Raw genomic sequence first — 57,346 nt, 5'->3', positions numbered from 1 at the left:
GCAATAGAGCATGTTGGGCCCGGGCGTCAGCGCCATGGCCAGCGTGGCGAGGGCGAACCAGCCCAGGTCGTGCAGGGGGACCATTCAATGCGCCTTGGAAAGCACTTCGGAGAAAACGGGCGCATCCACGTTGCCACCGCTCATGACGGTGCCCACGGCCAGTCCGCGCAGGGCGGCGCGCTCCTGCAGCGCGGCCGCGTAGCCGGCCGCGCCGGCGCCCTCGGCCACGTTGTGCGTGTCGACGAACAGCGCGTGCATCGCGGCCGCCACTTCGGCGTCCGTCACCTGCACCACGTGGTCCAGGCCTTCCGAGAGGATGGCGAGTGCGGCTGCGTCCGCCACGCGGCACGCCATGCCGTCGGCCAGCTGCGTCGTGACGGGCGCCTCGACCACGCGGCCGGCGGCCAGCGAGTCGGCGTAGGTGGTGGCGTGCGCGCTGACCACGCCCACGATGCGCACTGCATGGCCCAGCGCGCGCTTGGCCGCGATGGCCGCGCAGGCGCCCGAGCCCTGGCCGATGGGCACGTAGGCCACGTCCAGCTGCGGCACCGCGCGCAGGAACTCCCACCAGTAGGTGGACACGCCCAGCAGCAGCGCGGGATGGAAGCTCGGCACCATGTGGGCGCCGCGCTCGGCGGCCAGGCCGATGGCGAACTCGCGGCTTTCCTGGAAGTCGTGGCCGTGTTCGAGCAGCGTGACGCCCAGCGCGCGCATGGCGGCGTTCTTCTCGACCGAATTGCCGTGCGGCACGACGATGGTGCAGCGCACGCCGTGCGCGCGCGCCGCCCAGCCGATGCTCTGCCCATGGTTGCCGCGCGTGGCGCTGACGACCTCGGCGGGCAGCGGGCCGGCCGCGGCCAGCGCGGCGAAGTAGGTCAGGCCACCGCGGATCTTGAACGCGCCGACCGGCGTGTGGTTCTCGTGCTTGATCCAGCAGTCCGTGCCCAGGCGCTGGCTGGCCATCGCCCAGCGGTGCTGCGGCGTGGCCGGGAATGCGCGGTGGACCAGTGCGGCGGCGCGCTCGATCTCGGCCAGCGCGGGCAGGGCGCCGCTCATAGCAGCACGCTGCCCTCGATGCAGACCACCGAATGCCCGCCCACCCAGACCTGGCCTGCCCCGTCGCGCGCGATGTGCACCATGCCGTCGCGGCCCAGGCAGGCGCCCTGCGTGGCCACGTAGGGTGCGGCGATGTGCTCGTCGGCGATCAGCCATTGCGCCAGGCTGGCGTTCAGGCTGCCCGTCACCGGGTCTTCCAGGATGCCGCTGGCCGCCGCGAACGCGCGCACCACCAGCGACGGCGTCTCGGGCGTCGCGCGGGCCGACGCGCCGAACGCACGCGCCTCGCGGTTGCCGCGCGCGATCAGCGGCGTGGCGGCCGCGCCGTCCAGCGCGGCCACGCCGATCTTGTGGCCCAGCGCCTTCAGCACCACGTGGTCGGGCTGCAGGCGCAGCACCGTGGTGGGGTCGTCCAGCAGCAGCGTGAACCACACCGGGCCGTTGTCCAGCACCTGGCTGCTGACGATCTGCGCGGCCTTCAGGCCCAGGGCCGAGGCCACCTGCGCCAGCTCGGTCGGGCGCGGCGCGCTGCGCTTGAGCGCCGGTGCCGCGAACGCCAGGCGCTCGCCCTCGCGCCGGATGCGCACCAGGCCCGCGCCGCATTGCTGCACGACGGTGTCGCCGCCCTGCGGCCGGCCGCCCGCAGCCAGCCAGGCGTGGCAGCTGCCCAGCGTGGGGTGGCCTGCGAACGGCAGCTCGCCGCCGGGCGTGAAGATGCGCAGCCGGTAGTCGGCGCCGGCCTCGGTGGCGGGCAGCACGAAGGTGGTCTCCGACAGGTTGGTCCACTGCGCGAAGCGCTGCATCTGCGCGTCGGTGAGGCCGACGCCGTCGAGCACCACGGCCAGCGGGTTGCCGTAGTAGGGCTGGTCGGTGAAGACGTCGAGCTGGCGGAAGGGGCGGTTCTTCATGTCAGGGTCCCAAGGCGCTGCGCGCCGTCGTCAGAGCGCGGCGGTCTCATGACAGGCTGAGGTCGAGCACGCCGACGGCGCCGGGCCGGTCGCACACGGACTGGTACCAGCGGTCCAGGTGCGTGCGCGGCGTGCGCACGAAGGGCAGGCCGTACCAGCGGTGGATCTCGCAGGCCACGGGGATGTCGGCCATCGTGAACTCCTCGCCGGCCAGGTACGGGCGCCTGGCCAGTTCGGCGTCCAGCAGGTCGAGCAGCGGCTCGGTCTCGGCCACCGACTGCGCGATGGCCGCGTCGTCGCGCTGCTCGGCCGGCGTGCGCACGAGTTGCACGAAGGCGGTGCGGCCGGCCGGGTTCAACGTGGTCTGCTGCCAGTCCATCCACATCTCGGCCGTGAAGCGCGCGGCCAAGGGCTCGGGGTAGAGCGTGCCGGCGGCGTGGCGCGCGCACAGGTAGCGCACGATCACGTTGGATTCCCACAGCGTGGCGTCGCCATCCTCGAGCAAGGGCACCATGCCGTTGGGGTTCTTGCCGCGGTAGTCGGCCTCGGTCACGAGACCGAAGTGGCCGCCTGCGTCGGTGCGCTGCGCCGACAGGCCCAGCTCCTGCACGGCGAAGACCACCTTGCGCACGTTGATGGAGCTCATGCGGCCCCAGATGTGCAGCGTCATAGCTGAACCGCAGGCGCTGCCTGTCCGCTGCGCTGTGCATCGATCGCCTCGCGGATGGTCTGCGCCAGCGCGGCGATGCCGATGTCGATCTGGCTGGTGCTGGCCGTCACGAACGACAGGCGCATGGTGTTGCTCTCGGGTGCGTCGGCATAGAAGGCCGCGCCGGGCACGAAGGCCACGTTGCGCTCAACGGCGCGCGGCAGCAGCGGCACGGTGTCCAGGCCGGCCGGCAGGCGCAGCCACAGGAACATGCCGCCGACCGGGCGGGTCCAGGTCACGCCCTCGGGCATCTCGCGCTCCAGCGCGGCCAGCATGTGGTCGCGCTGGCCCTTGTACAGCGCGCGGATGGTCGGCACATGGCGCTGCAGGAAGCCGTCCTGCATGACCTGCGCCACCATGCGCTGGTTGAAGCTGGGGCTGTGCAGGTCGGCCGCCTGCTTGGCCTGCAGCAGCTTGGGGTACAGCGCCGGCGGCGCCACCATGAAGCCCAGGCGCAGGCCCGGCGCCAGCACCTTGGAGAACGAGCCGAGGTAGACGCAGCCCTCGGGATTGCGCGCCGTCAACGGCGCCGGCGGCGCCTGCTCGAACCACAGGTCGCCATAGGGGTTGTCTTCCAGCAGCGGCACGCCGGCTTCGGCAGCGGCGGCCACCACGGCGGCGCGGCGGGCCTCGCTCATGGTGCGGCCGGTGGGATTCTGGAAGTTGGGCAGCAGGTAGGCGAAGCGGGCACGCTCGAGGCCCTGGCCGGCCTTGGCCGCGAGATCGTCGGCGCGCACGCCCTCGTCGTCGCTGGCCACCGAGACGGCCACCGGCTCCATGGGCGTGAAGGCCTGCAGCGCGCCCAGGTAGGTGGGCGTCTCCACCAGCATGCGGCTGCCCTTGTCGAGCAGGATCTTGGCGATCAGGTCCAGCCCCTGCTGCGAGCCCGTGGTGATCAGCACCTGCGAGGGCGCGACCTTCCAGGGCAGACCGGCGGCCACCATCTCGCGCAGCGGGCCGTAGCCTTCGCTGGCGGCGTATTGCAGTGCGCCGGCGCCGTCTTCGGTCAGCACCTTCTCGCAGGCGGCGCGGAACTCGGCGACCGGGAAGGTCTTGGGCGAGGGCAGGCCCCCGGCGAAGCTGATGATGCCGGGCTTCTCGGTGACCTTGAGGATCTCGCGGATCACCGAGGGGTTCATCTTTTCGGCGCGTGCGGCCAGTGTCCAGGACATCATGTGCTCCTTGAGGCGGTCTTGGTTGTGGGTTCGGAAGAGGCGGAATGCGGTATGGCGAGATTCTTGCCCAGGACGACCGTGGCGACCACGGCGGCGGCGAATCCCAGGGTCACCGTGTCCAGTGTCTCGCCCAGCAGCGGGACCGCTGCCAGGATGGACAGGAAGGGTTGCAGCAGCTGCGTCTGGCTCACGCGCAGCGCGCCGCCCAGGGCCAGGCCGCGGTACCAGGCGAAAAAGCCGATCCACATCGAGAACACGCCCACGTAGACGAAACCGGCCCAGGCGCTGGGTGCCACGGGCGTGGCGGGCCACAGCCACAGCATGGACGGCAGCGTGAGCGGCAGCGCCAGCACGCAGACCCAGCAGATCACGCGCTCGGCACCGAGCTCGGGCGTGACCTTGGCGCCGTACACATAGCCCAGCGAGGCCGCGACCACGGCGCCGACCAGCAGCAGGTCGGCCCACTCGAAGCCCCAACCAGCCCCGGACGCGCCGCCGTGCTGCTGCGCGCGCAGCACCGAGAACAGCACCACCAGCACGCTGCCGGCCGCCGCGCAGAGCCAGAAGCCCAGCGCAGCGCGCTGGCGCATCACCGCCGCCGCGACGGCCGCCGTGGCCAGCGGCAGCAGCGCCGTGATGACGGCCGCGTGGCTGGCCGTGACCACGCGCAGCGCATAGGCCAGCAGCAGCGGGTAGCCGATGACGTTGCCGAGCACGGCCATGGCCAGCGGCCACAGGTGCCGGCGCGCCGGCAGCGGCGAGCGCGTGGCGAGCAGGAACAGCACCGACAGACCGCCGGCCAGCGCGGCCCGCCCCAGCGTGACGAACCAGGGCGACAGTTGCGGCGCGGCGGCCGTGCCCGTGGCCAGCCGCGTCATGGGCAGCGTGACCGCGAACAGCGCCACGCCGACCACGCCCAGCCACAGGCCCAGGTTTTCGTCGCGCGTTGTCATGTCTTGGCCTGCAACATCCACACGGCCGTCAGCACCAGCACCGCCGCCATCGCCCGGTTGAACCACAGCAGCCGCTGGCCCTGCGCCAGCCACTGCCGCAGCAGCGCGCCCATCAGCGCGTAGGTCAGGTTGCTGAAGAAGGCGAAGCACAGCATCAGCGGCAGCACCTGGGCCAGGCGCAGCAGCAGGTCGTCGCGGCCCGCGATCCAACCGGCGACGATGGCCAGGGCCAGCATCCAGGCCTTGATGTTCACGAACTGCAGTGCGATGCCCTGCACGAAGCCGACGTCGAGCCGGCGCGCATCGGCCTCGCCCATCTTGGCGCTGCGCGCCAGCTTGAAGGCCAACCACAGCAGGTAGGCCACGCCGAGCAGCTTGATGGCCAGCGCCAGCGCCGGCTGGGCGAGCACCAGGGCACCCAGGCCGGCCGTGCACAGCAGCAGCACCAGGCCCCAGCCGGCCGGCACCGCGCAGATGAAGGGCATGGCATGGCGCAGGCCGTGGTTGGCCGCCAGTGCCGACGCCAGCGTGGTGTTCGGCCCCGGCGAGAAACTCATCGCCGTGGCCAGCAGCAGCAGGGCACTCAGTTCGCTTGCGTTCATGGGGATACAGACTCTATAGTCGCGACCAACACACTACCAATACAGTTTATGCCGTCTGTAGCGCTACTGTATTGCCCGCCAAACCGATACATCTCCTGACAGGACACGCCCATGCTCATGCGCGCCGCCTCGCAATCGCTGACCGAGCAGCTGGCTGCGCACTTCGCCGAGCGCATCGGCGACCGGCTGCTGGCCGCCGGCACGCGGTTGCCCTCCGTGCGCCAGTGTGCCGAACAGCATGGCGTGAGCCCGGCCACGGTGGTGGCCGCCTACGACCGGCTGCTGGCCCAGGGGCTGGTGGAGGCGCGGCGCAACCGAGGTTTCTTCGTGCGCGAGCAACGTGCGGCGGCACCGGCCAGCGCGGTGGCGAGCCCGTCGCTGGCGGCCTCCCCGGCATGGCGCCGCCAGGTCGACGCGGCCGCCCTCATGCGCGGCATGTTCCAGGACGGCAGCCAGCTGCCGCAGCCCGGCATCGGCGTCTTCCCGGTCGATTGGCTGGCTGGCGACATCGTGGCCACCGCCGTGCGCCGTGTCACGGCCGGGCAGGGTCTCAAGGCCTTGTCGCTGCAGTACGGCGACCCGGCCGGCGACCCCGGCCTGCGGCTTGCGCTGTCGCACAAGCTGGCCGGCATCAACGTGCCGGCCGCGCCCGAGCAGATCGTCACCACTGTGGGCGCCACACACGCGCTGGACATCGTGAGCCGCACGCTGCTGCGCGCCGGCGACCACGTGATGGTGGAAGAGCCCGGCTGGGCCATCGAGTTCGCGCGGCTGCAGGCGCTGGGCGCGGTGATCCTGCCGGTGCCGCGCCGTGCCGATGGGCCCGACCTGGAGGTCATGGCGCGCTACTGCGAAACGCATGCGCCCAAGCTGTTCGTGAGCGTGAGCGTGCTGCACAACCCCACGGGCTATTGCCTGGCACCAGGCAGCGCGCACCGCGTGTTGACGCTGGCCAATGCGCACGGCTTCCACATCGTCGAGGACGACACCTACAGCCACCTGGCGCCCGACCACGCCACGCGGCTCAGCGCGCTGGACGGACTGCAGCGAACGATCTATGTGAGCGGCTTCGCCAAGATCCTCGCGCCGGGCTGGCGCGTGGGCTATCTGGCCGCGCCGACCGACCTGGTCGAACGCCTGCGCGACACCAAGCTGCTGGCCACGCTGACCACGCCGGCGCTGCTGGAGCAGGCCCTGGCCTGGTGCATCGAGCAGGGCCAGCTGCGCCGCCATGCGCAGCGCGTGCGCACACGGCTCGACCAGGCGCGCGCGCGCAGCGTCAAGCTGGCGCGCGCGGCCGGTTGCCAATTTGTGAGCGAGCCAGCCGGCCTGTTCGGCTGGGTCGACACCGGCGTGGACACCGAGGCCCTGGCCATGCGCATGATGGACGAGGGCTACCTGCTGGCCCCGGGTGCGCTGTTCCATGCCGGCCGCAAGCCCGGCACGCTGATGCGCATCAACTTCGCCACGACGCAGGCGCAAACGGTCTGGAAGGTGTTCGAGCGAGTGCGCGCTGCGATGTGACGGCTACGGCTTGGGCGCGATGCCGCGGATCTGTTCTTCCGTCAAGCCGGCCGCTTCCTTGCTGCCCTGGCGCACCATGCCGTACTGGCCGTGTTCGGCGGCCGGCGCCCCACGTTCCGCCGTCGGCTTCGCAGCCTTCGTTGCGGCACCTTGTGCTTCCGCCTTGGCGGCAGGCTCAGCGCCCCCGCGGGCCTGGTTGGCTGTCGGCTCCGTCGGTCGGTCCGTGTCCATGTCAGATCCCCGCGGCTTCGATGCGGTCGTCGGTGGTGGTGCTGCGGCTGCCCTTCAGGTGCAACTCCACATCGGATGCGCGGTCGCCCACCTCGGCCACGGCGGCCTTGATCTGGTCGGGGCTGACCGCCAGCCGTTCCGCCCAGATGCGGACGGCTTCGTCGGAGCCCGTGTCGATCTGGTCGGGGCCAGTGGCGTTCGGGGCGAGGTTGACGTCTTCGTTGTGCATGTTGGCTCCCAAGTGGTGGAGCGGCCAGCATGCGGCCGGGCAGGGCGGGCCGCGTGTAGGCCCATGGCGCGCCGTGCCGTGCGCGTGGGCCCGGCCCGGCCGTGTGGCGGCCGCTCGGCGTCCTGTCCCACGTGCCAAGGGCATCTGGGACCCGGTTGCCCGCCTGCCGACGCCTTCAAGAATGCTGCATTGCAGCAAAACAGAGGCTCGGATGACCCCGAACGATTTTCCTGGGTTCGTGTTCCAGGCCGTTGAAGATGCGTACGCGTTCTGGCTGCCGCCGGCGCCGAGGTCGCCCGTGCCGGTGCCGGTTTCGACCGCGCAGCCGGTGGGCGCGCCGCATGCCGTGGCCGCTGGGACCTTCCTGCCGTCCACCTTCACCAACGCGCTGGGCTCGCGGGACTACAAGCTCTACGTGCCCAGCGGCGTCCACGACGCGCCCATGCCGCTCGTCGTGATGCTGCACGGCTGCCGCCAGGACCCGGACGACTTCGCCGCCGGGACGCGGATGAACCAGCTGGCGCAGCGGCATGGCTTCCTGGTGGCCTACCCGGCGCAGAAGGCCCGGTCGAACGGTGCCAACTGCTGGAACTGGTTCGAGACGCAGGAGCAGACGCGCGCCGGCCAGGAGCCGTCGCTCATCGCCGGCATCGTGGGTGCCATCGGCGCGCAGCACCGCGTCGATCCGGCGCGTGTCTTCGTCGCCGGCCTGTCCGCGGGTGCGTCGATGGCGGTCATCCTGGGGCAGACGCATCCGGAGCTCTTCGCCGCCGTTGCGGCCCATTCCGGTGTGCCGCTCGGGTCGGCACACGATGTGGCGAGCGCCTTCGCCGCGATGCAGGGGCAGATGCCGCCGCCCAAGGCGCGGTCGGCCTCCAGGCGCGCGGCGCGGCCGGTGCGCACCCTGGTCCTGCACGGGGATGCCGACCGCACCGTCGAATGGGCCAACGGCCGCGCGATCACGCAGGACGCCATCGCGGCGTTCAAGCGGGCCAAGGCGCCAGTGCTGCTGAGCAGGCGTACGGGCGCCGCAGGCCGGCCTTCGCCGCAAGGAACGCGGAACTTCGTGGACGCTGGCGGGCGCGTGATGGTGCGCGAGTGCACCGTCCATGGCGGCTCGCACGCCTGGTTCGGTGGCAGCACGGAGGGCTCGTTCACCGAGCATGCCGGGCTGGACGCCAGCGCGGAGATCGTCCGCTTCTTCCTGGGGGCGGCGCTGGAGGACAGCTGAGGCGCCGCGGCCGGCCTCAAGCCTTCGGCTTGTAGGCGATGACGTCGATCTCGACCTTCGCGTCGACCATCAGCCGGGCCTCGGTCGTCGAGCGCGCCGGCTTGCCGTTCGGGAAGTACTCCAGGTAGATGCGGTTGAACGCCCCGAAGTCGCGCGCGTCGTGCAGCCAGCAGTTGCTCTTGCAGACATCGTCCAGCGTGGCGCCTGCCAGTGCCAGCGCGGCCTTCAGGTTCTCCATGACCTGGCGCGTCTGCACCTCGATGCCGCCGACGACGATCTCGCCCTGCGCATTGCCCGGCACCTGGCCCGACACATAGATGAAGTCGCCGGCCCGCACGGCGGGTGAGAACGGGCGCGCCTGGCGGTCGGATGCGGCGGGCGGGTTGCCCAGGTATTCGAGTGGCATGGAAACGGGCTCCTTGGAAAGAATGAGAAAGTTTATTTCATATAAACGATGAGAACACCGGGAAAACCCTGGTGCAAAACTTGCATTCCTCTCGCAAAGTTCGTTTGGTTGAAATTTACTTTCACAATTCCGGTGCATCCGGACCCACAGGAGAGCCTCGATGAGCACGACCCCCACGTTCCGCCGCCGCCACTTGGTGCATGCCGCCGCGGCCCTGGCGCTGCTGCTGCCGGCCGCCCAGCAGGCGCTGGCCCAAACGCCGCGCACGCATGCAACGCTGGCCATGGTGGCCGAGCCGCAGACGCTGGATCCGATGGCCAGCACGGCCGACCTGGTCGGCACCATCATGCAGCACGTCTACGAGACGCTCTACACCTTCGACGCCAAGTGGAACGTGGTGCCCATGCTGGCCGAGGGCATGCCGAAGATCTCCGCCGACGGCAAGGTCTACACCATCGCGCTGCGCAAGGACGTGCAGCTGCACAGCGGCCGCACGTTGACGGCCGACGACGTGGTGGCCAGCCTGCAGCGCTGGATCGAGCAGGCGCCGCGCGGCAAGGCCGTGGGCAAGCAGCTCGAGCACGTCCAGGCCAAGGGCCCGCTGACGGTGGAGATCGCGCTCAAGTCGCCCTATGCGCCGCTGCTGGCCCAGCTGGCGCTGCCCAGCGGCATGGCGGCCATCATGGCCAAGGAGTCGATCGCCACGCCGCTCAAGGACTTCGTGGGCACCGGCCCCTACAAGTTCAAGGAGCGCCGGCCCGACCAGTACCTGCTGCTGGAGCGCTTCGACAAATACGCCGCGCGCAAGGAGCCCGCCAGCGGCTACGGCGGCAAGCGCGAGGCGCTGATCGCCGAACTGCGCTTCGTGCCCGTGCCCAATGCCAACACGCGGGTGGAAGGCGCGCTGGCCGGCCAGTACGACTTCGCCGACCTGCTGCCCACCGAGGCGCTGAGCCGCCTGGAGAAGGCCGCCGGCAAGACCGTGCCCGTGCTGACGCCGTCCTTCGGCTTCCCCTACCTGGTGCTCAACACCAAGGAAGGCGTGCTGGCCAACCAGCCCCTGCGCCAGGCGCTGCAGACCGCGCTGGGCGAAGGCGAGATGCTGGCCGCCGGCTTCGGCGACACGCGGTTCTTCACCGTGGAAGGCAACCATTTCCCCAAGGGCTCGCCGTTCTATTCCGCGGCCGGCACCGACCAGTACAACCAGCGCAACGCTGCCAAGGCCAAGGACCTCGCGGCCAAGGCCGGCTACAAGGGCGAGCCGATCCGCGTGCTGACCAGCCGCCAGTACGACTTCCACTACAACATGGCGCTGCTGATGGCCGAGCAGCTCAAGCGCGCCGGCTTCAAGGCCGAACTCAACGTGGTCGACTGGGCCACGCTGGTGCAGCGCCGCAACGATTCCAAGCTCTGGGACCTGTACGTCACCCACTCGGGCCAGTTCCCCGAACCGATGCTGTCGCCGCCGCAACTGGGCGACGGCGCACCCGGCTGGTGGGACACGCCGGCCAAGCAGTCCGCCCTCGCGGCCTTCAACGCCGAGACCGACCCGGCCAAGCGCGGCGCGCTGTGGGGCAAGGTGCAGCAGATCGTCTACGACGAGGTGCCCTACATCAACGTCGGCAAGTTCAGCGGCCTGTCGGCCAAGAGCCCGGCGCTGGACGGCTATGTGCCGGCGACCTGGCCATTCTTCTGGAACGCCAGGATCAAGTGAGCCTGGACGGGGCAACGCCATGGGCAAGTTCATCCTCTCCAAGGCCGCCGGCATGCTGGCCGTGCTGGCCATCGTCGCCGTGCTGGTGTTCGTGCTCACGCGCGCGGCGTCGGGCGATCCGGTGGCCGTGCTGCTCGGCGAACAGGCCACGGCGGCCGACATCGCGCGCGTGCAGCAGCAGTACGGGCTCGACAAGCCGCTGCCCGTGCAGTTCGGCTACTGGCTGCGCGAGGTGCTGCAGGGCAACCTGGGCGATTCCATCTTCCTGCAGCAGCCCGTCACGCAGGCGCTGGCCCAGCGCGCCGAGCCCACCACGCTGCTGACGCTGATGGCCGTGGGCCTGGCCGCGCTGATCGGCATCCCCTGCGGCATCGTCTCGGCCGTGTTCCGCGGCAAGGCGGTGGACCAGGTCTTCACGGGCGTGGCCATGCTGGGCGCCAGCGTCCCGAGCTTCTGGCTCGGCATCGTGCTGATCCAGTTCTTCGCCGTGAAGATGGGCTGGTTCCCGGCCTCGGGCTACGGCAACCCCGGTGCACCGCTGGCCGAGCGCCTGCACGCGCTGGTGCTGCCGGCCACGGTGCTGGGCCTGCTGAACTCGGCCCTCATCACGCGCTTCACGCGCGCCTCCATGCTCGACGTGCTGGGCGAGGACTATGTGCGCACCGCGCGCGCCAAGGGCCTCTCGGAGGGCATCGTGGTGCTCAAGCATGCGCTGCGCAACGCCATGGTGCCCATCGTCACCGTGGTCGGCCTGACCACCGCGCTCATGATCGGCGGCGCCGTCGTGACCGAGACCGTGTTCGGCCTGCCGGGCGTGGGCAACCTCGTGGTCAACGCCGTGCTGCGGCGCGACTACCCGGTGATCCAGGGCGCGCTGCTGGTGATCGCGGCGATCTACGTGTTCATCAACTTCGCGATCGACATGCTCTATGCCGTGGTCGATCCGCGCGTGAAGGTGTGAGATGAAAGCCGTCCTCACCCGCTTGTTCCGCCGCCGCATCGTGCTGCTGTCGGCCATCGTGCTGGCCGCCATCGTGGTGCTGGCCCTGGGCGCCTCGGTCTTCGCCAGCGCCGACCCCAACGACACGGCCGTGCTCGACCGCCTCAAGGCCCCGAGTGCCGAGCACCTGCTGGGCACCGACGAACTGGGCCGCGACCTCTATGCCCGCGTGGTGCATGGCGCGCGCTACTCGCTGTCCATCGCCGCGCTGACGGCCGTGGGCTCGGTGGTGTTCGGCACCCTCGTGGGCCTGATCGCCGGCTTCTTCCGCCGGCTCGACGCGCCCATCATGCGCGTGGTCGACGCCATGATGTCGTTCCCCGACATCCTGCTGGCCATCGCGCTCGTGGCCATCCTCGGCGCGTCGCTGGCCAACGTGGTGCTGGCCCTGGTGCTGGTCTACACGCCGCGCGTGGCGCGTGTGGTGCGGGCCTCCACGCTGGTGGTGCGCGAGCTGCTGTTCGTCGAGGCGGCCCGCGCCATCGGCGCGCGCACGCCGCACATCCTGTGGCACCACGTGCTGCCGAACCTGCTCTCGCCCATCCTCGTGCAGGGCTCGTTCATCTTCGCCTACGCGATCCTGGCCGAGGCCGGACTGTCGTTCCTGGGGGTGGGCGTGCCGCCCGAGATCCCGACCTGGGGCACCATGGTCGCGGGCAGCCAGCAGTACGCCGACCGCGCGTTCTGGGTGGTGCTGTTCCCCGGCGTGGCCATCATCCTGACCGCACTCTCGCTGCAACTGCTGGGCGACGGCGTGCGCGACATGCTCGATCCCAAGTTGAAGAAGGCCGCCTGACCATGGACGCCACCGTGACTCTGGAGCGTGCCAACGCCGCGCTCGCCATGCCCGACAGCCGCGTCCTCTCCGTGGACGGCCTCTCCGTGCGCTTCCGCACGCCCGAGCGCACCGTCGATGCCGTGCGCAACCTGGCCTTCGACGTGGACCGTGGCCGCACCCTGGCCATCGTCGGCGAATCGGGCTCGGGCAAATCCGTCACCTCGCTGGCGCTGATGCGGCTGATCGAGTACGGCGGCGGCCAGATCGCCGGCGGCAGTGCCATGCTGCGCAGGCGCAACGGCCAGGTGCTGGACCTCATGCAGGCCGACAAGGCGCAGATGCGCGCCGTGCGCGGTGCCGACATCGCGATGATCTTCCAGGAGCCCATGACCTCCCTGAACCCCGTGTTCACGGTCGGCGAGCAGATCGCCGAATCCGTGCGCACCCACCAGGGCATGGACCGCACCGCCGCCAGCGCCGAGGCGCTGCGCATGCTGGAACTGGTGCGCATCCCCGAGGCGCGCAACGTGCTGGGCCGCTACCCGCACCAGCTCTCGGGCGGCATGCGCCAGCGCGTGATGATCGCGATGGCGCTGTCGTGCAAGCCGCAGCTCTTGATCGCCGACGAACCCACCACGGCGCTGGACGTGACGATCCAGGCGCAGATCCTGCGGCTGATCCGCCAGCTGCAGGAAGACATGGACATGGGCGTGATCTTCATCACGCACGACATGGGCGTGGTGGCCGAGGTGGCCGACCGCGTGCTGGTGATGTTCCGCGGCGACCGCGTGGAGGAGGGCTCGACCGACGACGTGTTCGCGCGGCCGCAGCATGCCTACACGCGCGCGCTGCTGTCGGCCGTGCCGCGCCTGGGCGCCATGCAGGGCACGGACCTGCCGCGCCCGTTCGAGCTGCTGCGCGTGGACGGCGCCGAGGACGCCGCGCCCGCCGTGGTGGACGACACCCGCACGGCCGGCGCTGCGCCCGTGCTGCGTGTCAAGAACCTGGTCACGCGCTTCGATCTCAAGAACGGCATGTTCGGCAAGGTCACGCGCCGTGTGCATGCGGTCGAGCAGGTCAGCTTCGACCTGCACCCGGGCGAGACGCTGGCGGTGGTCGGCGAATCGGGCTGCGGCAAGTCGACCACGGGCCGCTCGCTGCTGCGCCTGGTGGAGAGCCAGGGCGGCGCGATCGAGTTCGGCGGCCGCAACATCCTCGACCTGCCGGTGAACCAGGTGCAGGCCTTGCGGCGCGACATCCAGTTCATCTTCCAGGACCCGTTCGCCTCGCTGGACCCGCGCAAGACCGTGGGCTTCTCGCTGGCCGAGCCGCTGATGGTGCACAAGATCGGCACGCCGGCCGAGCGCGAGGCCAAGGTGCAGTGGCTCTTGCAGAAGGTGCAGCTGCCGCCCGAGGCCGCACAGCGCCACCCGCACGAGTTCTCGGGCGGGCAGCGCCAGCGCATCGCCATCGCACGCGCCCTGGCGCTGGAGCCCAAGGTCATCGTGGCCGACGAATCGGTCTCGGCGCTGGACGTCTCGATCCAGGCGCAGATCGTCAACCTCATGATGCAGCTGCAGCGCGAGATGGGCGTGGCCATCCTGTTCATCTCGCACGACATGGCCGTGGTCGAGCGCATCAGCCACCGCGTGGCCGTGATGTTCCTGGGCCAGATCGTGGAGATCGGGCCGCGCCGCGCGGTGTTCGAGAATCCGCAGCATGCCTACACACGCCGCCTGATGGCAGCCGTGCCGGTGGCCGACCCGGCGCGCCGGCACGCCAAACGCGCGCTGATCGAGGGCGAGATTCCGAGTCCCATCCGTACTGTGGGCGACGAGCCCGTGGTTCAGCCGCTGGTGGAGGTGGGGCCTGGGCACTTTGTGGCGCGGCATCCGATTGCAGGAGGGTTTTGAGATGCGGGCTTGCTCGGGCTGGGCGCGCGACCGCGCCGACGGTGCGCTCCACTCCGCGAATGTCCCCCGGCCTTGCCCGCCTTGCCGGCTTGGGGCCGTCAAGGCGGGCAAGACCTCCTCCTTTATTTCGCTGCGTGGAGCACGCCATCGACGCGGTCCATCAACGTCGCGTCGCATGACCCCGCACGACGCGACGTGTCCAGGGTCGAGGCTACTGGGTGGCCCCTGCAGCGAAATAAAGGAGGAGCCTGGGCCGCCTGCGGCCCTGGCGGGGGACATTCGCGGAAGGGGCTGCCCGGTGGCCTCGGCCCACGCACAACCTCGTGTATCGATGATTGAACCATGACCACCGAACCCATCCTCGACACCCGCTACAAGGGCTTCCCCCGCACCTCGCCGCCGCTCGCGCGCAGCGCCATCGGCCAGGCCGGCTGGCATGTGCTGGACGGCCGCCTGCCGCTGCCGCTGGCCGTGATCAAGCGCAGCGCGCTCGCCCACAACCTGGCCTGGATGCAGGCCTTCGTGCGCGAGCGCGGCATCGAACTCGCGCCGCACGGCAAGACCACCATGTCGCCCGAACTGTTCTCGCGCCAGCTGGCTGCCGGCGCCTGGGGCCTGACCTTCGCCACCGTCACGCAGCTGGCCGTGGGCGTGGGGGCCGGTGCACGCCGCACGCTGATCGCCAACCAGGTCGTGACCGACGACGACCTGGCCGGCATCCAGGCGCTGCTGGCCGCGCACGAAGGACTGCGCGTCGTCTTCCTCGTGGATTCGCTGGCCCAGCTCGCGCTGATCGAACAGTGGTTCGCCGCCCATCCGGGCAGCCAGCCCTTCGAGGTCATGCTGGAGGTCGGCGTGCCCGGCGCCCGCACGGGCTGCCGCACGCAGGACGAGGCCGCCACGCTGGCCCGCGCACTGAAGGCCAGCACCGCAGTGCGCCTGGCCGGCATCGAGTGCTACGAAGGCGGCGGCGCCACCGGCCGCAGCGACCACGATGCTGCCTACGCCGACGCCCTCATGACCCGCGTGCAAGCCATCGCCAGGCTGTGCGCCGAAGAGGCCCTGTTCGAGAACGACGAGGTGCTGCTCTCGGCCGGTGGCTCGGCCATCTTCGACCTCGTGGCCGACCGACTCACGCCTGCGCTGGGCCGGCCCGTGCGCGGCCTGCTGCGCTCGGGCTGCTACGTCACGCACGACCATGGCAACTACAAGCGCCTGCTGGCCTCGGTGGCCGAGCGCTGCGGCTGCACCGAAACCCTGTTGCCCGCGCTCGAGGTCTGGGCGGCTGTGCAGTCGCGGCCCGAACCCGGCCTGGCCATCCTGACCTGCGGCCGGCGCGACATCTCCTACGACCTGGAGATGCCGATCCCGTTCGCACGTGCGCCGCGCGGCGTGCTGGCGCCCCAGTCCATCCCCGCGAGCTGGACCATCTCGGCCCTCAACGACCAGCACGCCTACCTGCGCTGGGACGCTGCCGACGAGGCCAGCGCACCCGTGGTCGGCGAGCGCATCGGCCTGGGCATCTCGCACCCCTGCACCACCTTCGACAAATGGCACTGGATGCCCATCGTCGAAGACGACTACCGTGTGACGGACGCCGTCACGCTGCACTTCTGATGCGCACCGCCGGGCCGTCCCCAAGGTGCGCGCACCCGCAGTCCGCAGGACGGAGGGTCTTTTCATGACTGCGACGCCTTCCCTGCTCGAACGCATCGCGCTGGCCCGCGAATCGGCGCCGGCCACGCGCCGCGCCATCCTGCAGGCCATGCTCGAGGACCCCGACCGCACGCTGGAAGAAAGCTTCGAGCAACTGGCCGAGCGCAGCGGCAGCTCGGTGCCCACCATCATGCGCACCTGCCGCGACCTGGGCTTCGCCGGCCTGCGCGAGTTCAAGCTCGCGCTGGCGCAGGAACTCGCGCTGGGCGGCTCGCCGCTGCACCGGCGCGTGAACATCGCCGACGCCGCCGACGAGGTGGTCGGCAAGATCGCGCGCAGCGCCGCGGCCTCGGTGGCCGGCGTGCGCAACCAGCTCGACATGGCAGTGCTGCAGGCCGCCGTGGACGCCATTGCCGGCGCCACCCACATCGACATCGTCGGCGCCGGCAACACCTCCTGGTTCATGGCCATGGACCTGCAGGCGCGGCTGTTCCGCCTGGGCCTGTCGGCCACGGCCTGGGCCGACTACCACCTGCAGCAGGTGGCGGCCGGCGCGCAGAAGGCCGGCGGCGTGGTCATCGCCATCACGCACGTGGGCGGCATGCCCAGCCTGCTCGACGCGGTGGACATCGCGCGCGCGCAAGGCGCCAAGGTCGTGGCCATCACGCGGCCCGGCACGGCGCTGGCCGCGCGGGCCGACTGGCTGCTGGGCCTGACCGTGCCCGACGACGCGGTCATGCACGTGGGCATCGATGCTTATCTGGTGCACCTGACGCTGATCGAGGTGCTGACCGTGTTGATCGCGCAGCGCGTGGGCGAGCCGGCCGTGCGCCGCCTGCGCGGCGTGCGCGAGGCGCTGCAGCGCCATGGCGTGGACGTGCGGACCCATCCGCTGCAGAGCTGGGATGGTGGAGGAGTGCAACGTGGCTGAACAAGCGTTTCTTCTGGAACAAGGCCTCATCGTCGACGGCTCGGGTGGTCCCTCATGGACCGGCGACCTGCTGCTCGTGGACGGCCGCATCGCCGCGCTGGGCGAAGGCCTGCGCGGGCGCCTGCCAGACGGCCTGGACATCGCCGATGTCGCGGTGGTGGACTGCCGTGGCCAGGCCATCGCGCCGGGCTTCATCGATTGCCACACGCACGACGACGCCATCGTGCTGCGCACGCCGGAGTACCTGGCCAAGCTCTCGCAGGGCATCACCACCGTGGTCACGGGCAATTGCGGCATCTCGCTGGCGCCCTACGCCACAGCGCAGGCCAGGCCGCCGCTCACGCTGCTCGGTGCCGACTCGTTCCGCTACCCCTCGCTTGCCGCCTACCGCGAGGCCGTCGCAGCGGTCCGGCCGGCGCTGAACGTGGCGGCGCTGGTGGGCCACACCACGCTGCGCTTCGCCGCCATGGACGACCTCACGCGCGCCGCCACGCCGCAGGAGCGCGCCACCATGGCCGCGCTGCTGGACGCCGCCATGGCCGAGGGCGCGCTGGGCCTGTCGTCCGGGCTGTTCTACGAGGAGGCCTTCGCGGCGCCGGCCGACGAGGTCACCGCGCTGGCCCGGATCGTCGCCCGCCACGGCGGCGTCTACGCCACGCACCTGCGCAGCGAGATGCAGGGCATCCTGGAAGCCATGGTGGAGGCGGGCGACTGTGCGTTCGATGCCGGCGTGCCGCTCGTGCTCTCGCACCACAAGTGCGCCGGCCCCACCCAATGGGGCCGCACGCGCGAGACGCTGCCGCTGGTGGACCGATTGGCCCAGCGGCAGGATGTGGCCATGGACGTCTACCCGTACGTGGCCGGCTCCACCGTGCTGCGCGAAGACCTGGTCGACGGCGTGATCGACGTGATGCTGACCTGGAGCGACCAGCATCCCGAGTGCACGGGCCGCATGCTGGCCGACATCGCCGCCGAGTGGGGCGTGGACCAGAAGACCGCCGCGCGCCGGCTGATGCCCGGCGGCGCCTGCTACTTCCAGATGCGCGAGGACGACGTGGAGCGCGTGATCGCCCACCCGCGCAGCATGGTCGGCAGCGACGGCCTGCCGCACGACCGGCACCCGCACCCGCGGCTGTGGGGCGCTTTCCCGCGCGTGTTCGCGCGCTACTGGCGCGGCCGCGGCCTGTTCACGCTGGAGCAGGCCGTGCACAAGATGACCGGCATGACGGCCAGGAACTTCCGCCTCGCCGGGCGCGGCCTGCTGCGCGCGGGCCACGCGGCCGACGTGGTGGTGTTCGACCCCGCGCGCATCGCCGACATGGCCACCTACGACGCGCCGCAGCAGGCCAGCGTGGGCGTGGTGGCGGTCTACGTCAACGGCCGCTGCGCCTACCGCGAGGGCGCCCTGCAGGTGCTGGCGCGCGAGGGGCGCATGCTGGCGCGCGGCGTGGCTTAGCCGCTCGGCGCCACGAGCGCCGAGCGTCGACGCAAGGGCTGGACCGTCGCAGGCGGGCGGGAGGCCCGCGCCGACAGGGAACTGCCTTGCGCCTTCCTGATTTTTTATCCAGTGAAAGCGTCGGAGAAGCGCAGGAGTGGATCGCTTTTTGAGCTAAAGATTTGCAGTTTTACGTCGATAACGTGCACGAATCGCGTGCTTCGAGCGCTCTCGTTCCAGAGAATGCGCCGCAGCGATTCACAGCCGGACCCATCCATTGCCGACCCGAACTGCCCCCTCCCGCGCCAGGTTCCTGCCCAGAGCGGCCGTCTGCGCCACCCTGGCGCTCCTCACGTTGTGCGCTGCCGCGCAGCCGGCCGACCCACAGCTGGACCAGGCGCGCGCCTTGATGGCGGCCAACCAGCCGCAAGCGGCCTATGCATTGCTGGAGCCCGCTGAGCCCGCCCGCGCCGTCGATCCGCGCTACAGCTACCTGTTGGGCATCGCAGCGCTGGATGCCGGGCACGTCACGCGCGCCATCTTTGCGCTGGAGCGTGTGGTTGCCATCGATCCGGACCACAACCTCGCCCGTGCCGAACTGGCCCGCGCCTATCTCGCTGCAGGCGAGCCGGCCAATGCGCGTTCGGAACTGCGCACCGCGCGGCGCGGTCAGATGCCGCCCGAGGCGGCCGCCGCCATCGACCGCGTGTTGGGCGCCATCGACATGGAGCCGATGGAGGCGACAACGGGCATCTGGCGTGGCTACCTGGAAGGCGTCGTCGGACACGACAGCAATGTCAACAGCGCCACCGCCGCGGGCCAGTTCGCCTTGCCCGCGTTCGGCGGCATCGTGTTCAACCTCGACCGCGAGAACCGCCAGCGTGGCGATGCATTCGCCGGCCTGGGCGCGGGGGTGGGCCTGCGGCTGCCGCTCACGCCCTCCTGGGAACTGGAGGCATCCGTCAACGCGCGCAACAACGCGCACCGCCATGCCGACGCGCAGGACAACCGCAGCCTGGACGGCAGCGTGGGTGCCGCCTACACCACGGGACCGAGCCGGTTTTCCGCCGCTGTGCAGGCGACGCAGTACGACATCGACCAACAGCGCTACCGCCGGGCGGCCGGCCTGACCGCGCAGTGGCAGTACACGCTGGACAAGCAATCGCAGCTGAGCGTCTTCACGCAGTACAGCCGCCTGGACTATGCGCAGGACAGCGCGCGCAACGCCGACCGCACCGTCTTCGGCGCGGGCTACGCGCGGGCTTTCAACGATGGGCAACAGGTGGCGTACGGCAGCGTCTACCGCGCCGAGGAGAAGACGCGCAGCAGCGGCGTGGACAACTACGGCCACCGCGCGCTGGGCGTGCGCCTGGGCGCCGAAGCCACGGCGGGCCCCCGCACCGTGGCGTTCGCCGCGCTGCAGTACGAGCGGCGCCGCTATGGCGGCACCGAGCCGTTCTTCGATGCCAGCCGCGAGGACCGGCAGTTCGACGCCACGGCGGGCGTGCATTTCACGCCGGCACCGCAGTGGCGCATCTCGCCGCAGCTGTCGTTCGCACGCGCCGAGTCGAACGTCGTGCTTTACGACTACCGGCGTGTCATCTGGCAGGTCGCCGTTCGCCGAGAGTTCAACTGAAGCCGCGTGCCGCCCACGCGTCCGCGCACGCCAACGCATCCATCCGCATGAAACACCCACGCCACCCCGACACCACCGCCTGGATGCGGTGCGTGCGACTGAGTACGGTCAGCCTGGCCATCGCAACGGCAGGGTTCGTCCATGCCCAGTCGAAACCTTCTGCGACGATCCTTTTCGCTTCTCCCGGGGCCAGCGTCGTCGAGCCGGGCGGGCAGCGGCGGCCGGCGGCGGCGGGGATGGCGGTCGCGTCCGGAGACACCATCGAGACCGGCAAGGCGGGCGTGCAGCTGCGCATGGTCGACGGCGCCATGATCGCGCTGCAACCCGATTCGGTCCTGCGGCTGGACGCCTACCACCTGGGTGCCGAGGGGAGCAGTACCGGTGCCAAGGGCTTCATGAGCCTGGTCAAGGGCGGATTGCGCACGGTCAGCGGCTTCATCGGCAAGGCACGTCCCGACGACTACCGGCTGGAAACGCCGGCCGGACTGATCGGCATCCGTGGCACGGAGTACACGGCGGTGCTGCGCGAGGGCCTCACGGTCAACGTCATCGGTGGCCGGATCGCGCTGTGCAACGACACCGGCTGCAACGATGTCGCACGCGGCATGTCGGCGTTCGCCGCCAGCCGGAGCGCGCAGCCCGTCATCTCCAGGCTGGTCTCCACCGTGGTGCCGGCCAGCACCAGCGCGGCCGCGCCTGCCCCGGCCGAAGCGGCTGCGGCTGCGGATACCAACGCCGGGGCGGCCAGCGCCACAGTGGTGGCCGTGGCCGGCCCCGCGGCCGAGCGCACGGCAGGCGAGCAGGTGCAGACCTATCTGCGTACCCTCGCCACCCCGGTGCCGGGCGATGCTGTTCCGGATGCCGGCACCGTCGTCGCGCAACCGCCGGGCAGCTTCTCGCCGCCGCCTGGTGTGCCCGCACCTGTGCCGGTCGATCCGCCTGCCGCGCCCGCACCCGCACCTCTGCCTGCGCCCGCGCCTGCACCAGCGCCAGGAGCTTCGCCAGCGCCAGCGCCGGCCCCCGTCCCTGCACCGACACCGGCACCTGCGCCGACCCCAGCACCTTCGCCTGCGCCGGGGTCGCCAGCCCCAGCCCCAGCGCCAGCGCCAGCGCCTGGAGCTTCCCCTGCACCGAGTCCGACTCCAGCACCTGCACCCACGCCCGTGCCAGCGCCAGCGCCAGCGCCAGGAGCTTCGCCAGCGCCGGCTCCCGTCCCGGCCCCGGCACCGGCACCTACCCCGGCACCGGCACCTACCCCGGCACCGGCACCTACCCCGGCCCCGGCACCGGCCCCGGCACCCGGCCCCGGCCCCGGCCCCGGCCCCGGCCCGGCACCCGGATCCATCGTCGAAAAGCCGCTGCCGCCAGGCCAGGGCACCGTGATGGCCGTGAGCAGCGACCGCGACGGCACGACGGAAGCGCTGACGGCGGTCGGCCACCGTACGTTCAGCGGTACAGAGCTCAAGGAGGTGCGCGAGCGCGATGGCTCCGGCAAGAAGTTGCTGCATGGCGGCCAGGCAGCGCAAACGCACTCGGACGGCAACATCGCATGGGGCCGCTGGACCGATGGCCGGCGCAACCTCGGATCGAACGACGACGATGACGACGACGGGGATGGCAAGGGGCGCGCGCGCGCACTGCACTACTTCACGTTCGCCGGTACGCCCACGCTGCCTGTCGTGCGGTCGTTCAATTCGTTCGGGTCGACCGCCACCACCGTCACGTCGGCACAGGGCCAACTGCTGGCGACCGGCGCCGAGAACATGGCCGGCGGCAGCTTGCGCGTCACTTTCCCTACGATCGTGGGGGGCTTTGCGACCTTCGATCTGGCGGTGCCGGTGAGTGGGCAGACCTTCTCGCTGAGCGGCACGGCGCTGCAGACCGGCACCTACGGTTTCGCGGGCGCCGCCAGCATCACCAGCACCGGCAACGGGTGCGCCTCGCTGTGCACCGGCGCGCTCGGCAATGGTGCCGCTGTGCGGGGCATGGTCGGCGGTGCGGGCAGCTCGCGGGCCGGGCTGCTGTACGGCTTCGACAGTGGCCTGGGCCGCGTGACCGGCGCCATCGTGTTCAAGCCCTGAGTCAGAGCGCTGTGTGAACACCCCGCCATCTCGCCGGCGTTGGCGCAAGACCGCCCAGGCGGCAGGATGGCTGGCCCTGCTCGTGCTGCTGGCCGGCGTGCTGCTGTCCGATCCCATCTGGCTGCGAGGCGCGCGGCACGCGGTCTTCGACCAGTACCAGCGCTGGCAGCCACGTGAATGGCAAGACACCGCCGTGCGCATCGTCGATGTCGACGAGGAAAGCCTGGCGCGCCTGGGGCAGTGGCCGTGGCCGCGCAGCCGGATGGCACAGATCGTGGTGCAGGCCCAGGCCGGCAAGGCCGCAGCGCTGGGCTTCGACGTTGTGTTCGCCGAGGCCGACCGGAGTTCGCCGGCGGAGATCTCCAGGCACTGGAACCTGTCGCCCGCCCAGCGCGAAGTTTTCGCGGGTGTGGAGGACCCCGACGAGGCGTTCGCACGTTCCATGGACGGCGGCGGCGTGGTGCTGGGATTCGCGCTGCGCCCGCAAGCCCCGGCAACGCCGGCTGCGCTCGCCGGCCCGCCACGCTTTGTCGAGGTGGGGCGGCCGGCTGCACCGTTCCTGCGGAGATTCGGCGAAGCGATCACCGCGGTCCAGCCGCTGGCCGACCACGCAGCGGGGCACGGTGCCCTGGCCTTCCTTCCCGATTCCGATGGCGTGGTGCGCCGGGTACCGCTGTTGCTGCGGGTGGGCGACAGCCTGGTGCCCAGCCTCGTCACGGAACTGCTGCGTGTGGCGCAGCGTGAACGCAGCATCGTGGTGCGAAGCACCGTGGACGGCGTGCAGGACGTCCGCATCGGGAGCCTGTCGGTGCCGACGACCGAGACGGGCGAGATGTGGGTGCACTACGCGCCCGCTGCGCCGGCACGCACCATTCCCGCGTGGAAGCTGCTGGCCGGCCAGGTCCCTTCCGGCGAGCTGGACGGCAAGATCCTGTTGCTGGGCAGTTCTGCACAGGGCTTGCTCGACCTGCGCTTCGGCACCCTGGGCCATCTGTTGGCCGGCGTGGAAGTGCATGCGCAGGCCCTCGAACAGATCCTCACCGGCGGCTTGTTGTCCCGGCCGGACTGGGCGCGCGCCCTGGAGGCGCTGTGCCTGCTCCTCGGGGGGCTGGCGGTGGGCGTGCTCGCGATGACGACCAGGCCCGCCGTGGCCAGTCTCGCGACCGGCGCCATCCTGCTGGGTGTCGGTGCGGCCTCGTGGTGGGCCTTCCGGCAAGAGCGGCTGCTGCTGGACCCCCTGGCGCCGGGCCTGGGCATCGCCTGCGCTTTCCTGGTGCCCAGCCTGCTGCGCCACCACACCAGCGAGAAGCGCCGGCGCTGGGTGTCCCAGGCCTTCTCGCGCTACGTCTCGCCCAACCTCGTGGCGCACATCGTCGACCATCCGGACGAGTTGGCGCTGGGGGGCAGGCGCCAGACCTGCAGCTTCATCTTCACCGACCTGGCCGGCTTCACGGGATTGATGGAAGACATCGATCCGGGCGAGGCCGTAGGCCTGTTGAACGAGTACCTGGACGGCATGATCGGCGTCGCGTTCCGCTACCAGGGCACGCTGGACCGGATCGTCGGCGACGGCATTGCCATCATGTTTTCGGCACCCATCGCCCAGGCCGACCACCGCGAGCGTGCCGTCGCCTGCGCCATCGACCTGCAGCGGTTCGCGACCGCGTTCGCGCAGCGCCAGCAGGCCCGAGGCGTGCCGTTCGGCCACACACGCATCGGCGTGCATGGCGGCGAAGTCATCGTCGGCAACTTCGGCGGCAATGCCATCTTCGACTACCGGGCCCTGGGCGATCCGGTCAACACGGCGTCCCGGCTGGAGAGCGCGAACAAGAGCCTGGGAACGCGCCTGTGCATGTCCGAAGCCGTGATGGCGGCCTGTCCTGCGCTCGCGGTCCGCTGCGTGGGGCGGCTCATCTTCAAAGGGAAGAACAAGCCCCTGCTGGTGTTCCAGCCGGCCAACGACGGGCTGGATCTGCCGGTCGATGGGGCGGCGCTCGAGCGCTACGCGCAGGCCTACGCGCTGATGGCCGCCGAGGATCCGCGGGCCCTGGCCGCCTTCGAGGCGCTGGCGCAGGAAACACCGGTGCAACCGCTGGTGCGCTTCCACCTGGAGCGGCTCCGTCGCGGAGAGCTGGGTGACACCATCCGGTTGTTGGACAAATGAAACGGCTTGAAGCCGCGCTCATCGGTTCGAAATTTGTGCCAATTTATTATGTGGCCTGCACGTATTCCGAGCGATAAAGTGCAGTCCGTGCCGCCCTCACACCCCCCTGTCCCTGATACGCCGGTCTTCACCCGCCGCGCTGCCGACCGGATCGCCGCCCAGTTGGCCAAGCCGCGGGAGATGCGCTGGGCCCTGCAGCCGGTGCTGGGTACCGCGTTGGTGGTGCTGTTGCTGGTCGTCACCGCCACGCTGATCCGCATCGCCTTCGTCAAGTTCGAGGAGATGGCCAAGCAAAGCGCGAACGTCATCTTTGCGCAGCAGGTTCAGCAGGGCAGCGACCTCTTCAGCGGATTGATGGGGCGCGTGCGCGCCCAGGTGGATGTGGCGGCCACCATGGGATTCGACCTGGACGCGCGCGGCACCCCCGTCGGCGCACTGGAGCGCCAATGGATCGCGTCGCTCGCGGTCGAGCCCGGCTTGTACTCGCAGCAGCTGACGCTGAAGGACGGCCGCTACTTCCAGGCGATCGCCTTGCGGCGCAGCGCAGCGCTGGCCCAGGCCCTGCGTGCGCCCGAGGGCGCGCGCTTCGCGACGCGTGCGGTGGGCGCGCCCGCCGCGGATGGCCGGCGCACCGAGACCTGGCGCTTCGTCGATGCTGCTGCAAGCGTGCTGGCCGAACGCCAGTCCACCACCCAGTTGGACGCCTGGCACAACCCGGTGGCCAGCGCCGCCATGGCCAGTCCCGACACCGTCGTCACGCGTCCTGCACCGTTCTTCACGACCAGCGGCGCGGGCGTCACCGTGGCCAGGCGGCTGGCCAACGGCGCCGGCTTCGCCTCGGCCGAGATCGCCACGCCCGCCATCGAGCAGCTGTTCGCCGGGCTGGCCTATTCGCCGCATGCTGCCGGCGCGCTGATCGACCCCGCAGGCCGGGTCGTCGCCTCCGGTGCCGGGCGCGAGGCCCTTGCGCCGGCGGGCGGCGGCGGCGCCCCTTCGATCGGCGACCCCGCCGCGGCGGCCCTGCAAGAACTGGCCCGCTGGGAGACCAGGGGACCGGCCCCGGAGGTGCGTGTGGCCGAACTGGACGGCGAGCAGTACGTGCTGGCCCAGTCGAGCCTGGAGGTGCAACCGGGCGAGCGTTGGCGCGTGGTGGCTTATGCGCCGCTGTCGCGCCTGTTCGGCTTCATGTTCATCGCGCGCGACCGCATGGCCGCGTTCAGCGCCTTGGTGGTGCTGGTCGCCTTGCTCATCGCGTTGATCGCGACCAAGCGGATCGTGGGCACGCTTGACGCACTGACCCGCGATGCCATCCGCATCTGCACGCTGGATTTCGGGCCGACGCCGCGCATCCGCTCGCGCCTGCAGGAGTTCAGCGCGCTGGCCGAGGCCCATGCGGTCATGCGCGATTCGATCCGCTCCGGCACGGAGGAGCTGCGCAGTTCGCGCCAGCGCCTCGAGGAGCTGATCGCCGCCGGCCTGGCCATGTCGCGCGAGCGGAACATGATGCATCTGCTGCAGCAGATCCTGTTCGGCGCCAAGCGGCTGACGCGCTGCGACGCCGCCACCCTGTACATCGTGACCGAGAACCGCACCTTGCGCTTTGCGCTGCGCACGCGCGACGACTCGCTGCCGCAAAGCGAGATCCCTCTGCGCGATGCCGATGGCCGGGACAACGACCGCTTCGTGTCGACCTACGTGGCGTTGCACAACAAGCACGTGGTGATCGACGACGTCTACACCGAGCAGCGCTTCGACCTGAGCGGTACGCGCAGCTTCGACGAGCGCACCGGCTACCGCACCGTCTCCATGCTGGCCCTGCCGCTGGCCCCGCGCGAGGGAGAGGTCATCGGCGTGTTGCAGCTGATGAACGCGCTCGACCCGATCACCGGCAAGGCCGTCCCGTTCAGCGAGGAAGACGTGCAGCTGGCGTCCGCCCTGGCCGCGCAGGCCGCCGTCTCGCTGGACAACCACCAGCTGGTGCAGGCGCAGTCGGATCTGGTCGATTCGATGGTGCGGCTGCTGGCAGGCGCCATCGACGCCAAGAGCCCGTACACCGGCGGGCACTGCGAACGTGTGCCGGAGCTGGCGATCATGCTGGCCGAGGAGGCCACGCGCGTCGAACAGGGGCCGCTCGCCCATTTCCGTTTCGAGACCGCCGAGCAGTGGCGCGAGTTCCGCATCGGCGCCTGGCTGCACGATTGCGGCAAGATCACCACGCCGGAGTATGTGGTCGACAAGGCCACCAAGCTGGAGACCATCCACGACCGCATCCATGAAATCCGCACGCGCTTCGAGATCCTGTGGCGCGACGCCGAGATCGACTGCCTGAAGGCGCGCCTGACGGGCGCCGACAAGACGGCCGCGCAGGCGCGGCGCGATGCACGGCAAGCCCAGCTGCGCGAAGAGTTTGCCTTCGTCGCCCGCTGCAACATCGGTGCCGAATACATGGAGGAGGAGCGGGTGACGCGCCTGCACGCCATCGGCAGCCAGACCTGGTGGCGCCATTTCGACGACCGCCTGGGCCTGGGCCACGAAGCCGCAGCCGCGCTGCAGGACGTGCCCGTAGCGCCGCTGCCGGCGATGGAGCGGCTGCTGGACGACAAGCCGCAGCACATCGTGGCGCGGCCACCGGCGGCCGTGACCGATCCGCGGCACGGTTTCAAAATGGACGTGCCCGAGCACCTGTACAACCGCGGCGAACTGCACAACCTGTCCGTCAGCCGCGGCACGCTGACGGCGGAGGAGCGCTACAAGATCAACGAGCACATCACCCAGACCATCGTGATGCTCGAATCGATGAACTTCCCGAAGAACCTGCGGCGCGTGCCCGAGTACGCCGGCACGCACCACGAAAACCTCAAGGGCACGGGCTACCCGCGCCAACTGCAGGCCGCGGAACTGCCGGTGCCCGCACGCATCATGGCGGTGGCCGACATCTTCGAGGCGCTGACGGCTGCCGACCGTCCGTACAAGAAGTCCAAGCCGCTGTCCGAGGCGGTGGAGATCCTGTGGGGCTTCAAGCGGCGTGGCCACATCGATCCGGACGTCTTCGACCTGTTCCTCACATCGGGCGTGTACCTGCAGTACGCGCACAGGTTCCTGAGCCCCGAGCTCATCGACGCCGTGGACATCGACCGGTATGTCGGCCCGGTGGCCAAGGCGGCGGCTCCGGCCGCGGCGCGCGTCCACTGAACGTTCCGCGCGCTGGCGCCGGGACCTGGCCTGGCGCCGGTGCCCGGCACCGGCCGTCGATCAGCCGGCCTGCCCGGCGCAGCCTTGCGCCGCCACCGCCGTGCGCCGCGCCTGGGCACGCGCATTCGACAGCGCCCAGAAGTACACCGCCAGCCCGGCCAGCGCGAGCGCCACGCCGACCCAGCCGGTGGAGGTCCAGCCGAAGCCCGCGCTGATGGCCACGCCGCCGAGCCAGGCGCCCACGGCGTTGGCCACGTTGAAGGCCGAGTGGTTGAGCGCGGCGGCCAGCGTCTGTGCGTCGCCCGCCACGTCCATGAGCCGCACCTGCAGCGCCGGTCCGATGGCGACGATGGTGCCCACCATGAACAGGCTCAGCGCGGCCGTGACCGGGTGGTGCGCCATCACCGTGAACAGCGCCAGCACCAGGCCCGCCCACACCAGCATCGTGCCGATGGCGCGCATCAGCGCGCGGTCGGCCAGGCGCGAGCCGACCAGGTTGCCGGCCACCATGCCCAGCCCGAACAGCGCGAGCACGACGGGCACCCAGGACAGCGGCATGCCGGCCACCTCGAGCAGCGTGGGCTTGATGTAGCTGAACACGGCGAACATGCCGCCGAAGCCGATGGCGCCGATGCCCAGCGTGAGCCACACCTGGGGCCTGGCCAGCGCACCCAGTTCGCGCAGCGGGCTGGCGCCGGCGTCGGGCTGCAGCGCGGGCACGTTGCGGTGCACCAGCCATGCTGCGACCAGCGCGATCAGGCCCACCAGCACGAAGGCCGCACGCCAGCCCAGCCACTGGCCCAGCGCGGCGGCGATTGGCACGCCGACCAGCGTGGCGCTGGTCAGGCCCAGCATCACCAGGCCCACGGCATGGGCGCGGCGCCCGGGCGGCGCCAGTGTGGCGGCCACCAGCGCGGCCACGCCGAAGTAGGTGCCGTGCGGCAGGCCGGCCGCGAAGCGCAGCAGGTTCAGCGACCAGTAGCCCGGCGCCGCGGCACTGGCGAAGTTGCCCAGGGCGAACACGGCCATCAGCGCCACCAGCAGTGCGCGTCGGCCCATGCCGGCGGCCAGCACGGCCAGCACCGGCGCGCCGATGACCACGCCCAGTGCATAAGCGCTGATCACATGGCCGGCCTGCGGGATGCTGGTGCCGATGTCGGCCGCCACTTCGGGCAGCAGGCCCATGATCACGAACTCGCCGGTGCCGATGGCGAAGCCGCCCACGCCCAGCGAGAAGACGGCGCGGGCAAAGCCCGGGGTGGCGGCGGGCGTGGTGGTGCCGCCGGTGGTGGGGATGCTGTTCAAGACGGGGGACTCCTGGGCGCGGACCGCGTTGCGCGGCCCGCTCGGCGGGTTGGACCAAGGGAAACCAAGGGAAAACCCGAGGCGCGACCTTACCACGCAGGGCGGCTTCCTGCAGCCGCGCGTCAGCGCGGCGGCGTGGCGTTCCAGCGCAGCGCGGTCCAGTGCAAGGGGTTCCAGCCGGGCGCGCGCGCGACCTGCACCGTGCCCTCGGGCAGGCTCCAGCTCAGCGCGGCGATGCGCTGGCCGTCGGCGGCGATTACCTCGTGGCCACCGGGGGCGCCCAGGCGCGCGGTCAGCATGCCGACCGCGCGGTGGTGCGCCCACCAGGGCACGAGGACGTCCACCGCCTGCAGCCGGCCCTGTTGCCAGCTGGCGCGCAGCAGCGCGGCCGGCAGGCCGTTGGCCTGGGCCAGCGCGGCTTCGCAGGCGCTGCCGTCGGCCAGCGCCTGGCATTGCAGCGGCAGGTCGTCCAGCTGCCGTGCCAGGGCGGCGGCGTCCAGCGTGGGCGAGAGGCGGGCGTAGTCCAGCGTGGCCTGCGCGCGCGCCGCGCCGCCCGTCCAGCGGGCCAGATGCGCGGGCAGGTCGGCACGGCCGGCCCACAGCAGGCCGGCCAGCGCCAGCAAGGCCGCCAGCAGCAGCGCGCCACTGCGGCGCGGGCGGGGTTCAGGGCTGCGCTGGGGGTGCACGCACGGGGCCTCGTTGGGGGGGGACGGGCACGCGCCGCACGGTCTCGGCCAGCTCGCGCATCGTCGCCTGCATCTGCCCGGACAGCTGCGCCAGCTGCGCCTGCGCGTCGGCCGGCAGGTCGGGGTCGCGCCGCAGCATGGCCTGCTCCAGCGCCAGCGAGCGCATGGTGATCGCGCAGACCTGCAGGTACATGTGGACGAGGCGCCCGGCCTGTTCCCAGCGCGGCACGCGCAGCGGCACCAGCTCCTCGGTGATGGCGCTGCAGACCGGGCCGATGGTCTGCTCGGCGTTCTGCAGGAAGACCGGTTGGCGGATCTCGCCGCGCTGCAGGCGCTGGCTGTCCTGCGCCATCTGCCGGAAACCCTGGTCGAAGCGGCGCGCGATGTCGGGCAGCAGCGCCTGGGCGGCATACACCTGCGCGTGCCAGACCCGGGGCACGGGCGTGGCCAGCACGCTGTAGCCGACTGCGGCGGCTGCCAGCAGGCCCATCGCGGCGGCGCGCTTGCGGCGCCGGGCCGCCGCTGCCTGCCGGTCGATGGGCGCCAGCAGCACCAGGCCCAGCAGCATGCCGCAGGCCAGGCCGCCGACGTGGGCGGCGTTGTCCACGTTTTCCTGCGTGAAGCCGTGCAGCAGCGAGTAGCCGATGAAGAAGCCCAGCCCGGTCCACAGCCGGCGCAGGTTGGTGGCCGGCACCAGGTGGCGGTAGTGCCAGCTGGCCGTGACCAGCGCGCCCAGCACGCCGAACACCGCGCCCGAGGCGCCGACCGAGATCGAGTTCTGGGCCGCGTAGTGCAGGCTGGCGGCGCTGCCGGCCAGCGCGCTGGCACCGTAGACCAGCGCGAACTGGCCGTTGCCCAGCAGGCGGCACAGCTGCTTGCCGGCCTCCCAAAGGCCCAGCATGTTGAAGACCAGGTGCACCATGCCGCCATGCAGGAAGGTGGCCGTCAGCAGCCGCCACCACTGGCCGTCCAGCACCACGGCCGAGGCGGCGTTGGCGCCCCAGGCGAACAGCTCGGGCGACAGCGGCTTCGTCGGGCTCATGCCGGCGGCCCAGTTCATGGCCCAGGCCAGCACGTTGGCGGCCACCACCACGTACAGCGCCCAGGGCGTAGGCACCAGGGTGTCCAGGTGGCTCTCGAACGCATCCTCGTCGCGCGCGGCGCGCCGGCCGGCGGCCTCGCCCGTGCCGGCCCGCAGGCGCAACACGTCGAGCCGGGCGTGGATGGCGTCGTAGGCGATGTCCTGCTGGCGCGGGCTCAGCAGGTGCAGGCTCACGCGCGGGCGGGCCGGGTTGCGGCGCAGCCAGCCCTGCGGCACGTCCGGGTGCTGGGCGTCGGCACGGCGCTGCAGGCGCAGCATGCCGCCGCGCTCGAGCTGGGCGTCCTCCAGCACGTCCCAGGGCACGGGCGGCTGCAGCAGGCTGCCCGAGATGCCGCGCCCGTCCAGCCGCAGCACCGGTGCGCTGCTGGCGGCGTGGCGCCACAGCGTGCGCGCCAGCCACAGGCAGGGCAGCAGCACGGCCGCGCCGACCAGCACGCGCCAGGCCAGCGCCATGCCGGGCAGCTGGGCCGCCGCAGCCCAGCCCAGGCCAGGCCCGGCCAGCGCCAGCAGCACGGCCACGAACAGGATCTGGCGCCGGCGCGTGGGCGCGAATTCGAGCGGCGTGAACAGCCCGGTGTCGGGCGCGTCCTGCTGCATCAGGCGAAGAGGTCGGGCGCGGCCTGCGGCGGTGTCACGCCGAGGTGGCGGAACGCGGCCTGCGTGGCGATGCGCCCGCGCGGCGTGCGCTGCAAAAAGCCCTGCTGGATCAGGTAGGGCTCGATCACGTCCTCGATGGTGCCGGCTTCCTCGCCGATGCTGGCGGCGATGTTGTCCAGCCCCACGGGGCCGCCGTCGAAGCGGTGGATCACGGCCTCCAGCAGCTTGCGGTCCATCACGTCGAAGCCCTGCGGGTCCACATCGAGCAGCGCCAGCGCGCGGTTGGCGATGTCCTGCGTGATGGTGCCGTTGCCCTTCACCTCGGCGTAGTCGCGCACGCGGCGCAGCAGCCGGTTGGCGATGCGTGGCGTGCCGCGCGAGCGCGTGGCGATCTCCATGCCGCCCTGCGGCTCGATCGGCACATGCAGCAGCCCGGCGCTGCGCGTGACGATGCGCGACAGCTCCTCGGCCGTGTAGAACTCCAGCCGCGCGACGATGCCGAAGCGGTCGCGCAGCGGGTTGGTTAGCATGCCCGCGCGCGTGGTGGCGCCCACCAGCGTGAAGGGCTGCAGGTCGAGCTTGATGCTGCGCGCGGCCGGGCCCTCGCCGATCATGATGTCGATCTGGTAGTCCTCCAGCGCCGGGTAGAGGATTTCCTCGACCAGCGGGCTCAGCCGGTGGATCTCGTCGATGAACAGCACGTCGTTGCGCTCGAGGTTGGTCAGCAGCGCCGCCAGGTCCTTGGGTTTTTCGAGCACCGGGCCGCTGGTCTGGCGCATGTTCACGCCCAGCTCCTGCGCAATGATGTGCGACAGCGTGGTCTTGCCCAGGCCGGGCGGGCCGAACAGCAGCACGTGGTCCAGCGCTTCGGCGCGCTTCTTGGCCGCGCCGATGAAGATCTCCAGCTGCTCGCGCGCCTTGGCCTGGCCCACGTATTCGTCCAGCAGCTTGGGGCGCAGCGCGCGCTCGATCGCCTCCTCGTTGGGCGAGGCGGGCGCGGCCGACACCACGCGGCGCTCCGGCGGCATGGCGAAGTTGTCAGTCTGGATGGACACAGGGAAGGCGCAGGGCGAAAAAGGCCACTATAGCCCGGCACCCGGCCGGCCTGTAGGCGCCATTTGCACATTGGCGCGCTCAAGTCGCAGCCATCCGCGCCGATAGAGAAGCGGGTGGCCGGTGTGCCACCGCCGCCTATGCCCATCGCCCTGCCGTTCCACCGTTCGTCCCTTGCCTCGTTGCTGTTGTGCGGCGCGCTGGCGGCCGTGGGCATGGCGGCGCACGCGCAGCAGGCGCCGTCCGGCAACGAACGCATGTCGCAGCAGCTGCGCGAGGCGATCGAGCGGGCCAACGGGCAGCGCGCCAATCCTGCGGCATCGGCCGCATCGGCCACCCGGCCCGGCAAGGGCGCGCCGCCGCCCGCGACGCCGACGCCCAGCCTCACCGTGAACGTGGGGCAGGGCGGCGCCCTGCGCGTGACCCCCACGCCCCCCTCTGCGCCGACCGCGCCGAGGGCCTCGGCCTCCGCGCCTGCGGGCAAGGCCCAGCCCGTGGCCCAGGACGAGGTGCCGCCGCTGCGCACCGTCCCGGCCGCCACGCCGGCGGCACGCGCTGCCGCCAGCGCCACGCCGCCGGCCGCCGCCCGGGCCGCCGCCACCCTGGTCGTACAGCGGCTCCGGCGGTCCGCAGGCCTGGGGCCGCCTGCAGCCCGAGTACCAGCTGTGCGGCAGCGGCCAGCGCCAGTCGCCCATCCACATCGAGGAATCGGCCGCGCTGCAGGGTCCGAACGAGGCGCTGGGCTTCGACTACCGGCCCAGCACCGGCACCGTGGTGCACGACGGCCGCACCATCCGCGTCCAGGTGCAGGGCGAGAACCTGCTGCAGGTGCGCGGCAGCAGCTGGCGGCTGGAGTCGTTCGACTTCCAGCACCCGGCCGGCGAGGTGATCAACCACAGCGGCTTCGCCATGGGCGTGCACCTGGTGCACCGCAATGCCCAGGGCCAGACCGCTATCGTGGCCGTGCTGCTGCAGCCGGGCGAGGAGAACGCCTTCATCGAGCGGGTCTGGACCTACATCCCGCTGGACGCCGGCGACATGGTGCGCATGCCGCTGGACTGGATCGACCTGTCCACCCTGCTGCCCAAGGACCAGCGCTACTACCAGTTCTTCGGCTCGCTGACGCAGCCGCCCTGCACCGAGGGCGTGCTGTGGATGGTGCTCAAGCAGCCCGTGACGTTGAGCGCCGAGCAGTTGCGGCTGTTCGCGCAGATGTTCCCGGCCAACGCGCGGCCGGTGCAGGCGCTCAACGGGCGCATCGTGCGCGACGCGCAATAGGCCGCGGCCGCAGGCCGGCCCCGGCCCGCCGGGGCTGCTCGGCTTTGCCTTAGAGTACGGTCCCTTTTCGATTCCCGCCCGCCGCCACCGACATGCCGACCCGACGCGACACCCTGCACCACGGCCTGGCCGTGGCCGGCCTGCTGGCCGCCGCCGGCTGGCTGCCGCGCGAGGCCCTGGCCTTCAACAAGGCCGCCTTCGATGCCAGGAGCATCGCCGATGCCGCCAAGGCCTTCGGCGGCGGCGCGCCCGCCGAGAGCCGGGACGTGGTGCTGACCGTGCCCGAGATCGCCGAGAACGGGGCCGTCGTGCAGATGACGCTGGGCACCACGCTGCCCGACGCGCGGCAACTGCTGTTGCTGGTCGAGCGCAATCCCAACGTGCTGGTGGCGATGTTCGAGCTCGACGAGTCGCTGGAATCGAACTTCTCCATCAACGCGAAGATGAGCCAGAGCTCGGACGTCTATGCCGTGGCCATCGCGCGCGACGGCAAGGCGTTCTTCGCCCGCAAGGAAGTCCGGGTCACCCTGGGCGGCTGCGGCGCCTGAGCGGCCACGGCATCCACCGACGACAACCGGAGAAGACCGACATGGCCGAACCGATGCGCATCCGGACCCAGTCCAGCGGAGCGAACACCATCGTGCGGGTGCTCATGGCCCACGAGATGGAAAGCGGCCAGCGCAAGGACGCCGCCGGCAAGCCCATCGCCGCATGGCACATCACCGACGTGGCGGCCTCGCTCAACGGCAGGCCCGTGCTGCGCGCCCAGTGGGGGCCGGGCGTGTCGAAGAACCCGTTGCTGCGCTTCACGCTCAGGGGCGCCAGGGCCGGCGACAAGATCAGCGTGACCTGGACGGACAACCGCGGCGGCACGCGGACCGACGAGACCACCGTCGCCTGACGGTCTCTGCCGTTCCGGCCGGCATGGGCAGGGTGTCCGGAGCAGGGCCTGTCAGGCCTTGTTCAGCGCCTTCAGCGCCAGCTTGATGCCCTCGCTGACGCCCACGTCCTTGGGCAGCGCCTTCAACGCGGCGGCGGCTTCCTTGTCGCTGTAGCCCAGCGCCAGCAGCGCCTGCAGGATGTCGGCCTGGTGGTCGGTCGTGGCGCCCTGGTGCGGGCCGATGTCGGCGCCGAGCTTGCCCTTGAGTTCCAGCAGCAGCCGCTCGGCGATCTTCTTGCCGATGCCCGGCACCTTGATCAGCCGGCCGCTTTCCTGCAGCGTCACGGCCTGCGCCAGGTCGGACACGCCCAGGCCCGACAGCACGCCCAGTGCCGTGCGCGGGCCCACGCCGCTGATCTTGATGAGCTGGCGGAAGGTGTTGCGCTCGGCCGCGGTGCCGAATCCGTAGAGCAGCTGGGCGTCCTCGCGCACGATGAAGTGCGTGAGCAGCGTCACGCGTTCGCCCAGTGCGGGCAGGTTGTAGAAGGTGCTCATGGGCACGTCGACCTCGTAGCCCACGCCGTGGCAGTCCACCAGCACCTGGGGCGGGTTCTTCTCGGCCAGCAGGCCTTGCAGTCGTCCGATCATGCGCGGGATGGTACCCGGCGACAATCGCGCACCATGATCGTCCGCCACAACTTCACGCCCCCCAACAACACCCGGCTGGACCACGTGTGCGGCCCGATGGACGCGCACCTGCGCCAGATCGAGACGGCGCTCGCGGTCAAGATCGCGCACCGCCACGAACAGTTCAAGATCGACGGTCCCAAGGCCAAGGCCCAGCAGGCACTCGAGGTGCTGCAGGCCATGTACGAGATCGCCGCGCGGCCCATCGCCACCGACACGGTGCAGCTGATGCTGGCCGGCGACGGCGCCAACGGCACCGGCGAGGACGGGCCGCCGCTGCTCACGCGCCGCGCCGACCTCAAGGCCCGCACAGCCAACCAGGCCATGTACCTGGACAACATCGCCCACCACGACATCACCTTCGGCATCGGCCCGGCCGGCACCGGCAAGACCTACCTGGCCGTGGCCTGCGCCGTGGATGCGCTGGAGCGCTCGGCCGTGCAGCGCATCGTGCTGACGCGCCCGGCCGTGGAGGCCGGCGAGCGCCTGGGCTTTCTGCCGGGCGACCTGGCGCAGAAGATCGACCCCTACCTGCGCCCGCTGTACGACGCGCTGTACGACCTCATGGGCGCCGAGCGCGTGGCCAAGTGCTTCGAGCGCAACGCGCTGGAGATCGCGCCGCTGGCCTTCATGCGCGGGCGCACGCTGAACAACGCCTTCGTGATCCTGGACGAGGCGCAGAACACCACGCCCGAGCAGATGAAGATGTTCCTCACGCGCATCGGCTTCGGCGCCAAGGCCGTGGTGACGGGCGACGTGAGCCAGATCGACCTGCCCAAGCAGCAGCTGTCCGGCCTGATCGACGCCGAGCGCGTCCTGAAGCGCGTCAAGGGCATCGCCATCACGCGGCTGACCAGCGCCGACGTGGTGCGCCACCCGCTGGTGGCGCGCATCGTCGATGCCTACGACGCGCGCGGCCGTGGCGGCGATGCCGACGACACCGGCCGCGATGCGGCCGAGCAGGTGGTGCGCGCGCGCCGGGGTGCGCGGTGAGCCGTTTGCACGGCCTGCAGCTGTCCCTGCAGTTCGCCGCCTTCGACGGCGTGGCCGAGCACCGCGCCGCGCTGCCGCGCCACAAGGTCCAGCGCTGGATCCGCCACGCGCTGGACCTGGACGCCGAGATCGCCGTGCGCATCGTCGGCGCAGAGGAAGGCCAGGCGCTCAACCGCGACTACCGCCAGCGCGACTACGCCACCAACGTGCTGACCTTCGACTACACGCAGGAGCCCGTCGTCACGGCCGACCTCGTGCTGTGCGCGCCCGTGGTGGCGAAGGAGGCGCGCGAGAACGGCAAGACGCTGCAGGCCCACTACGCGCACCTGCTCGTGCACGGCACGCTGCACGCCCAGGGCTGGGACCACGAGACCGGCGAGCAAGACGCCGAGGAGATGGAGGCGCGCGAGACCGAGATCCTGCAGGGGCTGGGCTTCGAAAGCCCTTACGGCTGACAAGGGGTGTGCGCTTGCGCGGCGCTGCCGCGCCAGAGGGGGACGGTCATGTGTCATGTCCATGACTTTTTGCAGCCATAGCCTGCGCGGCTGCTTCACCACCCCTCTGCCATGGCACACCCACATCCCGATCCCGCTTCCCGCCCGCCCTTCCGACGCCTCGGGCTGGGCGCACTGGTCCTCGGCGCCGCCCTGGCGCTCGCCGCCTGCGGCGGTGGCGATGGCGAACCTGCCGCGCTCGGCGCGCCGACGCTGGCCTTCGTCTCGCCCAAGCAGAGCCTGGACCTGGCCAACTACACGCTCGCGCGGCGTGTCACGCTGCCCGTGAATGCGGCGGCCGGCGCGAACCAAATCGCCATGGAGGTCTCGGCCGTCACCTACAACGAGACCACCGACAGCCTGTTCATCATCGGCGACGAAGGCACCTACATCACGCAGCTGTCCAAGGCCGGCGCGGTGATCGACACCATGGACCTGCCACCGGGCCTGTTCGCCGATCCGGAGGGGCTGGCCTGGGCCGGCGGCAACAGCTTCGTGGTGGCCAACGAGCGCGAGCGCACCGCCTCGCTCGTGGCCTACACGGCCGGCACCGTGCTCGATGCGGGCAGCGTGCGCACCGTCAAGCTCGGCGCCACCGTGGGCAACATCGGCCTGGAAGGCGTCACGCGCGACCCGATGACCGGCGGCTACATCTTCGTCAAGGAAATGACGGAGCAGGCGGTGTTCCAGACCACCATCGATTTCACGGCCGGCACCGCCTCCAACGGGTCGGCCACCACCGGATCGCCCACCACCGCCAGCTCGGTCAACCTGTTCGACCCGAGCCTGATGCGGCTGGCCGACATCGCCGACGTGCATGCGCTGTCCAACAGCGTGGCCGCCAGCGTGCCGGACCACGCCCACCTGCTGGTGCTGGGCCAGGAAGACGGCCGCATCCTGAAGGTCGACCGCGCCGGCAGGATCTACAGCCGGCTGGACCTGCCGAACGCGCCCAACCTGGGCCACGAGGGCCTCACGCTCGACAGGCAGCTCAACCTGTACGTGACCAACGAGACCGGCGGCGGCAGCCCCTCGCGGCCGCAGCTGTGGGTTTACACGCCGACGCGTTCGGCCGCGCAGGTGGGCCTGTCGAGCAACCTGTACCTGAGCTTCACCGACAGCGTGGCCGCCGGCACCGGCAACATCACGGTGGTGGGCAGCAACGGCGAGACCCGCACCATCGCGGTCACCGACGCCACCCAGGTCAGCATCGAGGGCAACACCGTCAGGATCGACCTGGCGGCCGACCTGTCGCCCAGCACCCGCTACAGCGTCCAGTACGCCGCCGGCGTGTTCAAGGACAGCGCGGGCGTGCCCACCCAGGCTGTGGGCAGCGACCAGACGCTGGCTTTCACCAGCGTGGCCGACACCACCGCGCCGGTGCTGCAGGCGTCCCTGCCTGCAGCCAATGCCAGCGGCGTGCTGCTGGGCGCCGACATCGTGCTGGAGTTCAGCGAAGCCGTGCGTGCCGGCGCGGGCAGCTTCACCATCACCAACGGCAGCAGCGATGTGCGCACCATCCCGGCCGGCGACACCACGCAGGTGCGCTTCAGCGGCAGCACCGTCACGCTGAACCCGGCGACCGACCTGCAGGCCGGCACCGCCTACTCGGTACAGGTGTCCGCCACGGCGGTGCAGGATGCCGCGGGCAACGCCTTCGAAGGCATCGCCGACAGCACATCCCTGGGCTTCGGCACCGAGGGCACGGCCGCCACGCCGCCGCCCACGCTGCTGATCTCGGAGGTCAATTCCAACGCCACCGGCGGTGTCGACTTCTTCGAGGTCTTCAACCACGGCAGCAGCCCGGCCACGTTGTCCGGCTGGAAGTGGGACGACAACTCCGCCAGCGTCACCGAGGGTGCGCCGATCCCCACCGTCACGATCCCGGCCCAGGGCCGGCTGGTCGTCGCGATCGGCACCGACACGGCCGCCTTCCTGGCCGCGTGGGGCCTGCCGGCCTCGCCGCTCATCGTCGCCTCGGACGGCCCGGGCCTGGGCGCATCGGGCGATGCGGTGGTGCTGTTCGACGCCAACAACCAGGTCATGGCGAGCTTCAACTACGGCACCGCCGCGATCGCGGTGGCCGGCAGCAGCGCCGTGGTCCCGCAGTCGCAAGCCTCGGCCGGCGTGACCGCGGCCTACGGCAACCATGCGGGCCTGGTGTTCGGCGGCAACAACGCCAGCTCGGCCGTGTGGGACGGGGTCTCCACCTCGGCGCCCACGTACCGCGTGGCCGTCGTCGGCGTGAACGGCGGTTTCGCGCAGCCCGGCTCGCCCACCTCCATCGGCTCGCCGGGCCGGTGAGCGCGCTGCCGTGCTGAGCGGTCAGCGCGCCGCCTGGCGCGTGTAGGCCGCGATCGCGGCGCCGGCCTGCTCCATCGCCTGCGCCAGCGCATGCAGGGCGGCGTCGGCGGGGGCGCCGTCCGCCAGCGCACGCTCGTAGGCGCCGGCCTGCGCGGCCACGTCGACCAGGCCCAGTTGCGCCGCGGTGCCCCGCAGCCGGTGCGCCAGCGCGGCCGCTTCGGCGGGGCCGGCGCCGCGCAGGCGCAGCACCTCGTCGCCATGCAGGTGCATGAAGCGGCCCAGGGCGCGGGCCCATGCCGCGGGGTCTTCGTACACCGCCAGCCCGCGTTGCGCGTCGAGCGCCATGGCCTGCGCGGTGGGCCCGGCCCGGGGGGCGGGCTCGGGTGCAGGAGCGGGGATGTGAGCCGGCGCCGGCAGGGCATCTGGCGCGGCAGCATCGCCACGGCGGCGCACGCGCAGCAGCGTCTGCACCAGCGTGTCGACCAGGAAGGGCTTGGCGACGAAGGCGTCCAGCCCGGTGGCCAGCGCCTTGTCGCGCTGCGATGCGAAGGCGCCGGCCGTGAGCGCCACCACGGGCAGGTGGCGCAGGGCCGGCGTGGCGCGGATGCGCCGCGTCGCCTCGTAGCCGTCCATGCCGGGCATCTGGATGTCCATCAGCACCACGTCGAAGGCCGTGGGCTGCTGCGCCAGCAGCGCCAGCGCGCTGCCGCCGTCGTCGGCCAGCGCCACGCTGGCGCCCTCGCCGCCCAGGATGCGGGCCGCCACGTCGCGGTTGATCTCGCTGTCGTCGACGACCAGCAGCGCCATGCCCTGCAGCCTGCGCCGTGCGGCACCGTCGGCGGCACCTGCCGGCGCGTGCGCCGGCGCAGGGCACTGCCCGGCCTCGGCGGTGGCGAAGGCGAGCGTGAAGCTGAAGGTGCTGCCGGCGCCGAGCGCGCTGGCGACGGTCAGGTTGCCGCCCATCAAGGCCACCAGGTGGCTGCTGATGGTCAGGCCCAGCCCGGTGCCGCCGAAGCGGCGCGTGGTCGAACTGTCGGCCTGGCTGAAGGCCTGGAAGATGTGCGCCTGCTGCTCGGGGCCGATGCCGATGCCGGTGTCGCGCACCCAGAAGCGCAGCCGCACCTGGCCGGGCGCCGTGCAGTCGTCCTCGCGGGACACGCCCAGCGTGACCTCGCCGCGCTCGGTGAACTTGATGGCGTTGCTGAGCAGGTTCATGAGCACCTGGCCCAGCCGCAGGCTGTCGCCGACCAGGTAGTGCGCGCCGGCGGGCGGCGCATGCACGACCAGCGCCACCGGCTTGTCGCCGCACGCCGTGGCCATGACGGAGGCCAGGTTGTCCAGCACCGCGGCCAGCGCGAAGGGCTGCTGCTCGATCTCCAGCCGGTGCGCCTCGATCTTGGAGAAGTCCAGGATGTCGTTGATGATGGCCAGCAGGCCCTGGCCGGCGTCCTGGATGCGTTGCAGCATCGTGCGCGCATCGGCCGGCAGGGGCTGCCCGGCCAGCAGGTAGCACAGCCCCAGGATGGCGTTCATCGGCGTGCGGATCTCGTGGCTCATGTTGGCCAGGAATTCGGATTTGGTGCGCGTCGCCTGCCGGGCATCTTCCAGCGCCTGGTGCAGCTCCTGCGTGCGCCGCGCGACCTGTTCCTCCAGCGAGGTGTTGAGCTCCAGGATGCGGGCCTGCGACGTGATCTGCGCGGTGATGTCGCGGTTGATGCCGATCAGGCGCTCCACCTGCCCGTCCGGACCGTGCTCGACGATGGCGGCGGCCTGGATGTGGCGGGTCTCGCCCGCCCGCGCGATGCGGAAGGTGGCCTCGTAGGTTCCGCCCAGGGTCCGCAGGCGCTGCAGGCCGGGCTGCAGCGCCTGCAGGTCGTCCGGGTGCACGCGCGACTGCCAGAACGCCACCCAGCCGCCGCCGTCGCGCAGCGCGGGCGGCACGGCATAGATCTCGAACATGCGCTCGTCCCACTCCATCTCCTCGTCCTCGAGCCGCCAGACCCAGATGCCCACGTCGGCGGCCGCCACGGCCAGGCGCAGCCGGTCCAGCGTGGCCTGCAGCTGCAGCTCGAGCTGGCGCCGGTGCGAGATGTCGGTGATCGAGGCCAGCGTGGCCGGCCCCTCGCGCGTGCGCACCGGGTTCAGGCCGATCTCCACCGGGATGTCGCGCCCGTCGCGGTGGCGCGCGTACAGCGCCCGGCCCTGGCCCATCGCGCGCGGCTGCGGCGCGCGCAGGTAGCCGGTCACGTTGTGCGCGTGGTCGGCGCTGTGGCGCTCGGGGATCAGCGCGTCCAGCGGCAGCGTGCGCAGCTCGGCCGCGCTGTAGCCGAACAGTTCCTCGGCCTTGCGGCTGGCCAGCACGATGCGCTGCTGCGCGTCGACCATCAGCATCGCCGTGGGCGCCGCCTCCACCGCCAGCTGGAAGCGCTCGTCGGCATGCAGCTGCTCGGTGATGTCGCGCACGGTGACGGCCAGGCCCAGGCTGTGGCCGTCGCGGGCGACCACGGGCGCGCTGCGGATGTCCAGGTCGATGCGCCGGCCATCGCGCTCCACCTGCGCCGTGAGTTCCGTGCGTGCCGTGCGCGACAGCGCGCCCGCGCTCGCGCCGCCCGTGCCGACGAGGAAATCCTGCAGCCGCTGGCCCAGGGCCTGTGCCGTCGTGCGGCCGAAGATGTGTTCGGCCGCGCGGTTCCAGCGTGTGATGCGGCCCCGCCCGTCCAGGCCGACGATGCCGTCGCCGGCGTTCTCGGCAATGGCGGCCATGTGGGCGTCGTCCACCATGGCCTGGCGGCGGTGCTGCCGGTCGCGCAGGAAGAAGTACAGCAGCGTGGCCAACAGCGCCGCGGCGCCCGCCGTCAGCTGCGCGGTGCGCAGCGGCGCGGGCAGGTTCAGCCGTGCCGAGAAGGCCGGCGTGGCCTTGACTTCGGCGATCCACTGGCGGCCGTAGACCGACAGTGCCACCCGGCGCACCAGGCCGGCGTGGGGGGCATCGCCGGCATGCGCCTCGGCGAAGAAGCGCTGCGGCGGCTGCGTGCCGTCGGTGTCGTACAGCGCCAGCGAGAGTTCGTCGTTGATCAGCGCCTGTCCGGCCAGCACCTCGTCGATCACCAGCGGCGCATAGGCCAGGCCCTCGACGGCGCGTGCAGACTCCTGCGGTGTGGCCGTGGCGTCGTCGGTGCCGTAGATCGGCAGCAGGAACAGGAACCCCTGCGACGGCCGGCCGCTGGCCTGCGCCAGCGTGACGGGGCGGCTCAGCGTGGGCTGGCCGCTGCGCAGGGCCTGCAGCGCTGCGTCGCGCCGGTTCGCCTCGGACGCAATGTCCAGGCCGATGGCCTCGCGGTTCTGCGCTTCGGGCTCGACGTACTGGATGACGAGCAGGTCGCCAGCATGCGCGCTGTGCTGCTGCAGCGCGAAGTCCACCCGTTCCGCGCGCGCCTGCGCCAGGAAATCCTGCAGCTGCGCCTGCGGCACGCGCCGCACGAAGCCGAAGCCGCGCGCCCCGGGGAATTCACGCGCGAGCTCGCGCGATTCGGCGTAAAGGCGGAACCGCTCGCGCGTGATCTGCCCGCCGCCGGCGGCAATGACCGCACCGCGTGCGCCACGCAGGCCGTACTCGTAGATGTTGATGCGCCGGAGCAGGTCGGTGGTCGCGCGCTCGACCAGCACCTCGAAGCGCTGTTCCCGGATCTCCTGCTGCGTGGCCGCCACCCGTTGCGCTTGCGCAAAGGCCAGCGCACACCCCATCGCCAGGGCGACGAGGGACCACACCCACGGTGGCGACGGGCTGCGCATGGCTCGCTCGCGGCACTCCTTTTGATCGAAAATCGCGCTAATTTCTGGGCTTGAATGTAGCGAGGGGTGGGCAGATTCACAATGCGGTTTTCATCCAGTTGGCGGATGACAAGCGCTTCATGCCGACCCGTCATGCCGACGGGGCTCGTGCGAGCCGGCTTATGCCAGCCGGCTCATGCCAACCGCACCTCGAAGCGCGCATGGTGGGCGCCGGCCGGCAGGTCGCGCACCGCCTGCAGCCGCGCCGCGTGGTTGGCCAGCCGCCACTGCACCAGCAGCGTCTGCGCCTCCTGGCCGGGCTCTTCCTCCAGCGTCGCCACGCGGGCGATCGCGCGCAGCGCGTGGGCCACGTCGTCGGGCGTGCCCAGGCGCCGCTCCAGCTCGCGGCAGTAGCGCAGCTCGGCCTGCATGCGCGTGGCCTCGGGCAAGGCCGGTTCGACCAGTGCGACCAGGTAGGCCGTGTCCAGTGTCATTTCCGTGTCCATGAAAGCTCCTTGTATGGCTGTTCAAGCATACAGCTTTTCGCACGAAAACTGGAGATATATCCAGCTCCTTTCGGACCGTTTCAGTAACTCAGCTTGGGGTACCAATCTGCGGGTCGGCCCTCGGGCGTGAGGTCGAGGATGGACCACAGCGCGGCGATGTCCGGCGCGTCGCGCGGGTCCTGCCCGGGGTCGGCCATCTCCCTGGCCATGGCGCTGGCCCAGAACAGGCGCACGGCGTCGCCATCGAGGCGGTAGACCACCAGGGCGGGGTATTCGCTGCCGTCGGGCAGCAGCACGCCGAGGTCGCGCGCGTAGTCGTCGCCCACCGTCTGCACGAAGTCCAGGTCGCGCCAGCCACGCTCCTTTGCGAATGCAAGCTGCCGCTCCACGGGCGAGCGGCCCAGGATCTTGAGCGCCACGCGCTGCCGGATGTCGGCGGCATTGCCGTTCACGGCGCCCAGCCAGTTGGTGCACATGGGGCAGGGCCGTTCGCGCTGCGGCCCGTACATCCAGAAGTAGGTGACCAGCGCGGTCTTGTCGCCGAAGAGTTCGCGCAGGCCGAGCTCTGCGCCCTGCGCGTCCTTGAACCGGTAGTCCTTGCGCACCACCGGGCCTGGCGGCAGCGCGCGCCGCTGTTCGACCAGGCGCGTCATGTGCCGGCGAAACTCGATCTCCTCGGCCAGCAGCGCGCGGCGGGCATCCTCATAGGCCGGCGAGGCGCCCGGGAACAGGGTCCTGGCCTTGGCCGCGAGTTCGGTGGCGGGGGGCAGTGTGGATGGCATGGCGTTGGCTCCTTTGCCGATCCACTCTAGGCCGCGGGCGCGGCGCCCACCGTAGGCCGGGCGGACGCCGGCCCGCAGGCCGGTCCTTACCTGGGCACCGCCCGGCGCTCCGGTGCCGGCAGGTACTGCGCCGTGAACACCTCGGCGATGTCGGGCGCCGGGATGTCCAGCGCTGCAGACACCTCCTGCATCGACTTGCGCAGCCGCGCCGGATCGACGCCGCCCAGTCCGTGCTCGCGCGTCCAGGGCGTCACGATGGACCAGTCCAGCGACAACTGCATGCGCTCCTGCTCGACCTCGCGGTTGATGAGCTTGTCGCGCTGGTACAGCGCCTCGATGGCGGCGGCGGGCTGGCGGATGCTGGTGGCGATGCCCTCGGCCACGCACTGCGCCACGGCCGTCAACGCCGCGCCGTGGCTGGCGGCGAACGCACGCTTGGCCACCAGCGCGCTGCCGTACAGCGTGGAGCCGAACTGCGGGAAGCGCAGCACGACCAGGTCGTCCTTGGGCACGCCGACGGCGCGTGCGCCCATGTAGCCCGTGAAGGCCGCGCCGCTGATCGCGTCGGCCTGCTTGCGCGCCAGCATGGTCTCGCGCAGCTCTGGCGCCACGTTGATCCACTTGACGGCGCTGGCGTCGAAGCCGTTGGCCTGGGCCAGCGCCGAGAACAGCCGGCGCGAGGCGTCGCCGGGCGGCGCGGCGATGGTCTTGCCGACCAGGTCGGCCGGCTTGGCGACGGCGGTGTCCTTGCGCGTGATGATGGACAGCGCGGCGCCGTCGTAGACCATGAAGAAGGCGATCAGCCGGTCCTCGGGCCGGGTCTGCTTGGCGTTGTACTCGACCATCGCGTTGATGTCGGCGAAGCCCACGTCGTAGGTGCCCGCGCCCACCTTGACCACGGTGTCGCCCGAGCCGAAGCCGCGGTCGGTCGTCACGTCCAGGCCGGCCTTCTGGTAGCAGCCGTTCTGGTGCGGCACCAGGAACGGTGCCTGCGGGCCCTGGAACACCCAGTCCAGCGCGAAGCGCAGCTTGGTGGGTTGCTGCGCCTGGCTGGCGCCGGCCAGGGCGGCCAGCGCCAGCAGGGCGCCGGTGCGGATGCGGGAGAGCGAAGGCAGCTTCATGGCGTGGGTCTTTCGGCAGAGGGGAAGAACAGCGAAGGATCGGGTGCGTACCAGCCGCGGCCGATCAGCCCGGCCTGGCCCGATGCATCGAGCACGGCGAGGTTGACGAGCGGCGGCAGGCCGCTGGCGGCCACGCAGGCGGGGTCGACCAGGCCCGAGACGGCGTCGGTCACCAGCGTGCGGCGTGGCGCAAGGTCGGCCGGCAGCGAGCCGCGCCATTCCTCGCACAGGGCCGGCGCAGCCGGCAGCGCCTGGCCGCCCAGGCCGCAGAAATCGAGCACCGCGCTGTCGCCGATGGCGCCCAGCGCGGTGGCGCCGGCGTGCTGGGGAAAGCGCGTGCCCGTGGGCGGCGCCGCATCGATGGCGCGCCAGCCGGCATCGCCGCGCAGGCGCAGGCCGAAGCGCAGTCCGTTGCCGCCGACCGCGGCGATGCGCCCGCCGCCATGGCGCAGCCGCCAGGCGGCGGCGGCCATCAGGACCGTGAGCACGAAGCCGGGGCTGCCGGCCAGCAGCGCGCGGTCGGCATCCGCCAGGCCCTCGAGCCGGGCCAGCAGCGCGGCGTTGGCGGCCCCGGTGCGGCCGTGGCACTCGTCGCCTTCGGCGAGCGCCTGGGCGATGACCGGGGCCAGCGCCAGCGGCCGTGCCTGCAGCAGCGGAGCCAGGCGCTGCAGGCCCAGCTCGGTGATGGCCTGCAGGCGCGGCAGCGCGGCCGGATCGGCGCTGCCGAAGCGCAGCGCAGGCGGCGGGCCCTCCACCAGCGGCGCCCAAGCCTGCGTGCTGCCGTCGCCGACCTCGGCCAGCGGCATCGCGGCCGAGACCACCTGGGCCAGCGGTGTGGCCACGCCATGGTCCTGCGCGGGCACCAGGCGCACGGCGCCCGTGGCCAGCAGCGCCTGGGCGCCGGCCGGATCGCCGGCCAGCCCCTCGAACAGCAGGGCCTGCACGGCGGCCTGGCGCACCGGCGCGGGCGGCGCGCCTTCGAACGGCGGGCCGGCGTGCAGCAGCACGTCGCGGCCCAGGTGCGGCAGCGCCGCGCGGCGGCGCACCACGGTGCGCCAGGCGGCGCCCGCGAACGGCGCGGCCCAGGCGGAGAAGTCGGTGGCCGTGCCCATCAGAATGCCGCCACGCTGCCGTCGGAGCGGGGATCGAAGCCGCCGGTGCAGGTGCCCGCGGCGTCGCGCAGAATGCAGCCGGCATGGCCGAAGGTCTCGTCGAACGCGCCCAGCACCTCGACCTCGTGGCCGCGCGCGCGCAGCGCCTGCACGGTGGCGTCGGGGAAGCGGCTCTCCAGCTTGAGCGAATCGCTGCTCTGGCCCCAGGTGCGGCCCAGCAGCCAGCGTGGCGCGGCGATGGCGGCCTGCGGGTCGAGCCCGTGCACCACGCAGCGCGTGAACACGGCCGACTGGCTCTGCGGCTGGCCGTCGCCGCCCATGTTGCCGTAGACCATGGTGCGGCCATCGTTGAGCAGCGCCAGCGCCGGGTTCAGCGTGTGGAAGGGCTTCTTGCGCGGCGCCAAGGTGTTGATGTGGGCGGGGTCCAGCGAGAACGAGGCGCCGCGGTTCTGCCAGTTCACGCCGCTTTCGGCCAGCACCACGCCCGCGCCGAACTCGTGGTAGATGCTCTGGATCATCGAGACTGCGTTGCCCTGGCCGTCGACCACGCCCATCCAGATGGTGTCGGCAGGCCCCAAGCCCCTACCCCAGGCCGCCGCGCGGCCCATGTCGATGCGCGCGGCCATGGCGTCCAGCGCGGCCGGTTGCAGGAAGCTGGCCGGGTCCACCGCCATGCAGCCGGGGTCGGTGATGTGGCCGTCGCGCACGCCGAAGGCCTGCTTGACCGACTCGGCCGCCGCGTGCACGTAGTCGGCGCCCAGGTGGTCGAAGCGTTCCACGCCCAGCCGGTCCATCAGGCCCAGGATGATCAGCGACACCAGGCCCTGCGTGGGCGGCGGCATGTTGTAGACGGTGCCTGCGCTGTGCGCCAGCTGCAGCGGCTGGCGCAGCAGCGCGCGGTGCTGGGCCAGGTCGTCCAGCGCCAGCGGGCTGCCCACGGATTGCAGGTCGCGCGCCAGGCTGCGGGCCAGGTCGCCGCGGTAGAAGTCGTCCAGCCCGGCGCGGGCCAGTTGCTCGAAGGTGGCGGCCAGCCGCGGGTGGCGGAACAGCTGGCCCACGGCCGGCGCCGCGCCGCCCGGCAGGAAGGTTTCGGCGAAGCCTGCGATGCCTTGCAGCTCGGCGTGCTTGGCGGCGCTGTTGCGGTGCTGGCTCACGGTCACAGGCACGCCGTGGCGCGCGCCGTCGATGGCGTCTTCCAGCAGCCGGGCCAGCGGCAGGCGCCCGCCCAGCCGCGTGCGGCTCAGCGCCAGCGCCTGGTCCCAGCCCGACAGCGTGCCGGCCACGGTGATCGCGGCCGAACCGCCGCGGAACGGGATGGCGGGCAGGCCGGCGTAGTCCTCGCGCCGCACGCCCGCCGCGCTGGCGCCGCAGGCGTCGATGCCCACCACCTCGGTGCCGCCGGCGGCGGGCAGGCCGATGAGCCAGAAGCTGTCGCCGCCGATGCCGTTCATGTGCGGGTAGGCCACGGCGATGGTGGCGGCCGCGGCCACCATGGCCTCGATGGCGTTGCCGCCGTCGCGCAGCACGGCCAGGGCCGATTGCGAGGCGAGGGCGTGGGGAGCGACCGCCATGCCGCGGCGGCCTCGTACGGGTTGGGTCATGGGAAAAGCTCCAGCATCGGATGCAGCAGCGCAGCAAGCCTCATGCCGCCTGCGCCACCGGCAGGATGGAGGCGTCGGCCTCGAAGCGCCGCCCTGCGCGCAGGCAGAAGGCCGGCGTCAACAGCTGCTCGGCGATCACCTGCGTGCCCTCGTTGTCCGACATGCGCCAGCGTCCGCGCTCGTCGTTGAGCACGCTGACGTCGGCCACGCCGCCGACCTTCAGCGTGCCCAGCTCGCCTTCAATGCGCACCATGCGCGCCGCGTTGCGCGTGACCATGTCCACCACGTGCGCAAGCGGCAGGCCCAGCGCCAGCATGCTCGTCATGGCGGACACCAGGCTGAAGCGCGTCTTGCCCTTGAACAGGTGGTCCTCTTCGTCGGGGTGGCTGTCGGGCGTGCCGGCCGGCTGCGGCACGGCCGTGTTGTAGCCGTGCATGTCCGCGCCCAGCGTGTCGGGGAGGATGCCGGCGTCCAGCACGATGCGCGCGGTCTTGTAGCTGAAGTGCGAGCCGTGGCCCACGTCGATCTTGAGCCCGCGCGCCACCGCCTCGGGCACCAGCGGGTGCAGCTTGCCGTTCTCTTCCACGAAGCCGCCCGGGTGGCGGCTGAACGGGTGCGCCAGGATGTCGCCCGGTTTGAGCATCTCCACCACCTGGTTGAAGATCGAATCGGGGTTCACGGGCAGGCCGCCCTGGTCGGGCTTGGGCCACAGCTGGCCGAAGTGGATGTAGACCGGCAGCTCGGCCTCGCGGCCGATGCGCGAGGCGATGCGCATCACGTCCACGCCCCAGCGCGCGAAGCCGCCGATCTCGGCATGCGCCTTCAGGCCGCGCACCAGGTCGCGGTTCTGGCGCGCGGACTTCACGGTCGCGTCCACATCCAGGCAATCGGGCCGGTACATCTCGGGGTAGTAGTGGCCTTCCAGGCCGCCGACCAGGTAGGCCGACAGGAACGCCAACACGCGCGTGTGCGAGGGCTCGGACACGTACTGGCGGAACCCCGGCAGCGTGATGCAGCTCGGGCCGCCCTGGTCGATGAGCGTGGTCACGCCCGAGTGCACGCCGCACAGGTCGGCGTTCATGCCGAAGCGGCCCGTCACGCCCTGGTAGACGTGACCGTGCGTGTCGATCAGGCCGGGCAGCACCAGCTTGCCGCGGCAGTCCACGCGCTGGGCATCGGGCGGCACGGCGGCGCCCAGGTCGGCACCGATGGCGGCGATGCGCCCGTCGGTCACGAGTACATCGAACAGGCCGTCGCGGCCGGCCATGGGGTCGATCACCCGGCCCCCTTGCAGAACCATGCTGGTCATCATTCTTGCCTGCTTCCTGTGCAGTGGTGAAAACGGATAGGTGGTGTACCGCACAATTTGTGCCAGCCAGAAAGCGCCGATCTGGTGCAGGCGGCGCCACCCTGCGCAGCTAGACTTTGCGCATGACAGATCAAAACGATCCCTTGCCGGTGCGGGCCCAGCTGGACCACTACTGCGAGCGTTCCGCGCTGTTCGCCCGGCCCGGCTTCCTGATCCGCCGGCTGCACCAGATCCACACCTGGCTGTTCACCGAGGAGACCCAGCAATACAACGTCACGCCCGTGCAGTACAGCCTGCTGACCGTGCTGGCCGAGCACGGTGAGATGGACCAGAACACGCTGGCCTACGAGGTGGGCCTGGAGCGCACCAGCGTGGCCGAGGTGCTGCCGCGGCTGGAGGCGCGCGGCCTGGTCGAGCGCCGGCAGTCCGACGCCGACCGCCGCGTGAAGCTGGTGCGAATCGCGCGCAAGGGCCGCGCGCTGGCCAAGCGCATGGACGGCGCGGCCCAGCGCGCACACGACCGCACCATCGCCTACCTGCCCGAGAGCGAGCGCGAGCGCTTCATGCTGCAGCTGATCCAGCTCGTCGAGTCGCACAACGACGCCAGCGTGGTGCCCTGGAAGCTGCGCTGACCATCCCCCGATCCGGGGTGTGCCCCGTTTTGGTTTGAGGTGGGTGGCGGCGCGCCACATCGGTGCATTCCAACAAGGCGTTCCCCGTCCCATATATGTGGTGCACCACGTAGTTGGAAAGAAAAAACTTCTTTTTGTTTCAATGGCCTGGATCGGTAGCGGCAGCGTGACCCTGCGCTAGTGGCATGGCAGTTGCTCTGTCGCCGTGCAACACACAGGAGCACGGTGAACATGGGTCTGGAACAAGCGGTGGCGATCGTCACGGGCGCGGCACAGGGCATCGGATACGCCGTCGCGCAGCGCTTCGGCCAGCGCGGCGCCAAGGTCGTCGTCGCCGACCGCAGCGGCGCCGAAGAGGCCGCGCGCCGGCTGCGCGACCAGGGCGTCGCTGCACTGGGCGTTGCCGTCGATGTCTCCGACCCCGAACAGGTCGAGGCCATGGCCGCGCAGGCCGAGGCGCTGCATGGCCGCATCGACGTGCTGGTCAACAACGCCGGCATCTATTCCTCGCTGACACCCAAGCCCTTCGAGCAGCTCACGGTGCAGGACTGGCAGCAGGTGCTGGGCGTCAACGTGGTCGGCGTGTTCCTGGCCTGCAAGGCGGTGCTGCCGGCCTTCCTGCGCGCAGGCGGCGGGCGCATCGTCAACATCTCCTCGGGCGTGGCCTTCAAGGGCAACCCGGGCATGGCGCACTACGTGGCCAGCAAGGGCGCCGTGATCTCGCTCACGCGGGCGCTGGCCACGGAGCTGGGCGTGCACAAGGTGCTGGTCAACAGCGTGGCGCCGGGCTTCACGCTCAGCGACGGCGCGCTGGCCAACCCGGTGCTGGTCGAGGGCGTCAAGGGGCCGTCGCTGCGCGGCCGCGTGCTGGCGCGCGACATGCTGCCCGACGACGTGGTCGGCGCCATCGAGTTCTTTGCCGACGCTCCGTCGGCGTTCATCACCGGCCAGACGCTCGTCGTCGATGGCGGCGCGTATTTCCACTGAGGGCGCCATGACGACCAGCGCCATCCCCGTCATCGACCTGGCCGCTGCGCTGCAGGGCGGCGCCGACGAGCGCCTGCGCGCAGCCCGCGCCATGGAAGCGGCCTGCACCGACATCGGCTTCTTCACCATCCGTGGGCACGGCGTGCCGCTCGGCACCATCGATGCGCTGCGCGGCCACGCCAGGCACTTCTTCAACCTGCCGCCGGCGGCCAAGCGCGAGGCCGCGCCCGCAGACCCGGCCGTGCCGCGCGGCTGGCGCGCCCTGGGCTTCGACGCGCTCTCGCGCGGCAACGAAGCTGCCACCCCCGGCGACCTCAAGGAGTACTACCACTTCGGCCGCGAGCAATGGCCCGACGCGCCGTACTTCACGGGCGAGGAGGGCCGGCGCTACTTCATTCCCAACCGCTGGCCGGCCGCGCCCGCCGGTTTCGCCGAAGCCGCGGCCGCCTACTACGCGCACATGGAGCGCCTGACGGGCGAGATGATGTCGCTGGTCGCGCTGGCGCTGGGCATCCCCGAGGATTTCTTCGACGACAAGATCGATCGCCACATCACGGCGATGCGCATCAACTTCTACCCCGAGCAGAAGGTCGCGCCCGAGCCCGGCCAGCTGCGTGCCGGCGCCCACACCGACTACGGCCTCCTGACCATCCTCAACGGCGAGAACACCGCCGGTGGCCTGCAGGTGTGCACGCGCCAGGGCGACTGGCTGCCCGTGGAGACCGCACCCGACACCTTCGTCGTCAACATCGGCGACCTGCTGATGCGCTGGACCAACGACCGCTGGGTCTCCAACGTGCACCGCGTCGTCAACCCGCCGGCCGAGGCGGGTGCGGCCGCGCAGCGCATCTCCATCGCCTTCTTCCACCACCCCAACTACGACGCGCTGGTCGAGTGCGTGGCGCCGCCCGGCGAGGCCAGGTACCCGCCCGTGCGTTCGGGCGACTACCGCACCGAGAAATACCGCCAGACGCGCGTTTGACCCTCCAACGACCCCACCCGATGAACGCACCCACCTCGCCCCATCTGCTGCAGCCGACCGGTGTCTCCGCCGGCCAGGGCATCGGCCAGCGCGTGCAGCGCAAGGAAGACCAGCGCCTGCTGCTGGGCCGCGGCCAGTACGTCGGCGACATCCGCATGCCCGACATGCTGGACGTGGCCTTCGTGCGCGCGCCGCTGGCGCATGCGCGCATCGACGGCATCGCCAAGCCGGCCGGCTGCGAGGCCATGGTCTACACCATGGCCGACCTGGCGGGCGTGCAGCCCATCCTGGCCGCCTCGGCGCTGCCGGGCTTCAAGCGCTCGGTGCAATGGCCGCTCGCGCAGGACAAGGTCAGGCATGCCGGCGAACTGGTCGCGGCCTGCGTGGCGCCCACGCGCGCCCGGGCCGAAGACATCGCGGCAGCGGTCGAGGTCGATTACGCCGAACTGCCAGTGCTGGCCGACATGCATGCCGCCATGGCCTCGTCCACGCGGCTGCACGAGGACTGGGCCGACAACGTGTTCGCCGAGACCATGGTGGACCGCCAGATCGAAGCACGGGCCCCAGGCAGCGCGCCGACCCACACGGTCCGCCGCCAGCTGCGCACCTCGCGGCAGTGCATGGCGCCGCTCGAGGGCCGGGCCGTGCTGTGCTGGTGGGACCACCGCATGGACCAGCTCGTCATGTACTCGGCCGCCCAGCTGCCGCACATCAACCGCACGGGCCTGGCCGAGTGCCTGGGGCTGGACCAGGGCCAGGTGCGCGTGGTCTCGCCCGACGTGGGCGGCGGCTTCGGCTACAAGGGCATCCTCTTGCCCGAGGAGATCTGCTGCGCCTGGCTCGCGCGCCACCTGGGCCGCCCGGTCCGCTGGCTCGAAGACCGGCGCGAGCAGCTCGGCGCCAACGCCAACTGCCGCGAGCATGCCTACGACATCGCGGTCGAGGTCGAGGCCGACGGCCGCCTGGTCGGCATCGAATGCGATGCAGTGGTCGATTCGGGCGCCTACTCGTCTTACCCGTTCAGCGCCTGCCTGGAGGCCGCGCAGGTCGGCTCCATCCTGCCCGGCCCCTACAGGATGGACTGGTTCCGCTGCCGCACGCGCTCGGCCGCCACCAACAAGCCGCCGATCCTGCCGTACCGGGGCGTGGCGCGCACGGGCGTGTGCTTCGCGCTGGAACTGATGCTGGACGCCGCCGCGCGCGAACTCGGCATCGAGCCGCACGAACTGCGCCGCAGGAGCCTGGTGCCTGCCAGTGCCATGCCCTACACCAACATCACGAACAAGCTGTTCGATTCGGGCGACTACCAAGCCGCCATGGACCGGGCCGTGGCGGCGCTGGACTGGGAAGGCTGGCGCCGGCGCCAGCGCGCTGCCCACGCCACGCCCGATGGCCGCCCCGCCACGCGCCGCATCGGCCTGGGCCTGGCGGTGTTCTGCGAGCAGGGCGCCCACGGCACCTCGGTCTACCACGGCTGGGGCATTCCCATGGTGCCGGGCTACGAGCAGTGCGCCGCGCGCTTCACACCCGATGGCGTGCTGGAGCTGCGGCTGGGCGCGCACTCGCACGGCCAGGGCATGGAGACCTCGATGGCGCAGGTCGCGCACAGCGTGCTGGGCATCCCGATCGCCCAGGTGCGGCTGGTGCATGGCGACACCGCGCAGTCGCCGTACTCCACCGGCACCTGGGGCTCGCGCTGCGCCGTGATGTCGGGCGGCGCCGTGGGCACGGCCGCCAAGGCGCTGGCCGAGCGCATGCGCGCCATGGCCGCCGTGCTGCTGCAGGCGCCGGCCGAGACGCTGCGGCTGGAGGGCGGCAGCTTTCGCACCGCCGACGGCGCCGGCGCGCTGCCGCTGGCCGAGATCGCACGCACCTGGTACCGCGCGCCGCAGAAGATCCCGCCCGGCATCGACCCGGGTGGCCTGGAGGTCGTGGTGGGCTACAAGACCCAGCCCGACACCGGCACCTTCAGCTATGCCTGCCACGCCTGCGCGGTCGAGGTCGACAGCGCCACCGGCCAGGTGCGCCTGCTCGACTACGCGATCTGCGAGGACGGCGGCGTGCTGCTGAACCCCATGATCGTCGAGGGCCAGCTGATCGGCGGCCTGGCGCAGGGCATCGGCACCGCGCTCTACGAGGAGATGCCGTTCGACGCCGAGGGCCAGCCGCTGGCCTCCACGCTGGCCGACTACATCCTGCCCGGCGCCGGCGAGATGCCGCCGCTCAAGGTGCTGCACATGGAGACGCCGAGCCCGCACACGCTGTTCGGCCAGAAGGGCATCGGCGAGGGCGGGGCCATCGCGCCGCCGGCCGCCATCGTCAACGCCGTCAACGACGCGCTGAGCGCCCTGGGTGCCGAGCTGACCGCATGCCCGGCCAGCCCCGACCGCGTGCTGGCCGCGCTGGCCGCCGCCCGGTCCGCCAAGGAGGCCCGCGCATGAAGGCCGCTGCCTACACCCTGGAGCGGCCCGACGCGCTGGCCGCGCTCACCGCTCGCCTGGCCGATGGGGGTTGGGGCGTCAAGCCCATTGCCGGCGGCCAGTCGCTGGGCGCGATGCTGAACCTGCGCCTGGCCCAGCCCGAAACGCTGCTGGACCTGGACGCGCTGGCCGAGCTGCGCGCCGTGCACGAGACGGCCGACGCCGTGCGCTTCGGCGCCATGGTCACGCACGCCCAGATCGAGGACGGCAAGGTGCCCGACCCCACGCGCGGCCTGATGCCCTTCGTGGCCCGCGGCATCGCCTACCGCGCCGTGCGCAACCGCGGCACGCTGGGCGGCAGCCTGTGCCATGCCGATCCGGCGGCCGACTGGGTCAACGCCATGCCGCTGCTGGGCGCCACGTGCCTGCTGGCCGGCCCCGATGGCGCGCGCGAAGTGCCGGCCGCCGACTTCATGGCCACGGCCTTCGAGACCGCCCTGGGCGAGGGCGAGCTGCTGGCCGCCGTGCAGGTGCCGCGCCGCCCGGCCGGCACGCGCTGGGCGTGGCGCAAGTTCTGCCGCAAGACCGGCGAGTTCGCCAACGCGCTGGCCGCCTGCCTGCTGGACCCGTCCGACGGCACCGAGCGCGTGGTGCTCGGCGCGCTGGATGGCGCGCCGCGCGTGGTGGAGGGCGCCGGCCTGCTCGCGCGCCTGGCGTCGGACGCCGAGCGCGCGCGCTGGCTGGCCGCGCAGGACCTGGGCCTGGACGACACCCGCCAATCCATGCTGGCCGAGATGCTGCGGCTGGCCCTGCGCGACCTGGAGACCGCACGATGAACACGCCCTTCCTCGACTTCCCCCCCGTCGCCACCGAGCGCATCGCACTCGACGTGAACGGCCGCAGGCACACGCTCGAACTGGAGCCGCGCACCCACCTGGCCGACGCGTTGCGCGAGCACTGCGGCCTCACCGCCACGCACCTGGGCTGCGAGCACGGTGTCTGCGGCGCCTGCACCGTCGAGGTGGACGGCGCACCGCAGCGCAGCTGCCTGCAGTCGGCCGTGCGCTTCGTCGGCCGCAGCGTGCGCACGCTGGAGGCCTTCGACGACGACGCCGTCATGGCGCAGCTGCGCGCCGCCTTCTCGGCCGAGCACGCGCTGCAGTGCGGCTACTGCACGCCCGGCATGCTGATGACCGCGCGCGACATCGTGCTGCGGCTGCCGCAGGCCGACGAGGCGCGCATCCGCGAGGAGCTGGCCGGCAACCTGTGCCGCTGCACGGGTTACCAGGGCATCGTGCTGGCGATCCAGCGCGTGCTGCGCGAGCGCGCCAACACCACCCCCCAGGAGGCCGCGCATGCAGCTTGAGCAATCCTTCACCCTGGCCGCCGAACCCGCGCGCGTGTGGCAGGCCTTCCACGACGTGCGCCTGCTGGTCGGATGCCTGCCCGGTGCGTCGATCAAGGCCGATGCCGAGATCGCCCACATCGAACAGGGCGCCGAGATCCCGCTGCTGTTCAAGGTCAAGCTCGGCCCCATCGCCGCCGGCTTCGCGGGCCAGGGGCAGCTGGTGCTGGACGAGGCAAGCCAGGGCGGCAGCTTCGCCGGCGGCGCCGTCGACGCCAAGACCAACAGCCGGGTGAAGGGCCAGGCCCGCTTCGCGCTGCTGCCCGATGCCGTCGGCACGCGCGTGACGCTGGCCGTCGAGTTCGCCATCACCGGCGCGCTCGCGCAGTTCAGCCGCGAAGGCATCGTGCGCGCGCTGGCCGAGCAACTGACCAAACAGTTCGCCGACAACCTGCAGGCACGGCTGCCGCAGGCCGCGCAGGCACCTGCCGCGCAGGCCGGTCAGCCGCAGACCACGGAGCCGCAGTCCGCCGAGTCGCTCGCGGCCGCGGCCTCGGTCGCCTGCGCGCCCACGGTCTTCCCCGCGGCCTTGCCGGCCACCGCGGCGCCCGCGAGCACGCCGCGCGCCGCCGCGCCGACGCCGGACGCGGCCATCGACCTCTGGAGCCTGCTCAAGCTCTGGTTCCGTGGCCTGTTCGCGCGCCGCGGCTGATCTCGCCCCGATTCCCAACCGTCCCAAGGAAGCATCGCCATGACCTCGCCCAACACCTTGCGCAGTGCGCTGGCCGCCGCCAGCCTCGTCGCCCTCGCCGTCCCCACGCTCGCGCAAGACACCATCAAGATCGGCGTCACGCAGCCGCTGACCGGGCCGGTGGCCGCCTCGGGCACCTACGTGACCAACGGCGCGCGCATCGCGGCCGAGATCATCAACAAGAAGGGCGGCGTGCTCGGCAAGCAGATCGAGCTCGTGGTCGAGGACAACAAGTCCAACCCGCGCGAGGCCGTCAACTCGGTCGAGAAGCTGATCCTCAAGGACAAGGTGCCGGTGCTGATGGGCGCCTGGAGCTCCACCTTCACGCTGGCGGTGATGCCCAAGCTCATGGAGTACGGCGTGCCCATGGTGGTCGAGACCGCGTCCTCGGGCAAGATCACCACGGCCGGCAATCCCTGGATCTTCCGCATCAGCCCGACCTCGGCCATGGAGGCGATGGCGTTCGGCAAGAAGCTGGAGTCGTTCAGCCCGGCGATCAGGAAGGTCGATTTCCTGTCGGTCAACAACGATTGGGGCCTGGGCGCGGCCACCGAGTTCAAGAAGATGTTCGAGGCCAAAGGCGTGGCCGTGGGCCGCACCGAGACCATGGCGCCGGACGCGACCGACCTGTCGGCCCAGCTGGCCGCGCTGAAGGCCACGGGCGCCGACACCGTGATCGTCACCTCCGGCATCGAGCAGCTCACGCTGGCCATCCGCCAGGCCGGCGAGCAGCGCCTGCCGCAGCGCATCATCACCACGGGCGGCTCCTTCCCCGAGCCGCTGCTCAAGACGCCCGGCCCCAAGGGCTATGCCAGCCAGCACCTGCTGTTCTTCGCGCCCTGGGAAGTGCAGCGTGCGCAGTACCCCTCGGTGGCCAAGGAGTTCGCCGACGCCTGGGATGCGCGCAAGCTCGACTTCGCCGGCCAGACCGAGGGCTTCCGCGGCTACGACGGCATCCTGACCATCGTCGAGGCCATCCGCACCGCCGGCAAGGCCGAGCCCGCCGCGATCCGCGATGCGCTGTGGAAGGTGCAGGTCAAGGGCGTCAATGGCGACGTGCACTTCGTCAAGGAAGGCCCGGCCGGCAAGGAGAGCGGCCAGAACGAGCCCAGCATCTACGTCGT

General features: G+C 71.5%; 49 protein-coding genes (2 of these 49 cut by a window edge). 27 read left to right on the top strand and 22 right to left on the bottom strand.

Annotation, left to right across the window (positions count from 1 at the left end):
* The 7 genes in view from ASF44_RS21740 to ASF44_RS21710 are tightly spaced (at most 46 nt apart) and all read right to left on the bottom strand, a layout consistent with a single transcriptional unit that may run on beyond the window.
* On the bottom strand, nt 1-84 hold the 5' end (the start) of the coding sequence (locus tag ASF44_RS21740) for a LysE family translocator (protein WP_056901334.1). The gene continues 549 nt to the left of window position 1, outside the view; the window shows 84 of its 633 coding nt (coding positions 1-84); it begins with the start codon at nt 82-84; its stop codon lies off the left edge, out of view.
* A complete protein-coding gene (locus ASF44_RS21735) occupies nt 85-1,056 on the bottom strand; it encodes a threonine dehydratase (RefSeq protein ID WP_056901333.1) in 972 nt (323 codons plus the stop codon). It abuts the gene before it with no gap.
* The gene (locus tag ASF44_RS21730; RefSeq protein ID WP_056901332.1) at nt 1,053-1,964 is read right to left on the bottom strand and encodes a PhzF family phenazine biosynthesis protein; all 912 of its coding nucleotides are present in this window, start codon (nt 1,962-1,964) and stop codon (nt 1,053-1,055) included. Before ASF44_RS21730 ends, ASF44_RS21735 begins: the two co-directional genes overlap by 4 nt.
* A 46-nt stretch (nt 1,965-2,010) precedes the next feature.
* Nucleotides 2,011-2,634, bottom strand: a complete 624-nt coding sequence (locus ASF44_RS21725; protein WP_056901331.1) for a glutathione S-transferase — start codon at nt 2,632-2,634, stop codon at nt 2,011-2,013.
* Complete coding sequence (locus ASF44_RS21720; RefSeq protein WP_056901330.1) at nt 2,631-3,848, bottom strand: PLP-dependent aminotransferase family protein; 1,218 nt, start codon at nt 3,846-3,848, stop codon at nt 2,631-2,633. Before ASF44_RS21720 ends, ASF44_RS21725 begins: the two co-directional genes overlap by 4 nt.
* Nucleotides 3,845-4,801 (bottom strand): DMT family transporter, encoded by a 957-nt coding sequence (locus ASF44_RS21715; protein WP_056901329.1) that lies wholly within the window; start codon nt 4,799-4,801, stop codon nt 3,845-3,847. Before ASF44_RS21715 ends, ASF44_RS21720 begins: the two co-directional genes overlap by 4 nt.
* A complete protein-coding gene (locus tag ASF44_RS21710) occupies nt 4,798-5,403 on the bottom strand; it encodes a LysE family translocator (protein WP_056901328.1) in 606 nt (201 codons plus the stop codon). Before ASF44_RS21710 ends, ASF44_RS21715 begins: the two co-directional genes overlap by 4 nt.
* Nucleotides 5,404-5,514: 111 nt before the next feature.
* On the opposite strand from ASF44_RS21710, the gene ASF44_RS21705 reads away from it, so the two are divergent.
* Complete coding sequence (locus tag ASF44_RS21705) at nt 5,515-6,927, top strand: PLP-dependent aminotransferase family protein (protein ID WP_056901327.1); 1,413 nt, start codon at nt 5,515-5,517, stop codon at nt 6,925-6,927.
* Between the two features lie 3 nt (nt 6,928-6,930).
* On the opposite strand, the gene ASF44_RS21700 is transcribed toward ASF44_RS21705, so the two are convergent.
* Nucleotides 6,931-7,158, bottom strand: coding sequence for a hypothetical protein (locus ASF44_RS21700; protein WP_056901326.1), 228 nt, complete (start codon nt 7,156-7,158; stop codon nt 6,931-6,933).
* Nucleotide 7,159: 1 nt separating this feature from the next.
* The gene (locus ASF44_RS32000; RefSeq protein WP_056901325.1) at nt 7,160-7,387 is read right to left on the bottom strand and encodes a DUF3606 domain-containing protein; all 228 of its coding nucleotides are present in this window, start codon (nt 7,385-7,387) and stop codon (nt 7,160-7,162) included.
* A gap of 181 nt (nt 7,388-7,568) precedes the next feature.
* Between ASF44_RS32000 and ASF44_RS31245 the strand changes: the two genes are divergently transcribed.
* Entirely contained in the window at nt 7,569-8,618 is a 1,050-nt protein-coding gene (locus ASF44_RS31245; protein WP_162243857.1) for a PHB depolymerase family esterase, read from the top strand.
* 16 nt (nt 8,619-8,634) lie between these two features.
* Here ASF44_RS31245 and ASF44_RS21685 read toward each other — a convergent pair whose 3' ends face one another.
* On the bottom strand, nt 8,635-9,024 hold the full coding sequence (locus ASF44_RS21685; protein WP_056901324.1) for a RidA family protein: 390 nt from the start codon (nt 9,022-9,024) through the stop codon (nt 8,635-8,637).
* Between the two features lie 160 nt (nt 9,025-9,184).
* On the opposite strand from ASF44_RS21685, the gene ASF44_RS21680 reads away from it, so the two are divergent.
* The 11 genes from ASF44_RS21680 (at nt 9,185) to ASF44_RS21620 (ending at nt 27,524) form a co-directional block, all read left to right on the top strand.
* Complete coding sequence (locus tag ASF44_RS21680) at nt 9,185-10,738, top strand: ABC transporter substrate-binding protein (protein ID WP_056901323.1); 1,554 nt, start codon at nt 9,185-9,187, stop codon at nt 10,736-10,738.
* A 19-nt stretch (nt 10,739-10,757) separates the two neighbouring features.
* Nucleotides 10,758-11,699, top strand: coding sequence for an ABC transporter permease (locus tag ASF44_RS21675; protein ID WP_056901322.1), 942 nt, complete (start codon nt 10,758-10,760; stop codon nt 11,697-11,699).
* A 1-nt stretch (nt 11,700) separates the two neighbouring features.
* Entirely contained in the window at nt 11,701-12,534 is an 834-nt protein-coding gene (locus tag ASF44_RS21670) for an ABC transporter permease (RefSeq protein ID WP_056901321.1), read from the top strand.
* A 2-nt stretch (nt 12,535-12,536) separates the two neighbouring features.
* On the top strand, nt 12,537-14,429 hold the full coding sequence (locus ASF44_RS21665) for a dipeptide ABC transporter ATP-binding protein (RefSeq protein WP_056901320.1): 1,893 nt from the start codon (nt 12,537-12,539) through the stop codon (nt 14,427-14,429).
* 342 nt (nt 14,430-14,771) lie between these two features.
* Entirely contained in the window at nt 14,772-16,046 is a 1,275-nt protein-coding gene (locus ASF44_RS21660; RefSeq protein WP_056901319.1) for an amino acid deaminase, read from the top strand.
* Between the two features lie 64 nt (nt 16,047-16,110).
* Entirely contained in the window at nt 16,111-17,016 is a 906-nt protein-coding gene (locus ASF44_RS21655) for a MurR/RpiR family transcriptional regulator (RefSeq protein ID WP_056901318.1), read from the top strand.
* Nucleotides 17,009-18,472: an amidohydrolase family protein gene (locus tag ASF44_RS21650; protein ID WP_235579302.1), complete on the top strand. Its 1,464-nt coding sequence runs from the start codon at nt 17,009-17,011 to the stop codon at nt 18,470-18,472. The genes ASF44_RS21655 and ASF44_RS21650 overlap by 8 nt, the downstream gene beginning before the upstream one ends.
* A gap of 256 nt (nt 18,473-18,728) precedes the next feature.
* Entirely contained in the window at nt 18,729-20,087 is a 1,359-nt protein-coding gene (locus ASF44_RS21645; protein WP_369820948.1) for a surface lipoprotein assembly modifier, read from the top strand.
* 236 nt (nt 20,088-20,323) lie between these two features.
* Nucleotides 20,324-22,168 (top strand): FecR domain-containing protein, encoded by a 1,845-nt coding sequence (locus ASF44_RS32600; RefSeq protein WP_200930643.1) that lies wholly within the window; start codon nt 20,324-20,326, stop codon nt 22,166-22,168.
* Between the two features lie 13 nt (nt 22,169-22,181).
* Complete coding sequence (locus tag ASF44_RS21625; RefSeq protein ID WP_056901312.1) at nt 22,182-24,332, top strand: CHASE2 domain-containing protein; 2,151 nt, start codon at nt 22,182-22,184, stop codon at nt 24,330-24,332.
* Between the two features lie 180 nt (nt 24,333-24,512).
* Nucleotides 24,513-27,524 carry an HD domain-containing phosphohydrolase gene (locus ASF44_RS21620; protein ID WP_200930642.1) on the top strand — a complete coding sequence of 1,004 codons (3,012 nt, stop codon included), beginning with the start codon at nt 24,513-24,515 and terminating at the stop codon, nt 27,522-27,524.
* A 60-nt stretch (nt 27,525-27,584) separates the two neighbouring features.
* Here the strand turns inward: ASF44_RS21620 and ASF44_RS21615 are convergent, their stop codons facing one another.
* The 4 genes from ASF44_RS21615 to ruvB all read right to left on the bottom strand — a co-directional run bounded on the left by ASF44_RS21615 (nt 27,585) and on the right by ruvB (nt 32,269).
* Entirely contained in the window at nt 27,585-28,829 is a 1,245-nt protein-coding gene (locus ASF44_RS21615) for an MFS transporter (RefSeq protein ID WP_056901311.1), read from the bottom strand.
* 122 nt (nt 28,830-28,951) lie between these two features.
* Nucleotides 28,952-29,515 carry a hypothetical protein gene (locus ASF44_RS31995; protein ID WP_056901310.1) on the bottom strand — a complete coding sequence of 188 codons (564 nt, stop codon included), beginning with the start codon at nt 29,513-29,515 and terminating at the stop codon, nt 28,952-28,954.
* Entirely contained in the window at nt 29,493-31,214 is a 1,722-nt protein-coding gene (locus tag ASF44_RS21605; protein WP_056901309.1) for a rhomboid family intramembrane serine protease, read from the bottom strand. The genes ASF44_RS31995 and ASF44_RS21605 overlap by 23 nt, the downstream gene beginning before the upstream one ends.
* On the bottom strand, nt 31,214-32,269 hold the full coding sequence (gene ruvB, locus ASF44_RS21600) for a Holliday junction branch migration DNA helicase RuvB (protein WP_056901308.1): 1,056 nt from the start codon (nt 32,267-32,269) through the stop codon (nt 31,214-31,216). The genes ASF44_RS21605 and ruvB overlap by 1 nt, the downstream gene beginning before the upstream one ends.
* 436 nt (nt 32,270-32,705) lie before the next feature.
* Between ruvB and ASF44_RS31235 the strand changes: the two genes are divergently transcribed.
* From ASF44_RS31235 to soxZ, 3 genes are all read left to right on the top strand, one after another.
* Complete coding sequence (locus tag ASF44_RS31235; RefSeq protein WP_082524956.1) at nt 32,706-33,545, top strand: carbonic anhydrase family protein; 840 nt, start codon at nt 32,706-32,708, stop codon at nt 33,543-33,545.
* Nucleotides 33,546-33,637: 92 nt separating this feature from the next.
* Nucleotides 33,638-34,093 (top strand): thiosulfate oxidation carrier protein SoxY, encoded by a 456-nt coding sequence (soxY, locus tag ASF44_RS21590; protein WP_056901306.1) that lies wholly within the window; start codon nt 33,638-33,640, stop codon nt 34,091-34,093.
* A 41-nt stretch (nt 34,094-34,134) separates the two neighbouring features.
* Entirely contained in the window at nt 34,135-34,446 is a 312-nt protein-coding gene (gene soxZ / locus ASF44_RS21585; RefSeq protein WP_056901305.1) for a thiosulfate oxidation carrier complex protein SoxZ, read from the top strand.
* A 51-nt stretch (nt 34,447-34,497) separates the two neighbouring features.
* Here soxZ and ruvA read toward each other — a convergent pair whose 3' ends face one another.
* The gene (ruvA, locus tag ASF44_RS21580) at nt 34,498-35,073 is read right to left on the bottom strand and encodes a Holliday junction branch migration protein RuvA (protein WP_056901304.1); all 576 of its coding nucleotides are present in this window, start codon (nt 35,071-35,073) and stop codon (nt 34,498-34,500) included.
* A gap of 33 nt (nt 35,074-35,106) precedes the next feature.
* Here ruvA and ASF44_RS21575 point away from each other — a divergent pair, with 33 nt between their 5' ends.
* The 3 genes from ASF44_RS21575 to ASF44_RS21565 all read left to right on the top strand — a co-directional run bounded on the left by ASF44_RS21575 (nt 35,107) and on the right by ASF44_RS21565 (nt 38,903).
* Complete coding sequence (locus tag ASF44_RS21575) at nt 35,107-36,105, top strand: PhoH family protein (RefSeq protein WP_056901303.1); 999 nt, start codon at nt 35,107-35,109, stop codon at nt 36,103-36,105.
* Nucleotides 36,102-36,560, top strand: a complete 459-nt coding sequence (ybeY, locus tag ASF44_RS21570) for an rRNA maturation RNase YbeY (RefSeq protein WP_056901302.1) — start codon at nt 36,102-36,104, stop codon at nt 36,558-36,560. Before ASF44_RS21575 ends, ybeY begins: the two co-directional genes overlap by 4 nt.
* Nucleotides 36,561-36,671: 111 nt before the next feature.
* Entirely contained in the window at nt 36,672-38,903 is a 2,232-nt protein-coding gene (locus tag ASF44_RS21565) for an Ig-like domain-containing protein (protein ID WP_056901301.1), read from the top strand.
* A 21-nt stretch (nt 38,904-38,924) separates the two neighbouring features.
* On the opposite strand, the gene ASF44_RS21560 is transcribed toward ASF44_RS21565, so the two are convergent.
* The 7 genes from ASF44_RS21560 to ASF44_RS21530 form a co-directional block, all read right to left on the bottom strand.
* On the bottom strand, nt 38,925-42,695 hold the full coding sequence (locus ASF44_RS21560) for a CHASE domain-containing protein (RefSeq protein WP_082524955.1): 3,771 nt from the start codon (nt 42,693-42,695) through the stop codon (nt 38,925-38,927).
* A gap of 173 nt (nt 42,696-42,868) precedes the next feature.
* A complete protein-coding gene (locus ASF44_RS21555) occupies nt 42,869-43,180 on the bottom strand; it encodes a hypothetical protein (RefSeq protein WP_156374624.1) in 312 nt (103 codons plus the stop codon).
* 80 nt (nt 43,181-43,260) lie between these two features.
* Complete coding sequence (locus tag ASF44_RS21550) at nt 43,261-43,962, bottom strand: DUF899 family protein (RefSeq protein WP_056901298.1); 702 nt, start codon at nt 43,960-43,962, stop codon at nt 43,261-43,263.
* Nucleotides 43,963-44,048: 86 nt separating this feature from the next.
* A complete protein-coding gene (locus tag ASF44_RS21545) occupies nt 44,049-45,083 on the bottom strand; it encodes an ABC transporter substrate-binding protein (RefSeq protein WP_056901297.1) in 1,035 nt (344 codons plus the stop codon).
* Entirely contained in the window at nt 45,080-46,195 is a 1,116-nt protein-coding gene (locus ASF44_RS21540) for a DUF1116 domain-containing protein (RefSeq protein ID WP_082524954.1), read from the bottom strand. The genes ASF44_RS21545 and ASF44_RS21540 overlap by 4 nt, the downstream gene beginning before the upstream one ends.
* Complete coding sequence (locus tag ASF44_RS21535) at nt 46,195-47,796, bottom strand: gamma-glutamyltransferase family protein (protein WP_235579301.1); 1,602 nt, start codon at nt 47,794-47,796, stop codon at nt 46,195-46,197. Before ASF44_RS21535 ends, ASF44_RS21540 begins: the two co-directional genes overlap by 1 nt.
* Before the next feature lie 40 nt (nt 47,797-47,836).
* Nucleotides 47,837-49,105 (bottom strand): amidohydrolase/deacetylase family metallohydrolase, encoded by a 1,269-nt coding sequence (locus tag ASF44_RS21530; protein ID WP_056901457.1) that lies wholly within the window; start codon nt 49,103-49,105, stop codon nt 47,837-47,839.
* A gap of 122 nt (nt 49,106-49,227) precedes the next feature.
* Here ASF44_RS21530 and ASF44_RS21525 point away from each other — a divergent pair, with 122 nt between their 5' ends.
* From ASF44_RS21525 to ASF44_RS21490, 8 genes are all read left to right on the top strand, one after another.
* Nucleotides 49,228-49,737 (top strand): MarR family winged helix-turn-helix transcriptional regulator, encoded by a 510-nt coding sequence (locus ASF44_RS21525; RefSeq protein ID WP_056901295.1) that lies wholly within the window; start codon nt 49,228-49,230, stop codon nt 49,735-49,737.
* A 231-nt stretch (nt 49,738-49,968) separates the two neighbouring features.
* Nucleotides 49,969-50,724, top strand: coding sequence for an SDR family NAD(P)-dependent oxidoreductase (locus ASF44_RS21520; protein WP_056901294.1), 756 nt, complete (start codon nt 49,969-49,971; stop codon nt 50,722-50,724).
* A 7-nt stretch (nt 50,725-50,731) separates the two neighbouring features.
* Nucleotides 50,732-51,706, top strand: a complete 975-nt coding sequence (locus ASF44_RS21515) for an isopenicillin N synthase family oxygenase (protein ID WP_056901293.1) — start codon at nt 50,732-50,734, stop codon at nt 51,704-51,706.
* Between the two features lie 20 nt (nt 51,707-51,726).
* On the top strand, nt 51,727-54,147 hold the full coding sequence (locus ASF44_RS21510) for a xanthine dehydrogenase family protein molybdopterin-binding subunit (RefSeq protein ID WP_056901292.1): 2,421 nt from the start codon (nt 51,727-51,729) through the stop codon (nt 54,145-54,147).
* On the top strand, nt 54,144-54,962 hold the full coding sequence (locus ASF44_RS21505) for a xanthine dehydrogenase family protein subunit M (RefSeq protein WP_056901291.1): 819 nt from the start codon (nt 54,144-54,146) through the stop codon (nt 54,960-54,962). The genes ASF44_RS21510 and ASF44_RS21505 overlap by 4 nt, the downstream gene beginning before the upstream one ends.
* Nucleotides 54,959-55,492, top strand: coding sequence for a (2Fe-2S)-binding protein (locus ASF44_RS21500; protein ID WP_056901290.1), 534 nt, complete (start codon nt 54,959-54,961; stop codon nt 55,490-55,492). Before ASF44_RS21505 ends, ASF44_RS21500 begins: the two co-directional genes overlap by 4 nt.
* Nucleotides 55,482-56,183, top strand: coding sequence for an SRPBCC family protein (locus ASF44_RS21495; protein ID WP_056901289.1), 702 nt, complete (start codon nt 55,482-55,484; stop codon nt 56,181-56,183). The genes ASF44_RS21500 and ASF44_RS21495 overlap by 11 nt, the downstream gene beginning before the upstream one ends.
* A 39-nt stretch (nt 56,184-56,222) precedes the next feature.
* Nucleotides 56,223-57,346, top strand: the 5' portion of a protein-coding gene (locus tag ASF44_RS21490; protein WP_056901288.1) for an ABC transporter substrate-binding protein. 34 nt of this gene lie beyond the right edge of the window; only the first 1,124 of its 1,158 coding nucleotides appear in the window; its start codon is at nt 56,223-56,225; its stop codon lies off the right edge, out of view.

The sequence above is a fragment of the Pseudorhodoferax sp. Leaf274 genome, assembly GCF_001422445.1.
Lineage (GTDB): Bacteria > Pseudomonadota > Gammaproteobacteria > Burkholderiales > Burkholderiaceae_C > Pseudorhodoferax.
This window is presented reverse-complemented; position numbering and strand designations above follow the sequence as displayed.

Coding starts and splice junctions, on each gene's coding strand:
- ASF44_RS21675 (WP_056901322.1), top strand. CDS start 10,758: ATGGGCAAGTTCATCCTCTCCAAGGCCGCCGGCATGCTGGCCGTGCTG.
- ASF44_RS32600 (WP_200930643.1), top strand. CDS start 20,324: ATGGCGGTCGCGTCCGGAGACACCATCGAGACCGGCAAGGCGGGCGTG.
- ASF44_RS21505 (WP_056901291.1), top strand. CDS start 54,144: ATGAAGGCCGCTGCCTACACCCTGGAGCGGCCCGACGCGCTGGCCGCG.
- ASF44_RS21720 (WP_056901330.1), bottom strand. CDS start 3,848: ATGATGTCCTGGACACTGGCCGCACGCGCCGAAAAGATGAACCCCTCG.
- ruvA (WP_056901304.1), bottom strand. CDS start 35,073: ATGATCGGACGACTGCAAGGCCTGCTGGCCGAGAAGAACCCGCCCCAG.
- ASF44_RS21520 (WP_056901294.1), top strand. CDS start 49,969: ATGGGTCTGGAACAAGCGGTGGCGATCGTCACGGGCGCGGCACAGGGC.
- ASF44_RS21560 (WP_082524955.1), bottom strand. CDS start 42,695: ATGCGCAGCCCGTCGCCACCGTGGGTGTGGTCCCTCGTCGCCCTGGCG.
- ASF44_RS21685 (WP_056901324.1), bottom strand. CDS start 9,024: ATGCCACTCGAATACCTGGGCAACCCGCCCGCCGCATCCGACCGCCAG.
- ASF44_RS32000 (WP_056901325.1), bottom strand. CDS start 7,387: ATGCACAACGAAGACGTCAACCTCGCCCCGAACGCCACTGGCCCCGAC.
- ASF44_RS21660 (WP_056901319.1), top strand. CDS start 14,772: ATGACCACCGAACCCATCCTCGACACCCGCTACAAGGGCTTCCCCCGC.
- soxZ (WP_056901305.1), top strand. CDS start 34,135: ATGGCCGAACCGATGCGCATCCGGACCCAGTCCAGCGGAGCGAACACC.
- ASF44_RS21495 (WP_056901289.1), top strand. CDS start 55,482: ATGCAGCTTGAGCAATCCTTCACCCTGGCCGCCGAACCCGCGCGCGTG.
- ASF44_RS21565 (WP_056901301.1), top strand. CDS start 36,672: ATGGCACACCCACATCCCGATCCCGCTTCCCGCCCGCCCTTCCGACGC.
- ASF44_RS21680 (WP_056901323.1), top strand. CDS start 9,185: ATGAGCACGACCCCCACGTTCCGCCGCCGCCACTTGGTGCATGCCGCC.
- ASF44_RS21715 (WP_056901329.1), bottom strand. CDS start 4,801: ATGACAACGCGCGACGAAAACCTGGGCCTGTGGCTGGGCGTGGTCGGC.
- ASF44_RS21665 (WP_056901320.1), top strand. CDS start 12,537: ATGGACGCCACCGTGACTCTGGAGCGTGCCAACGCCGCGCTCGCCATG.
- ASF44_RS21730 (WP_056901332.1), bottom strand. CDS start 1,964: ATGAAGAACCGCCCCTTCCGCCAGCTCGACGTCTTCACCGACCAGCCC.
- ASF44_RS21725 (WP_056901331.1), bottom strand. CDS start 2,634: ATGACGCTGCACATCTGGGGCCGCATGAGCTCCATCAACGTGCGCAAG.
- ASF44_RS21550 (WP_056901298.1), bottom strand. CDS start 43,962: ATGCCATCCACACTGCCCCCCGCCACCGAACTCGCGGCCAAGGCCAGG.
- ASF44_RS31245 (WP_162243857.1), top strand. CDS start 7,569: ATGCTGCATTGCAGCAAAACAGAGGCTCGGATGACCCCGAACGATTTT.
- ASF44_RS21540 (WP_082524954.1), bottom strand. CDS start 46,195: ATGGGCACGGCCACCGACTTCTCCGCCTGGGCCGCGCCGTTCGCGGGC.
- ASF44_RS21525 (WP_056901295.1), top strand. CDS start 49,228: ATGACAGATCAAAACGATCCCTTGCCGGTGCGGGCCCAGCTGGACCAC.
- soxY (WP_056901306.1), top strand. CDS start 33,638: ATGCCGACCCGACGCGACACCCTGCACCACGGCCTGGCCGTGGCCGGC.
- ASF44_RS21620 (WP_200930642.1), top strand. CDS start 24,513: ATGCGCTGGGCCCTGCAGCCGGTGCTGGGTACCGCGTTGGTGGTGCTG.
- ASF44_RS21655 (WP_056901318.1), top strand. CDS start 16,111: ATGACTGCGACGCCTTCCCTGCTCGAACGCATCGCGCTGGCCCGCGAA.
- ASF44_RS21510 (WP_056901292.1), top strand. CDS start 51,727: ATGAACGCACCCACCTCGCCCCATCTGCTGCAGCCGACCGGTGTCTCC.
- ASF44_RS21575 (WP_056901303.1), top strand. CDS start 35,107: ATGATCGTCCGCCACAACTTCACGCCCCCCAACAACACCCGGCTGGAC.
- ASF44_RS21700 (WP_056901326.1), bottom strand. CDS start 7,158: ATGGACACGGACCGACCGACGGAGCCGACAGCCAACCAGGCCCGCGGG.
- ASF44_RS21735 (WP_056901333.1), bottom strand. CDS start 1,056: ATGAGCGGCGCCCTGCCCGCGCTGGCCGAGATCGAGCGCGCCGCCGCA.
- ASF44_RS21670 (WP_056901321.1), top strand. CDS start 11,701: ATGAAAGCCGTCCTCACCCGCTTGTTCCGCCGCCGCATCGTGCTGCTG.
- ASF44_RS21515 (WP_056901293.1), top strand. CDS start 50,732: ATGACGACCAGCGCCATCCCCGTCATCGACCTGGCCGCTGCGCTGCAG.
- ASF44_RS21530 (WP_056901457.1), bottom strand. CDS start 49,105: ATGACCAGCATGGTTCTGCAAGGGGGCCGGGTGATCGACCCCATGGCC.
- ASF44_RS21535 (WP_235579301.1), bottom strand. CDS start 47,796: ATGACCCAACCCGTACGAGGCCGCCGCGGCATGGCGGTCGCTCCCCAC.
- ASF44_RS21500 (WP_056901290.1), top strand. CDS start 54,959: ATGAACACGCCCTTCCTCGACTTCCCCCCCGTCGCCACCGAGCGCATC.
- ASF44_RS21710 (WP_056901328.1), bottom strand. CDS start 5,403: ATGAACGCAAGCGAACTGAGTGCCCTGCTGCTGCTGGCCACGGCGATG.
- ASF44_RS21705 (WP_056901327.1), top strand. CDS start 5,515: ATGCTCATGCGCGCCGCCTCGCAATCGCTGACCGAGCAGCTGGCTGCG.
- ASF44_RS21605 (WP_056901309.1), bottom strand. CDS start 31,214: ATGCAGCAGGACGCGCCCGACACCGGGCTGTTCACGCCGCTCGAATTC.
- ASF44_RS21545 (WP_056901297.1), bottom strand. CDS start 45,083: ATGAAGCTGCCTTCGCTCTCCCGCATCCGCACCGGCGCCCTGCTGGCG.
- ASF44_RS21555 (WP_156374624.1), bottom strand. CDS start 43,180: ATGGACACGGAAATGACACTGGACACGGCCTACCTGGTCGCACTGGTC.